Annotated in this window: 47 protein-coding genes (1 of these 47 running past the window's edge); 19 read left to right on the top strand and 28 right to left on the bottom strand. The window is 39.7% G+C overall.

Features of this window, described 5'->3' with window-relative positions; translation table 11 throughout:
* Both H5203_RS06205 and H5203_RS06200 read left to right on the top strand, forming a co-directional pair.
* Window positions 1-203: the 3' end of an efflux RND transporter periplasmic adaptor subunit gene (locus tag H5203_RS06205; RefSeq protein ID WP_145235892.1), read on the top strand. It extends 880 nt beyond the left edge of the window; only the last 203 of its 1,083 coding nucleotides appear in the window; its start codon lies off the left edge, out of view; it ends in the stop codon at window positions 201-203.
* Between the two features lies 1 nt (window position 204).
* The gene (locus H5203_RS06200; protein WP_145235895.1) at window positions 205-3,267 is read left to right on the top strand and encodes an efflux RND transporter permease subunit; all 3,063 of its coding nucleotides are present in this window, start codon (window positions 205-207) and stop codon (window positions 3,265-3,267) included.
* A 60-nt stretch (window positions 3,268-3,327) separates the two neighbouring features.
* Here the strand turns inward: H5203_RS06200 and rluF are convergent, their stop codons facing one another.
* From rluF to H5203_RS06150, 10 genes are all read right to left on the bottom strand, one after another.
* On the bottom strand, window positions 3,328-4,251 hold the full coding sequence (gene rluF / locus H5203_RS06195; RefSeq protein WP_145235899.1) for a 23S rRNA pseudouridine(2604) synthase RluF: 924 nt from the start codon (window positions 4,249-4,251) through the stop codon (window positions 3,328-3,330).
* A 304-nt stretch (window positions 4,252-4,555) separates the two neighbouring features.
* On the bottom strand, window positions 4,556-5,641 hold the full coding sequence (locus tag H5203_RS06190) for a DUF418 domain-containing protein (protein WP_145235902.1): 1,086 nt from the start codon (window positions 5,639-5,641) through the stop codon (window positions 4,556-4,558).
* A gap of 16 nt (window positions 5,642-5,657) precedes the next feature.
* A complete protein-coding gene (locus tag H5203_RS06185; RefSeq protein ID WP_182731590.1) occupies window positions 5,658-6,869 on the bottom strand; it encodes an EAL and HDOD domain-containing protein in 1,212 nt (403 codons plus the stop codon).
* A 118-nt stretch (window positions 6,870-6,987) separates the two neighbouring features.
* The gene (locus H5203_RS06180; RefSeq protein WP_145235908.1) at window positions 6,988-8,535 is read right to left on the bottom strand and encodes a glycogen synthase; all 1,548 of its coding nucleotides are present in this window, start codon (window positions 8,533-8,535) and stop codon (window positions 6,988-6,990) included.
* Between the two features lie 31 nt (window positions 8,536-8,566).
* The gene (gene glgC / locus H5203_RS06175; RefSeq protein ID WP_145235911.1) at window positions 8,567-9,868 is read right to left on the bottom strand and encodes a glucose-1-phosphate adenylyltransferase; all 1,302 of its coding nucleotides are present in this window, start codon (window positions 9,866-9,868) and stop codon (window positions 8,567-8,569) included.
* Between the two features lie 14 nt (window positions 9,869-9,882).
* Window positions 9,883-12,408: a glycogen/starch/alpha-glucan phosphorylase gene (locus H5203_RS06170; protein ID WP_182819497.1), complete on the bottom strand. Its 2,526-nt coding sequence runs from the start codon at window positions 12,406-12,408 to the stop codon at window positions 9,883-9,885.
* Window positions 12,398-14,458, bottom strand: a complete 2,061-nt coding sequence (glgX, locus tag H5203_RS06165) for a glycogen debranching protein GlgX (RefSeq protein WP_145235917.1) — start codon at window positions 14,456-14,458, stop codon at window positions 12,398-12,400. Before glgX ends, H5203_RS06170 begins: the two co-directional genes overlap by 11 nt.
* On the bottom strand, window positions 14,442-16,670 hold the full coding sequence (gene glgB, locus H5203_RS06160) for a 1,4-alpha-glucan branching protein GlgB (protein WP_182819496.1): 2,229 nt from the start codon (window positions 16,668-16,670) through the stop codon (window positions 14,442-14,444). Before glgB ends, glgX begins: the two co-directional genes overlap by 17 nt.
* On the bottom strand, window positions 16,671-18,668 hold the full coding sequence (gene malQ, locus H5203_RS06155) for a 4-alpha-glucanotransferase (protein WP_182819495.1): 1,998 nt from the start codon (window positions 18,666-18,668) through the stop codon (window positions 16,671-16,673). It abuts the gene before it with no gap.
* Window positions 18,669-18,678: 10 nt separating this feature from the next.
* The gene (locus H5203_RS06150) at window positions 18,679-18,978 is read right to left on the bottom strand and encodes an isoamylase early set domain-containing protein (protein ID WP_145235928.1); all 300 of its coding nucleotides are present in this window, start codon (window positions 18,976-18,978) and stop codon (window positions 18,679-18,681) included.
* A gap of 645 nt (window positions 18,979-19,623) precedes the next feature.
* Here H5203_RS06150 and H5203_RS06145 point away from each other — a divergent pair.
* Together H5203_RS06145 and H5203_RS06140 are read left to right on the top strand one after the other, a co-directional pair.
* Window positions 19,624-21,537 (top strand): bifunctional diguanylate cyclase/phosphodiesterase, encoded by a 1,914-nt coding sequence (locus H5203_RS06145; protein ID WP_182819494.1) that lies wholly within the window; start codon window positions 19,624-19,626, stop codon window positions 21,535-21,537.
* A gap of 91 nt (window positions 21,538-21,628) precedes the next feature.
* On the top strand, window positions 21,629-22,552 hold the full coding sequence (locus H5203_RS06140) for a hypothetical protein (protein WP_182819493.1): 924 nt from the start codon (window positions 21,629-21,631) through the stop codon (window positions 22,550-22,552).
* Here H5203_RS06140 and H5203_RS06135 read toward each other — a convergent pair.
* Both H5203_RS06135 and H5203_RS06130 read right to left on the bottom strand, forming a co-directional pair.
* Window positions 22,549-23,574 carry a GGDEF domain-containing protein gene (locus H5203_RS06135; RefSeq protein WP_182819492.1) on the bottom strand — a complete coding sequence of 342 codons (1,026 nt, stop codon included), beginning with the start codon at window positions 23,572-23,574 and terminating at the stop codon, window positions 22,549-22,551. The genes H5203_RS06140 and H5203_RS06135 overlap by 4 nt on opposite strands.
* 211 nt (window positions 23,575-23,785) lie before the next feature.
* Window positions 23,786-24,214, bottom strand: a complete 429-nt coding sequence (locus tag H5203_RS06130) for an Lrp/AsnC family transcriptional regulator (RefSeq protein WP_145235943.1) — start codon at window positions 24,212-24,214, stop codon at window positions 23,786-23,788.
* Between the two features lie 205 nt (window positions 24,215-24,419).
* Between H5203_RS06130 and H5203_RS06125 the strand changes: the two genes are divergently transcribed.
* From H5203_RS06125 to H5203_RS06110, 4 genes are read left to right on the top strand one after another with little or no spacing between them, the layout of a single operon-like run.
* Complete coding sequence (locus tag H5203_RS06125) at window positions 24,420-25,625, top strand: aspartate aminotransferase family protein (protein WP_145235948.1); 1,206 nt, start codon at window positions 24,420-24,422, stop codon at window positions 25,623-25,625.
* A 44-nt stretch (window positions 25,626-25,669) separates the two neighbouring features.
* Complete coding sequence (astA, locus tag H5203_RS06120) at window positions 25,670-26,704, top strand: arginine N-succinyltransferase (RefSeq protein WP_149980153.1); 1,035 nt, start codon at window positions 25,670-25,672, stop codon at window positions 26,702-26,704.
* 18 nt (window positions 26,705-26,722) lie between these two features.
* Window positions 26,723-28,204, top strand: coding sequence for a succinylglutamate-semialdehyde dehydrogenase (gene astD, locus H5203_RS06115; protein WP_182819491.1), 1,482 nt, complete (start codon window positions 26,723-26,725; stop codon window positions 28,202-28,204).
* Window positions 28,205-28,251: 47 nt separating this feature from the next.
* Window positions 28,252-29,055: a DUF1338 domain-containing protein gene (locus H5203_RS06110; protein ID WP_182819490.1), complete on the top strand. Its 804-nt coding sequence runs from the start codon at window positions 28,252-28,254 to the stop codon at window positions 29,053-29,055.
* A gap of 147 nt (window positions 29,056-29,202) precedes the next feature.
* Here the strand turns inward: H5203_RS06110 and H5203_RS06105 are convergent, their stop codons facing one another.
* Window positions 29,203-30,483, bottom strand: coding sequence for a flavohemoglobin expression-modulating QEGLA motif protein (locus H5203_RS06105; RefSeq protein ID WP_145235968.1), 1,281 nt, complete (start codon window positions 30,481-30,483; stop codon window positions 29,203-29,205).
* 66 nt (window positions 30,484-30,549) lie between these two features.
* Window positions 30,550-31,449 carry a redoxin family protein gene (locus tag H5203_RS06100; protein ID WP_182819489.1) on the bottom strand — a complete coding sequence of 300 codons (900 nt, stop codon included), beginning with the start codon at window positions 31,447-31,449 and terminating at the stop codon, window positions 30,550-30,552.
* 162 nt (window positions 31,450-31,611) lie between these two features.
* Between H5203_RS06100 and H5203_RS06095 the strand changes: the two genes are divergently transcribed.
* From H5203_RS06095 to H5203_RS06075, 5 genes are all read left to right on the top strand, one after another.
* Window positions 31,612-31,869, top strand: coding sequence for a DUF3081 family protein (locus tag H5203_RS06095; protein WP_182819488.1), 258 nt, complete (start codon window positions 31,612-31,614; stop codon window positions 31,867-31,869).
* 2 nt (window positions 31,870-31,871) lie between these two features.
* Window positions 31,872-32,174, top strand: a complete 303-nt coding sequence (locus H5203_RS06090; RefSeq protein ID WP_182731582.1) for a hypothetical protein — start codon at window positions 31,872-31,874, stop codon at window positions 32,172-32,174.
* 106 nt (window positions 32,175-32,280) lie between these two features.
* The gene (locus H5203_RS06085) at window positions 32,281-33,879 is read left to right on the top strand and encodes an AbgT family transporter (RefSeq protein WP_182731581.1); all 1,599 of its coding nucleotides are present in this window, start codon (window positions 32,281-32,283) and stop codon (window positions 33,877-33,879) included.
* A gap of 142 nt (window positions 33,880-34,021) precedes the next feature.
* Window positions 34,022-34,558, top strand: a complete 537-nt coding sequence (locus H5203_RS06080; RefSeq protein ID WP_145235990.1) for a fused DSP-PTPase phosphatase/NAD kinase-like protein — start codon at window positions 34,022-34,024, stop codon at window positions 34,556-34,558.
* Between the two features lie 62 nt (window positions 34,559-34,620).
* Window positions 34,621-35,409, top strand: coding sequence for a hypothetical protein (locus H5203_RS06075; protein WP_182819487.1), 789 nt, complete (start codon window positions 34,621-34,623; stop codon window positions 35,407-35,409).
* A 50-nt stretch (window positions 35,410-35,459) separates the two neighbouring features.
* Here the strand turns inward: H5203_RS06075 and H5203_RS06070 are convergent, their stop codons facing one another.
* Window positions 35,460-37,691, bottom strand: coding sequence for a carbohydrate binding family 9 domain-containing protein (locus tag H5203_RS06070; protein WP_182819486.1), 2,232 nt, complete (start codon window positions 37,689-37,691; stop codon window positions 35,460-35,462).
* Between the two features lie 134 nt (window positions 37,692-37,825).
* Complete coding sequence (gene fdxA, locus H5203_RS06065) at window positions 37,826-38,149, bottom strand: ferredoxin FdxA (RefSeq protein ID WP_182819485.1); 324 nt, start codon at window positions 38,147-38,149, stop codon at window positions 37,826-37,828.
* 165 nt (window positions 38,150-38,314) lie between these two features.
* Between fdxA and H5203_RS06060 the strand changes: the two genes are divergently transcribed.
* Window positions 38,315-39,925 carry an NAD(P)/FAD-dependent oxidoreductase gene (locus H5203_RS06060; protein WP_149980145.1) on the top strand — a complete coding sequence of 537 codons (1,611 nt, stop codon included), beginning with the start codon at window positions 38,315-38,317 and terminating at the stop codon, window positions 39,923-39,925.
* Between the two features lie 72 nt (window positions 39,926-39,997).
* Here H5203_RS06060 and H5203_RS06055 read toward each other — a convergent pair whose 3' ends face one another.
* The gene (locus H5203_RS06055; protein WP_145236005.1) at window positions 39,998-41,299 is read right to left on the bottom strand and encodes a DEAD/DEAH box helicase; all 1,302 of its coding nucleotides are present in this window, start codon (window positions 41,297-41,299) and stop codon (window positions 39,998-40,000) included.
* Between the two features lie 197 nt (window positions 41,300-41,496).
* Complete coding sequence (gene dapA, locus H5203_RS06050; RefSeq protein WP_182819484.1) at window positions 41,497-42,417, bottom strand: 4-hydroxy-tetrahydrodipicolinate synthase; 921 nt, start codon at window positions 42,415-42,417, stop codon at window positions 41,497-41,499.
* Window positions 42,418-42,587: 170 nt separating this feature from the next.
* Between dapA and H5203_RS06045 the strand changes: the two genes are divergently transcribed.
* Window positions 42,588-43,241, top strand: a complete 654-nt coding sequence (locus tag H5203_RS06045; protein WP_145236013.1) for a DUF6058 family natural product biosynthesis protein — start codon at window positions 42,588-42,590, stop codon at window positions 43,239-43,241.
* Window positions 43,242-43,627: 386 nt separating this feature from the next.
* On the opposite strand, the gene H5203_RS06040 is transcribed toward H5203_RS06045, so the two are convergent.
* Window positions 43,628-44,389, bottom strand: a complete 762-nt coding sequence (locus H5203_RS06040) for a hypothetical protein (protein ID WP_182819483.1) — start codon at window positions 44,387-44,389, stop codon at window positions 43,628-43,630.
* Between the two features lie 681 nt (window positions 44,390-45,070).
* The gene (locus tag H5203_RS06035; RefSeq protein ID WP_182718731.1) at window positions 45,071-45,358 is read right to left on the bottom strand and encodes a hypothetical protein; all 288 of its coding nucleotides are present in this window, start codon (window positions 45,356-45,358) and stop codon (window positions 45,071-45,073) included.
* 224 nt (window positions 45,359-45,582) lie between these two features.
* On the opposite strand from H5203_RS06035, the gene H5203_RS06030 reads away from it, so the two are divergent.
* A complete protein-coding gene (locus H5203_RS06030) occupies window positions 45,583-45,834 on the top strand; it encodes a type B 50S ribosomal protein L31 (RefSeq protein WP_145236032.1) in 252 nt (83 codons plus the stop codon).
* 2 nt (window positions 45,835-45,836) lie between these two features.
* Window positions 45,837-45,980 carry a type B 50S ribosomal protein L36 gene (gene ykgO, locus H5203_RS06025; RefSeq protein WP_149980141.1) on the top strand — a complete coding sequence of 48 codons (144 nt, stop codon included), beginning with the start codon at window positions 45,837-45,839 and terminating at the stop codon, window positions 45,978-45,980.
* Window positions 45,981-46,052: 72 nt separating this feature from the next.
* Here the strand turns inward: ykgO and H5203_RS06020 are convergent, their stop codons facing one another.
* Window positions 46,053-46,442, bottom strand: a complete 390-nt coding sequence (locus H5203_RS06020) for a cytochrome b562 (RefSeq protein ID WP_182718730.1) — start codon at window positions 46,440-46,442, stop codon at window positions 46,053-46,055.
* A gap of 149 nt (window positions 46,443-46,591) precedes the next feature.
* Here H5203_RS06020 and H5203_RS06015 point away from each other — a divergent pair, with 149 nt between their 5' ends.
* On the top strand, window positions 46,592-47,671 hold the full coding sequence (locus H5203_RS06015) for an ABC transporter substrate-binding protein (RefSeq protein WP_182819482.1): 1,080 nt from the start codon (window positions 46,592-46,594) through the stop codon (window positions 47,669-47,671).
* 62 nt (window positions 47,672-47,733) lie between these two features.
* Here the strand turns inward: H5203_RS06015 and H5203_RS06010 are convergent, their stop codons facing one another.
* The 5 genes from H5203_RS06010 to upp form a co-directional block, all read right to left on the bottom strand.
* Window positions 47,734-49,506 carry a sugar phosphorylase gene (locus tag H5203_RS06010; protein WP_145236046.1) on the bottom strand — a complete coding sequence of 591 codons (1,773 nt, stop codon included), beginning with the start codon at window positions 49,504-49,506 and terminating at the stop codon, window positions 47,734-47,736.
* Window positions 49,507-49,574: 68 nt separating this feature from the next.
* A complete protein-coding gene (locus H5203_RS06005; protein WP_145236048.1) occupies window positions 49,575-50,795 on the bottom strand; it encodes a glycosyl transferase in 1,221 nt (406 codons plus the stop codon).
* Entirely contained in the window at window positions 50,788-52,530 is a 1,743-nt protein-coding gene (locus tag H5203_RS06000; RefSeq protein WP_145236052.1) for an HAD-IIB family hydrolase, read from the bottom strand. Before H5203_RS06000 ends, H5203_RS06005 begins: the two co-directional genes overlap by 8 nt.
* A gap of 149 nt (window positions 52,531-52,679) precedes the next feature.
* The gene (locus tag H5203_RS05995; protein WP_182819481.1) at window positions 52,680-53,912 is read right to left on the bottom strand and encodes a uracil-xanthine permease family protein; all 1,233 of its coding nucleotides are present in this window, start codon (window positions 53,910-53,912) and stop codon (window positions 52,680-52,682) included.
* 2 nt (window positions 53,913-53,914) lie between these two features.
* Complete coding sequence (upp, locus tag H5203_RS05990; protein ID WP_145236059.1) at window positions 53,915-54,544, bottom strand: uracil phosphoribosyltransferase; 630 nt, start codon at window positions 54,542-54,544, stop codon at window positions 53,915-53,917.
* A gap of 203 nt (window positions 54,545-54,747) precedes the next feature.
* Here upp and H5203_RS05985 point away from each other — a divergent pair, with 203 nt between their 5' ends.
* Window positions 54,748-55,593, top strand: coding sequence for an ABC transporter substrate-binding protein (locus H5203_RS05985; protein WP_182819480.1), 846 nt, complete (start codon window positions 54,748-54,750; stop codon window positions 55,591-55,593).
* Between the two features lies 1 nt (window position 55,594).
* Here the strand turns inward: H5203_RS05985 and H5203_RS05980 are convergent, their stop codons facing one another.
* Window positions 55,595-56,566: a Gfo/Idh/MocA family protein gene (locus H5203_RS05980; protein ID WP_182819479.1), complete on the bottom strand. Its 972-nt coding sequence runs from the start codon at window positions 56,564-56,566 to the stop codon at window positions 55,595-55,597.
* 1 nt (window position 56,567) lies between these two features.
* A complete protein-coding gene (locus tag H5203_RS05975) occupies window positions 56,568-57,518 on the bottom strand; it encodes an oxidoreductase family protein (protein WP_182819478.1) in 951 nt (316 codons plus the stop codon).
* Between the last annotated feature and the right edge of the window lie 153 nt (window positions 57,519-57,671).

The raw sequence follows: 57,671 nt of genomic DNA, 5'->3' as shown, positions 1-57,671 counted from the left end.
CTACTAATAACAGCTATGTCTGGCTATACGATCCACAGACTGGCAAGGTGAAAAAGCAAGCTGTTGAAGTTGGCCAATTACATCGACGTGGTATTGAAGTGCTTGCTGGTTTAGAGCAAGGTCAAACTGTGGTCGCGGCTGGTGTTCACTACCTTAAAGAAGGCATGCAAGTACGTCCGTGGCAAAAAGAGCGAGGCTTATAAAATGAGCATTGCTGAACTTGCCATAAAACAAAAGGTCGTCAGTTGGATGTGCGCGCTATTACTATTAATCGGTGGCGTAGTATCTTATTTAGGACTTGGTCAGCTTGAGGACCCTGAATTTACAATAAAAAAAGCCATGGTGATCACCTTATATCCTGGCGCTTCACCACAACAGGTAGAAGATGAAGTTACTTTTCCGATTGAAAATGCAATTCAACAATTGCCGTATGTGGATTACGTAACCAGCATTTCATCTCCAGGGAAATCACAAATTACCGTTGAAATGAAAAGCAACTATCGCAAACAAGACTTACGACAAATTTGGGATGAGCTACGGCGCAAGATTAACGATAACGCTTCATCACTGCCAAGTGGTGTATACCCAAGTACCATTTTAGATGATTTTGGCGACGTATACGGCGTAATGTATGCCGTCACTGGCGATGGTTACTCTTATGACGAACTAAAAAACTATGTTGATTACTTAAAGCGCGAACTGGTACTCGTTGACGGCGTAGGTAAAGTGACCGTCAGTGGTGAACAACAAGCACAGGTGATGGTTGAAATATCGACGCGTAAGCTGGCGCAGCTTGGTATTGCACCAACTAGAATATATCAATTATTGCAATCACAAAATACCGTATCGAATGCAGGTAAAATACGCGTAGGCGATGAATCAATTAGACTGCACCCAACAGGCGAATTCAAAGACGTAAAAGAGCTCGAAAATCTACTGATCTCAAAACCAGGTGAAAATGAACTGATTTACCTCGGTGACGTTGCAACGGTGTTTCGTGAATACGCCGAAGTACCTAATAATGTAATCCGTTTTAACCAGCAGCAAGCCTTGCTCGTTGGCGTATCGTTTAGCAGTGGTGTAAACGTTGTGGATATAGGCGATAACATTAAAGCGCATTTAGCATCGCTTGAATATCAGCGCCCCCATGGCATGGAAATAAATACCGTTTATAACCAACCTGTTGAAGTCGAAAAATCAGTCAATGGCTTTATCATCAGCTTACTCGAAGCTGTCGCTATCGTTATTGTTGTCCTGCTTGTCTTTATGGGCTTTAAAAGTGGCGTACTGATCGGGGCAATTTTATTGCTGACCGTATTAGGTACATTCATTTTCATGAAACTGTTTGCGATTGATTTACAACGTATCTCTTTAGGTGCACTGATCATTGCATTAGGAATGTTGGTTGATAACGCCATCGTAGTCACTGAAGGTATTTTAATAAACCTAAAGCGAGGGCAAACAAAGATAAAAGCAGCGGCTAATATAGTGGAGCAAACAAAGTGGCCTTTACTTGGCGCAACCGTGATTGCTATTACTGCATTTGCGCCAATTGGCTTAAGCTCTGACGCTAGTGGGGAATTTGCCGGCAGCTTATTTTGGGTATTATTTATCTCATTATTATTAAGCTGGATCACTGCCATTACCTTAACTCCTTTCTTTGCTGACTTAATGTTTAAAGAAACAGAGCTCAAGCAGCAAAGCCATGATGAAGACCCATATCAAGGTGTGATCTTTAATCTATATAAAAGTTTATTAAGCACCTCGATGCGTTTTCGTAAAACCACTTTATTGTTGATGGTCGTTTTATTAGCTAGCTCTGTTTTTGGCTTTAAGTTTATTAAACAAGCGTTTTTTCCAGCTTCTAACACGCCAATGTTTTACGTAGATTATTGGCATACACAAGGGGCTGATATTCATGCCACTTTAGATGGCGTCGCCAAACTCGAAGCATTCTTACAAAAAGATGAGCTGGTCGAAGAAGTAACATCAACGATAGGCCAAGGCGCACCACGGTTTATGTTGACCTACGCACCTGAAAAATCATACCCAGCTTATGGTCAATTAATTATCCGTGTAAAAGACCGCGAAGCAGTGGCGACGATGATTGCAAAAGTTCGCGACTATGAATACAACCATGTATTTGATGCCAAGCTTAAAATAAAACGTATGGAAATAGGCCCTTCTACTGATGCTAAAATAGAAGCGCGTTTTTCGGGGGCTGATCCAGTAGTGCTTCGCCAATTAGCTAAACAAGCAAAAGAAGTGCTAGCAAAAGATGCCGGTGCTTATAATATTCGTGATGATTGGCGTGAACGCTCAAAACTCATTCGCCCGCAACTTAACGAACAAAAAGCGCGGCGTCTGGGTATCGCTAAAACAGACTTGGACCAACTATTATTAACCAGTTTTTCCGGTAAAAAAGTCGGCATTTACAAAGATGGTACTCAACAGATCCCAATTATTGCCCGCTCACCTGCACAAGAGCGTCTTAATGTTGAAAGCCTCCGTGACCTACAAATATACAGCCCAGTATTAGGCGTATTCGTGCCAGTTACTCAAGTGGTGGATGAGTTTGTTGTACAGTGGGAAGACAGCCTAATAATGCGCCGCGATCGCAAACGTACTATTACAGTAATGGCCGATCATGACGTAATAGGCGATGAAACACCCGCTAAACTATTTTCAAGAGTCAGGCCAGGTATTGAAGCAATTAAACTCCCTAATGGCTATGAATTACAATGGGGCGGTGAGTTTGAATCATCAACAAAGGCAAAAAAAGCTATTTTTGGCTCGTTACCTTTGGGCTATTTAGCGATGTTTGCAGTCACTGTGTTGCTATTTAACTCAGTAAAAAAACCACTGGTTATTTGGGCCACAGTACCTTTAGCAATCATCGGTGTCAGCGCCGGCTTGCTAGTGATGAACGCCGCATTTAGTTTTATGGCGCTACTTGGGTTATTAAGCTTAAGCGGTATGTTGATTAAAAATGGCATTGTGTTGGTAGATCAGATCAACCTTGAGCTCAGTGAAGGCAAAGAGCCTTATCAAGCAGTATTTGATTCCGGTGTAAGCCGTGTGCGCCCCGTTGCGATGGCAGCAATCACCACCATTTTAGGAATGATCCCATTATTATTTGATGTGTTCTTCCAATCAATGGCGGTGACGATTATGTTTGGTTTAGGCTTTGCAACCGTGTTGACATTAATCGTAGTGCCGGTGCTTTATACCGTGCTATTTAAAATTGAGGTGCCAAAAGCAAAATAACTGAGGTTTAAATAAAACCAGGAGCACCATTTATGTTGTTCCTGGTTTTACAATTTGATCTTATTTTTTAAGGCTTAATGTGCCTGTGCGAGTGGTGCTATTTCTTCTTGCAGGTTTGGCGTTAGTTTGGTCATTTTTAGAATCAAAACGGCCTTGTTTGACATGCTTAGCAAAATCACGCTTTTTATCGTTTTCTTTGTAAGGCGTGCGTGCTTGTTTCGGCTTGCTGATATTCGCAGGTTGTTTGTTCTCATCCACTGATAACTCTTCTGTTTTGCCCGAGTCGGCAATCGAATTATTAATCTCAGCCATTTCTTGCTCAGTTAAATGGCGCCACTGGCCAACATTTAAGCCTTTTAACGTGACATTCATAATACGTACGCGTTTTAAGGTGACCACTTCATAGCCCAAGTACTCGCACATACGACGAATTTGACGATTCAAACCTTGCGTTAATACAATAGTAAATTGTTGCGGTCCTGTTTGTGTAACTTTGCATTTTTTCGTAACTGTATCTAAAATTGGTAAACCACCTGCCATCTTATTCACAAACTGACGATTTAATGGCTTGTCGACTGTAACAACATATTCTTTTTCATGATTATTGCCAGCACGAAGAATTTTATTGACGATATCCCCTTCATTTGTCAGAAATATCAACCCTTCTGATGGCCGATCTAAGCGACCAATTGGAAAAATACGATCTGGGTAGTTAACCGCTTTGACGATATTACTTTGAATTTTACGCTCAGTTGTACAGGTTATACCAACGGGTTTGTTGTAAGCGATGTACGCCCGTTTCGGCACTTTCTTCAGCGGCTTACCATCAATCAGTACCGTGTCAGACAATGCTACTTTGACACCCATTTCCGGTCGTATACCATTGACAGTAACACGACCATCTTCAATATATTTATCCGCTTCGCGTCGTGAACAAAAACCGGTGTCACTAATAAATTTATTTAATCGTTTTAAGTCTGTCATGAGCCAAATTCACATTAATTTTAAAGGCCGATATTGTATACCCAAACCACCTTAAGATGCGAGCGCAGTTGAATTTAAAAGCGATTTAGACAAGGCACAGATTGCAAACAATAGAAGCCACTTGTTAAAATTAATCACGCAGTATAAAGCGCTGTTAAACCAACTATTAGCCTTTTCACAGCAAGCACCTAATCGGTTTGTTTATACTTAAACGATTGCTCTGTTTTACGGCATGTAGGTTTGCGCTAATTTTAACCTACAGTGACAGAGAAAAAATTACCACACTATTTACAGTAGCTTCAACTCAAGCAGCATTTGTATACTTTCGCCAAATAAATTCCATTGGACCTTGCTTAAAATAACGCGAATAAATCACACTAAAGCTAAGTTGAAAAATGACTAAACCACTCACTAATACGTAATATTCTAAATGATTAAAGCTTAGCACCCAGTGCGGATAAAAAACTTTAAACAACACTAACAAGCAAATAGTTTGCATTAGATATAAAGTTAATGCGAGCCTTCCTGCACGCTGCAATGCAATAAAGTGAAAGTCATGTTTTGTCGTCAGCCTTACCACAAAATGAATAATTAATAGGGCTGTGAATAATGCTGCAAACCAGCTTACGGGTTCTTTTAATGCACTAATAAATAAGCTAGATTGATATTCAAAACTGATCCTAATCGCACTTAACAGTAGCGCAATTGACAAAACTCTGATTTTGCTTAATTTAGTTAAACCAGTCTCAAACAGTTTATTTTTATAGCCATAAATACCGAATAGCATTAATCCTGCAGCCATCCACAAAGTGATCAGCGGAAGTGCAATGAGCATCACGATAAACATCACACTATTATTGACAAAAATAGTTAATGCCGATCCTCGTGAAGCATTATAACTTGCTAAAAAATCGGCTGAATCTCGATAGATAGTCAGTGTGGGGTCAATTAAGGCTATCAAAAAAGTTATCGCTGCGGCTAATGATAGAAATTGCCAACCGCGTTTTAATAACATCTCGTCACTCGCATCAAGGTACTGTATGACCAACCAACCTGCGCATGCATAGATAAACAAAATATCACCAGCCCACAACAAAAAGCCATGTAGTAAACCAAACACGGCCAATACTTTTAAGCGTTTTTGCAATTGCTCAACCTGCTGGTAACGCTGCCACTGAATATATAAGCCAGCACCAAAGAGTAAACAAAATAAGCTGCGAAAGCGGCCGTCAATAACACTAAGGCTCACCCATTGAATAACATGATCCGAAAAAGGCGGGGACTGTAATGGTACGTAACCAAATTCAAATAAACCAAAGGAATAGGCATTCATGTACATTAAGCCAAGCACAGCAACACCACGAATAACATCCATATTTTGATTACGCATTATTGGGCTCGACTTATTAGTTGTGCTTATGTATGTTTGACCAGTCTAGCGCATCTCGATAAAACTTCGGCAGTAAATCACTATTTATGTTAATAAATACAACTGCTTGCTCCATAGCCCACCAGCTACCTGATTCATACGCTTTTACTGTTGCAAGGATATAATACAGGGTGTTTTTTTCTTCCATTAGAGCGTCTTTGATTGGTTCTGGAAATGGTAAACGAAGGAGTAATTGCTCCATTGGGCGATCTAATATTGCATCCAACAACGAAAAAAGACCGGTTAAAAAGGCACTATTCGCTTGCGAAGGCGCTATCTTTTTCGCTATCAGCTCACAAAATCGGGCCCGAATGATACACATTTTGATCAATTCGTTAGGTTTCGTTTGTGCAACGTGAGCGGTGATAATCAAGCTAACAAACTTCTTTATATGATCATGACCTAAATAAACTAAAGCCTGTTTGAGTGACTCTATTTCTTTTTGGACAGGAAACACACCGCTGTTGATCAATCTTAATAACTTAAATGCTAACGCTGTATCTAATTGAAACAATCGCGCAATCGCATTGATATCAGGATGCTCTTTCATAACTTGTGCATAGATGGTCAAGGCTAATGCATAGTTTATATCAATATCTCTTTGTTGAATGACTACCGGCTTGGCAAAAAAATAACCCTGAAAATAATCAAAGCCCATCTTATGAGCTATTTTAAAATCATCAATAGTTTCGACTTTTTCGGCAAGCAACTTTAGCTTTTTGTATTTTTGCAGCCGTCGAATAAGCGGTTCAATTTGCTGCAAAGGTGTTATTTGAATATCAAATTTGATTAATTTAACAAGTTTTAAAAACCTTTCCCATTTAGGCTCATATACAAAATCGTCAAGTGCTAACACAAAGTTTTTATGAAACAGCGCACGACATAGCTGGTAGTTTTCTTCAGTCGGCTCAATTGTTTCGAGCAACTCAAGTACCACATCTTGCGAAGGCAAAAATGCACATAAATCCATTTTTAAAGAATCAGGACCGATATTTATCAGTGCTTTTTTACCAGAAGTAATATGTCGAGTGCCAAAATTAAGCTGATTTTCCATGATCAGTTTCGCCGTTGCGACACTTTCTTCAATATCCGGAAAATAATTATCACTACTATTACGAAACAACAATTCGTAGGCAACTACATGTTGACGACGATTGAATATTGCTTGGCGCGCAACAAATACTTGCACTTTTTCACCCTTAAACTCGACTATTGATGGTTAGTTACAAAATAAAAAACAATACTAAGTAACTAAATCATAATGTTATTACAATCCATTATAGCTAGTAAGATGATAAATAGCAGTATTAATTATAAAGTTTACTAATATAGTCCTTTGCTACGTGGGACCATGTAAAGCGAGCAGCCTTTGCATTGCTGACAATTTCGACCCATTGTTTAGGTTGTTCTTGTTTCAGAGTAAGAGTATTAGCAAAGCACGTTACTAGCGCCTCGCTTTGTGTTTGTAATGTGTCACCACTAAAGCTAAAACCATTTTCCATATGTGTAATGGTATCCTTTAAGCCACCAACTTGGTGCACTAAACAAGGCTGTCCAGCTCGCATAGCTAGCATTTGGCTAATACCGCACGGTTCAAAGGAGCTTGGCATCAAGAATAAGTCTCCTAACTCATACAGTAATTCGCCAACGTTATTACCATAACCCCTTAAAAACAATAGGTTACTATTACGCGCCATGGCGGCTGTCATGACATCTTCAAGAGCCGTGTCACCGGAACCTAAAATTATCATACGTCCTTGCTGTTCATTTAACTTTTCACACAATGCATCAAGCACTTGCTGGTTTTCGTAGGGTTGGCGCAGTAACAAAGCTTTTTGATCGGTTAGGCGTCCAACACTGGTGACTAAAGGCCCTTTAACTGGCTGCTCAATAAACTGCTGTAACCGCTGATGAGCTATATAGTAACTGCTTTGCAGGTTAACTTCTTTAGCCATCCAAGCAAACAATGCCTGCTCTATTTCAAAGTATAATTGTGATAACGTACTGCTTATCTGCGCATTTTGATTGTGCTCAGTGTACTCACAGCCATTTAATATTCCGACGACTTTATTGTTTGCCATCGCATTATTCAAATCGCGCTCTAAACCTTCGCCACCAAAAAAGCCGTTATGCGGTTCACTGGCTTGCAATACTTCTAGTGCGTAGCTTGGAGATACTAAATGTATCTTATCAACTAAATTGATAGCGCTGCGCATCGGATTAAAGCAATGAGGATAACGCGGATCGCATAATACCTCGCCGTTATAACTTAACGCCGGAAACCATGCTTCTAAACTTGAATCATCTCCTTTGAATGGGCGGATCCCTTGCAGTGCAATATTGTGTACTGTAAATATACTACGCAAAGAAGAAAAAGATGCAAACCGATGATCAAACTTTAACAATACCGCCACACACGCACTGTGCCAATCATGCAAATGCAACACATCGGGACGGGTGATAACACCTTGCAATAGCGCTTCACACACTGCAGCATTAAATAATGCAAACTTAGTGGCATCAGTGGCAAAAGGTCGGTCACCATCATCATTACAGTATACAGCGCCATGGTGCTGGCTAAATAACGGATGTGACATTACTAATTGCCTGACTTGCTGCTGATCTACATATACTTGCGACACTTGAACATCATAAATATATCCTGCAAAGGGCACATGGAGCGTGCCTAATTGCACACGCTCTAACGCGGTAAAACCATAATCTGGAATAACCACGTCAACGGTTAAGCCAAGCTCCGCTAATGCTTTGGGACAATCTCGTAGTACATCTGCAACACCACCCACTTTGGCATTTGGTAAAGCGTCATTTTCGGCCGCAACCATTAATACATGCATCTTTTTCTTACTTCCTACAACTGTATGATATTTAAGCTAACTGTTTACTCTCACGCTCTTGGCGCTCAAGCTTTTTGGAAAGTTCTGTGAGCATTTCACGAGTCACTAATACTATGCCCTTTTTAGACACTCTAAAACCATTTTCCTCGTCGACTTTACGATCAAAACCGATTTCAACACCCGCAGGCACTTCACAACCGCGGTCGATAATAGCACGACGAATGCGACAATTACGTTGAATAATTGCACCTGGTAATATCACCGACTCTTCAATTTCACAGTATGAACGAATATGTACATTAGAAAATAACAGTGATTTACGAACCACCGAGCCTGAAATGATACAGCCGCCTGATACGGTTGAATCTACAGCCATGCCACGTCTGTCGTCATTATCAAAAATAAACTTAGCGGGTGGCAGTTGTTCTTGGTAGGTCCAAATAGGCCAAGTTGGATCGTATAAATCCAGCTGTGGTTCTGGCATCACCAGCTCCATGTTTGCTTCCCAAAATGAGTCCAGTGTACCCACATCGCGCCAATAAGGTTGGCCGTCATGACCAGGCTCTCGAAATGGAAAAGCAAATACATTATGCTCTTCAATAATTGCCGGAATAATATCATGGCCAAAATCACGGCCTGAACCTTCGTTTTCTGCGTCTTTTTTTAGTTGTTCAAATAAGAACTCAGTATTAAATACATAATTACCCATTGATGCTAAGCAAGTCCCCGGACGACCAGGAATTGAACTTGGCATTTTCGGTTTTTCGTCAAAACGACGCACTCGCTTTTCTTCATCTACCGTCATCACACCAAATGTTTCTGCAGCTTCCTCGCAGGGAACTTCTATACAGCACACTGTCATGTCCGCACCAGTTTCTACATGTTTTGCCAATAAGCCACCGTAATCCATACGGTAAACATGATCGCCAGATAAAATCATTACATATTTAGGTAACTCATGACGGATAATATCCATATTTTGAAACACCGCATCAGCAGTGCCGCAATACCATTCGTCACCATAACGCTGTGATGCAGGTAATATCTCTACAGATTCACCCAGTTCCTTTTTAAAATGACCCCATGCACGGTTAACATGGCGGATCAGCGAGTGCGATTTATATTGTGTTGCAATCCCAACACGACGAATACCTGAATTAATACAGTTTGATAGCGGGAAATCGATAATACGATGTTTACCACCAAAATAAACCGCCGGTTTGGCCCGCCAATTTGTTAATTCATGTAAGCGTGAACCTCTGCCCCCTGCTAAAATCAGTGCGTAGGTTTCTCGTGTCAGACTACTTATGTAGCGATTTGCATAACTTGGCATAATTTATCTCCGTATTAATCTTTGCTATTGCTTACGGCTGTGTCGGCCGAACTAGATGTTGTTAATGCTTCTAAATGCCAAATATCATCACTGTATTGGCTGATCGTTCTATCACTTGAAAAAGTACCACTGGCCGCAGTATTTAAAATACTCATTTGCGTCCAATGCTGTTTATCTTGATAAGCGTGTTCAACAGCTTTTTGAGCTTGTACAAAACTATCAAAATCGTGGGCAACCAACCAAGGATCATGAGGACTTTTGATTGCACCAATAATGTCGTCAAATAAACCAGGTTCGAATAAATTAAAGTGCCCACTTTCAAGTAATTGCATAACATTCAGTAAGTCAGGTGTATTATGAATAATATGTAATGGGTTATAGCTTTGTTTTATTCCTTCAATTTGCTCAGCTTGTGCACCGAATAAGAAGAAGTTATCAGCTCCTACTGCATCGCGAATTTCTATGTTAGCACCATCTAAAGTGCCAATTGTCAGCGCACCATTCATCATAAACTTCATATTACCAGTACCAGATGCTTCTTTACCTGCGGTTGAAATTTGTTCAGACAAGTCTGTTGCGGGGCAAATAGTTTCCATTGCTGTAACATTATAATTTGGTAAAAATGCCACCCGTAAATAAGGCTGAGCAAGTGGATCTTTGTTGATCACATCTGCAACATTATTAATTAGCTTAATAATGCGCTTAGCCATGTAATACCCCGGTGCTGCTTTGCCTCCTAGTAATACACAGCGTGGCACTAAATTGGCGGTATCGCCACGACGAATACGGTCATATAGGTGAATAATGTGTAATACATTCAGTAATTGGCGCTTATACTCATGAATTCGTTTAACTTGCACATCAAATAGCATGCTAGTATCAAATTCAACACCACAACGTGCTTTGACTAAATCAACTAGCCGTTGTTTGTTTTCAAGTTTGACGCTTTGCCATTGTTTATGGAATTTAACATCATCATAATAGCGACGCAGCTGGCTAATTTGCGCAAAATCCCTCACCCAATCTTGACCAATTTTTTCACCAATCAACTGGGTTAGTTTAGGGTTACAATGAGCTATCCACCGCCTTGGCGTTACACCATTAGTTTTATTGTTGAATTTTTCAGGCCACAATTCATAAAAAGTTTTAAACAAACCTTCTTTAAGTAATTCTGTGTGCAATGCTGCTACGCCATTAACTGAAAAACTGCCAACAATGGCTAAATACGCCATTCTTACTTGTGGATCTGAGCCTTCTTCAATTAAAGACAACGCTTGTTGTTTTGCAACATCCCCCGGCCATGCCAACGCAACTTGAGCAAGAAAGCGCGCATTTATTTCATAAATTATTTCAAGAATACGCGGTAATAAACGCGCAAATAATGACACAGACCACTTTTCGAGCGCTTCTGGAAGCAACGTATGATTGGTATACGCCATGGTTTTTGTGGTGATCTGCCATGCAGCATCCCAATCCAAGTCATAATCATCAATCAGCAATCGCATTAACTCTGCAACAGCAATACTTGGGTGGGTGTCATTAAGTTGAAAAACATGAAAATCAGCAAAATCACTAAACTTTTCACCATGCTGTGATACCCATAGACCAACAATATCTTGTAAGCTCGCCGACGATAAAAAGTATTGCTGCCTTAAACGTAGCTCTTTACCATTTTCGCTGCTGTCATTAGGATAAAGTACCATGGTGATTTGTTCGGCAAGGTTTTTATGCGCGACGGCTTCTGAGTAACTACCGGCGTTAAACTCACCTAAATCAAACTCATCAGTGGCTTCTGATTTCCAGAGTCTGAGGGTGTTAACTATGTCATTTTTATAGCCAGGGATCGGCACATCATAAGGGACAGCTAATACATCTTCAGTGTCTAACCATTGTCGATGAATGCGTCCGTTCTTATCAGTATAACTTTCAACATGGCCAAAAAACTTAACACGCTTGGCTTGCTCTGGTGCGCTCAGCTCCCATGGATGCCCTTCACGTAACCAATTATCAGGCTGCTCTATTTGATGGCCATTTTCGATTGACTGGTTAAACATGCCGTATTCATAACGAATACCATAACCGGTTACAGGTAATGCTAAACTCGCACAACTATCTAGAAAACACGCAGCTAAGCGGCCTAAACCACCATTACCTAACCCAGCGTCATGCTCTGCTTGCGCAACATGTTCAATGTGAGCGCAATAATTATTAAGTGCAAGTTTGACTTGCTCTTCTAAATCTAAATTTAAAATGGCATTACCTAGTGCTCGGCCCATTAAAAACTCAAGTGATATATAAGCCGTTTTACGACGCTTTTCACTGTGCATTTGCTGTTTTGTTGCTCGACAACGAGCGACTAATCGATCGCGAATTGTCAACGCTAGTGCGTTATACAAATACAGTTGAGACTTTCCGACCTTATCGCGCCCAAGGGTATAATAGAAATGGCGTGATAAATCATCTTCAAGCGTACTTTCATCTATTAAAGGGGCATCTTGCCAACCTTTAGCAACACACATTTGTTCACCATTATTCGCCATTACATTCGTCCTCTAAATTGGCTGTAAAAACCCAACTGCTTTGTGCAGCAACCTCAAACTGTTCTGTATTTTTAACCATTGCTTGATCAACACTGCTAAGCGCTAAACGCCATACCGATAAATCGTGATTAGCAGGTAATTGACATTTAACTGCCACATTACTGGCATTCAAAATAATGAGTAATGCCGTATTTAGTTGTGTATCTTTTAAGCTATACATCAAAAACTGTTTTGAACCATCATGCCAGTCACTTTCTTGCATGGCTTGGCTTTGCTCGGTATACCAATCAACACTAAATCGCTTATCGCTATCGTGTAAAAATACACTGTGTTTAAACACACAGTGTTGCTTTCGTAAGGTCAATACATCGTCAATAAAACGAATGAGGCTGTGGCTACGCTGCGAGTCTTTCCATGCCAGCCAACTAGTGCGGTTATTTTGACAATAAGCATTGTTATTCCCTCCTTGCGAGTGCCCCATTTCACTGCCTGATGACAGCATAGGCACCCCTTTGGAAAGTAGTAAGGTAAGTAAAAAGTTTTTTTGTTGTTGTAACCGCATGGAGGTAACTTTTAAATCATCAGTAAAGCCTTCAACACCGCAATTAAACGAATAATTAGCACTGTGCCCATCGCGGTTTTGTTCACCATTTGCTTCGTTATGCTTTTGTTCGTAACTCACTAAATCGGTTAAAGTAAAGCCATCATGACTGGTTATAAAATTAATACTATTTAATGGCCCACGGTGATTATGATCAAACAAATCAAAAGAGCCATGTAAACGTTTTGCAAGATCAGCCAGCATATTGTGCTGCCCTTGCCAAAAGCGCCTAACAACATCACGGTATTTATCATTCCACTCACGCCAAGGCGCAGGAAATGCTCCCAATTGATAACCACCAGGGCCTATGTCCCAAGGCTCAGCAATTAATTTCACTTGGCTTAACACTGGATCTTGATTGATTGCTTGTAAAAAACTATGGGTTTGGCTAAAGCCATGCGGCGTCCGTCCAAGAATAGTTGCTAAATCAAACCTAAAACCATCAACACCCATTATTTCTACCCAATAACGTAAGCTATCGAGTACCATTTTCAAGCTAAATGGGTCGTCTATATTTAAGGTATTACCACACCCAGTGTCATTGATATAAACTTCAGGGTTATCGTTAACACTACGGTAATAACCAGGGTTATTTAGGCCGCGCCAAGATAACAAAGGACCGTCGCTACCAGCCTCTGCGGTGTGGTTGTAAACCACATCTAAAATCACTTCAATACCCGCTTGATGAAGTTTAGTAACCATTTGTTGAAATTCACCAATTTCATCAGTTACTAAGTAATCTTTATTTGGTGTAAAAAAATTTAATGTATTGTAACCCCAGTAGTTTTGCAGGCCTTTGGCGGTTAAAAACTGTTCGCTAATAAAACTATGTACCGGTAACAATTCTAAAGTGGTTACGCCAAGTGTACGTAAATGCTCTATAAAACTGGGATGGCTCAAGCCCAAATAGGTACCTTGTAGCTGACTTGGAATAGAGGGATGTCGTGCTGTGGCGCCTTTAACGTGACATTCATAAATAACCGTTTCTCCCCAACTATGGCCCGGTTTTTTACCTTGATAAGGCTGCAGCTGTGTGACTTTAGATTTAGGGATATCAATGGCGTTATTTACCGTACTCAAAGTACCTTTAGGCATTTGCCCATAGTGGCGTTCACTCCAGGTAAACTCACCAAATAAATCTTTTGCATAGGGATCAATTAACAATTTTTGGCTATTAAAAAACAATCCTTTTTTAGGTTGATATTCACCTTCTGCGCGATAACCATATAAAGTGCCCATAGCCAGTGGGGTTATATGTAAACTCCATATCCCCCCTTCATTATTATTCATTGCTAACTTTAAAACTTCGGTATGACCACTGGCATCAAATAAACACACATACAACTGTTTAGCCAATGGCGCATAAACGGCAAAATTTACACCGTTTGTTAATACACTGGCTCCAAGCGGAAAAGTTTGCCCTTTATTTAATTCAATCGATAAACTCATCAGCCACCCTTTTTAAATAAACCGTCGCAAGCGCTGGCAGTGAGAGTTTAATACTATGTTGATGCCCGTGGCATGGAGTTGCTGTACTAGTTGTTTTAGCTGATTGCCCACACACTTGTACTCCAGAACCAAATAACTGTTCATCATCGGTATTTAAAATTACTTCAAATTCACCTGAGCTTGGCACACCAATACAATAATCATGATAAACCGTTGGTGTGAGGTTACTTACCACAACCACGTAATTACTGGCTTTCTTAGCAAAGCGAATAAAACTAAAAATACTCTGTTGAGCATTTTGATTATCGATCCAGCTAAAACCTGACGGTTCAGTATCTAGCTGATGTAAAGCTGGAACTTCGCGATATACTTTATTGAGCTGCGCGATAGTTCGTTGCACACCTTGATGCGATAGATGCTCAAGCAAATGCCAATCAATTGATTGATCATGATTCCACTCGCTACGCTGGGCAATCTCACCGCCCATGAACAGTAATTTTTTGCCCGGATGCGCCCACATAAATGCATAGTACGCGCGTAAATTTGCAAATTTTTGCCAATCATCACCAGGCATTTTTTCAATTAATGAGCCTTTACCGTGCACCACTTCATCGTGGCTCAAAGGTAAAATATAATTTTCACTATAGGCATACACCATCGAAAAAGTTAATTCATGATGATGATGTTGGCGATATAATGGATCGCGTTGCATATAGTGAAGGCTGTCGTTCATCCAGCCCATATTCCACTTGTAGCCAAATCCTAAGCCATCATGATTCACCTGACGGGTAACACCAGGCCACGCTGTTGACTCTTCAGCCACCATCATAATGCCGGGGTTATTAGCATAACAACGTAAGTTAACTTGCTTTAAACACTCAATAGCACCAAGATTCTCGCGCCCGCCAAACTTATTCGGGATCCACTGTCCATCTTCACGACTGTAATCAAGGTACAGCATTGAGGCAACAGCATCGACACGTAATCCATCAATGGCAAATTCTTCTAACCAATACATTGCATTAGCAACTAAAAAGCTGCGGACCTCTGGGCGATCATAGTTGTAGATATAGGTATTCCAATCTGGATGGAAACCTTGACGCACATCGGCATGTTCAAATAAATGTGTGCCATCAAAACGATGCAAGCCATGCGGATCACTTGGGAAGTGGCCTGGAACCCAATCAATGAGTAAACCAATGTTAGCTTGGTGACATTGCTCTACAAAATAACGAAAATCATCCAAACCGCCAAACCGACTCGTTGGTGCAAATAAGCCAACTGGCTGATACCCCCAAGAACCATCAAATGGAAATTCACTGATCGGCATAAGTTGGATATGCGAAAAGCCTTGTTCAGTGACATAATTAATTAACCGCTGTGCTAATTCTTGATAAGTTAAATAACGATCTCCCTCTTCTCGCTGCCAAGAACCTAAATGCACTTCATAGATAGAGATAGGTGCATCAATCGCGTTGCGTTTAACACGCTGACGTTGCATTTTATCAGTTAGTTTAATTGCTGCGGGCCGAGTTTGAAGTACTGAAGCAGTGCCTGGTGCTTGCTGCATTTTAAATGCAAATGGATCAGCCTTTTCGAGCACTTCGCCACTGAGAGTTGTTATAGAAAACTTATAACACTGACCTTCACTGAGCTCTGGAATAAATAAGTCCCAGACTCCAGACGCAGGGTTAAAACGCATAAAGTGTTGGCTTTGCTGCCAGTGATTAAATTCGCCAATAACTGAAACACTGCTAGCATTAGGTGCCCAAACACTAAAACGCACACCTGAAACACCTTTAAAATCAATAAAGTGGGCACCAAGATGGCGATATGCGTGCTCTAATGTGCCTTCATTAAATAAGTACATAGCACTATCATCTAGGCTGCTATCAAAACTATACACATCTTCACAAATAACCTGACAATCGCTGTAATCTACCACTAGCTGATAAGCTGAAATATCTTGATTATCAAGCTGTGCTATAAATAAATCTGAATCACCATAGCGTGTGCTAACAATCATTTGCTGAGGCAGTTTTATCGTTACTTTTGTTGCCCCGGGCATATAACAGCGTATTTCACTGTGCGTGTCAGTAATTGCATGTACGCCTAAAAAACTAAACGGATCTTTAAAACAGCCACGCTTTAAAGCATTAACTTGTTGATCATAGTGCTGTGACTTTGCGGTTTTACGAACAATACTGTTCATTTAATTAGTCCTTATGGAATTAATAGCACTGAGGAATGCACTGTGACGTGTGAATATTTGTTCACTTGAATGCGTTAATACCCGACGCCAATTAGGGTATTCTTGATCCGTTCCAGGAATGTTTACAGGTAACGTTTGCTCATCTAAATCATCGAGCTGGATAGTAAATAACCGCGCTGGTGCAGCGGCCAAGCCTAAGGTCAGCGCCTGATAAACATCACTTGCTGTACTATCTAAAAACAAGGTGTGTGCTGCACATCCTGACAGAAAACGCAGTAGTCGTTGTTTTTCAATATCTCGGTCTGCACGCAGTTGAGTTAACTGTTGTTCATCAATTAATTGATATTTTAATTTCAAAGTAAGATCAAGCCCCTGCCACCAACCAAAGAAAGGCGGTACATCATGGTTTGCAACCATTAACAATGATTGTGGCGCAAATGACTGGGCCGCTAAAAATTCACCTTGATAATCTTTTTCAAAATAGAATAAGCTATTTGAAAATATTGCTTTATCTGCAAGTGCAGCTTTCACCTCTGGTGGAACAACCCCAAGATCTTCACCAATGACAATACATTGATTCAAATGGGATTCTATTGTCAGTACCGCTAATAAATGCTCAAATGGATAATACACATAGCAACCATCTTGTTGCTGTTGATGCTCGAAACACCACCATAAACGGCGAATTGCCATAACATGATCGATACGCAAACCACCGACGTTTTCCATATTTGCACGGATCAATGCTCGGTAGTAGCTAAAATTATTATCACTGAGCTTAATCGGATTCAGTGCTGGCAATCCCCAGTTCTGGCCATGCTCTGCCCATGGATCAGGCGGTGCGCCTACATAAGCAGAATCGGTAAATAACGATTGTTGATTGAGGAATTCGCTACCATCGCCGGCGCAACCCACCGCTAAATCATTGATCAAACCAATACTCATTCCCTGCTCTCGGGCGGTAGTTTGGCATAATTTTAATTGCACATATGCTTGCCATTGCAAGTAGTAAGCAAAGTCGCTGTCAGTAACTTTTAAGGTCGTAAGTGTCGCACCATGTTGTTGACAAAAATCACTAAAGTGTTGTTTGCGGTGCTTACTCCCATGCATACAAAAATGCTGGTATAGCAAGTTAAAGGCTGCGTATTTGAACTCACTCACTGCACTGTAATTAATATACTGCGACTGCAGAGTCCGCTTTTTAAAGTCACTCGCATAGTTGCTTTGTAAATACGCAGTGATATTGGGGTTATTAATGCTGTCATCGCATAAATCAATTGATATATAGAGTGGATTTAATAATGCACGATTATTCGGGCTATATGGACTTGCTCGCTCTGGTTGCTCAGAAAATAATAAATGCAGTGGATTGAGTAAAATATAATCCAGTTTATGACTTGCTGCTTGCTCTGTCAGCGATAATAAATCGGCAAAATCGCCTATCCCTAGTGCTGCATTATTTTTTAAACTGTAAAGTTGAATTGAAAGCCCACTTTGTTTTTTATCCGTCACTTGAAAGCTATATTTAGGTGTCACCCACAGTTGAGTTTCAGCCGTTAAACCTGCAACGTTAATGCTTGCATCATGATAACCAGTAGGCAATGCTGGAAGCGGGAAAATGAGCTCTAAATAAGTGACGTCGTTAAACAAATAATCGCCACTGCATTGTAAATCAGCTAATTGGTAAGTAATGCTGGGCAAATCAAGCTGCGCAAATGAGACTGTACATTGTTGCCCTAACATACGCTTATCAATACGCACTTTAACGGCTGGTTGTTCAGCACATACCAAACTACAATCGGGTACTAATTGCAGCCATTTATTGGCATCTAAGCTGATATTTAAATGAGAAATTTGGGCGTGATCCGTAACATCAACACCACAACAACTGAGTGCCGCACTGCGGGTTGCATCGCTAAAAACCACGTGTTCACCAGTATACTTGGTGTATTCATAGCCAATACCATGTAGATAAAAAAGCTGTGAAAGAGACTCCATTTACCACGCCTTAAATACGTTGTGTATTGACTATGCTATTTTCTGTACCAAAACTGTTTGCTATGTATCCATCGGCATGATGGTCATTGTCCCAAATAGTACCATTAACTAAATACCGAAAATGAAACTGTTGATCGTTCGGTAATCGCTGCTTGAGCTTAAAACATTGTTCTTTTTTATTAAACTTCATTGCAACAGGTTGCCAATCAGTAAATTCAGCGACTAACTGAACTTGCTCAGCCTGAGGATGCTGAAATTCAAATGTTACTTCAGCTTCGTTTTTAGTTTTAAAAAATCGTTTACTTAACATATTGGGCTCCAAACTAAACCTTAAGGTCAATTAATCCTTGCCACAGAAGTGCGTTCAACTACTCAACATACGCAGGGCTGTAAAATATTATTAGTGCGTGTTGACCTTTCAGAGTCAAAATCTTCAACCTTTAGGCTGTGTGTTCGATCGGTATACTACGTTATCGCACAATTTATGTAGATAAAACACTACTATGTGCTCTGTCTAGCATAAAAACCAAACATACTGCGGTAAAAGTAAACTCAAAAAATAAACACGCTCTAGTTAAACAAAGTTATATTTATGCTTTATGACAGTGCGATTAAATAAACATTGCACCAAATGTGTGCAAATAAAGCAAAAAACACTCACTTTATGATTACCATCTTAATGACAGCAAGAACTAAACCAAGTTAATCACTGTCTGAATTGTGACCTTTAAAGTAGTTAACAAATAACCACTGGTAAAGTGAATTTATTTAATAGTTGAATTGAGTAAACGCTCAAAAAATACTGATAAAATAACATCTAACTGAAAAGATGTTCCTTATTCAGGGGCGTTATTAAAGAAATGTTTTGTCAGTTAGTCTTACAAACTATATACTGAAAAAAATGTGTAATACCTAATAACAAATTCATATAATTAGGATAAAATGGTTTAATGGAATGACTAAACTTTTTCGCTTACTCAGTATTGCCTTTATTGCTATATTTATTTTTTGCTTTAGCATGAATATTTTATTAACGAAACAAGTCAATACCATTAATCCGCAACAATCTAGTATTGCCACTCGCGCTTTTGATACTGCTACCACCCAACTAACGATGCCCTCTTGGTATAACCCGATATTAAATGGCCACTATATAGTTAGCAAAGACGGTACTGATTACTTACTAATTAGAGCAACAGATACACAGTTTATTACCGCTCAAGCATCATCCATCATCAATGCCACTATTTTATCACCTGTAAACTTTATTCTACTGATTTTAATAGGTTTATTTTTAACATGGTATTTTGGTAAACAATTAAACATAAAGCGTGAAAAACAGCTGATAGAACAACTTAATATACAAACAAAAAAAGTTATCGAATCATTTAATATTCAACTTCCTGAACTTGAGCATGCGACAGAAGTAACTCGTTTAAGCCAAGCAATTAATGCATTAACCAGCCATGTAGCTAATTATGCCCGTGAAACTCAAACCAGCATTTGCCAAGATAAATTGACTTTGTTGATTGACCGTCATGCTTATATCGAGCACCTAGATCGCCAACTCAACGGTGCTGAACTAAAAAATATTCACTGTGCCTTGTTATTTATTGATTTAGATGGCTTTAAGCAAGTGAATGACTCTTTTGGCCACAGTTTTGGTGATGAAGTATTGATTCAAGTAGCCGAACGCCTGGCTAGCGTATTACGCCATCATAAGCTTAATGATATCAATCCCACCAGTCTATTAGAGCAAAATTTAGCGCGTTTAGGGGGCGATGAGTTCTCTATTTTCATTAATAATATTGATTGCAACTCTAAAAGCTTAGATGTGGCACAGCATGTACTAAACGAAATAGAGCGGGACTTTGTTCTGGGTAATAAACTAATTAAGATCAGTGCCAGTGTCGGTATTGCTGTTTATCCTGAAAGTGCATCAACTCCTCATGCTTTGTTGCAAATGGCGGATGTTGCTATGTATCGTGCTAAAACCGATGGGCGTGGTATTTTTAAAGTCTATTCGCCAGAAATGGGTAATAAAATGCGTCGCTACCATTACTTACTCGAAGAGCTGCGTTTAGCCATTGCGTGTCATAATTTTCATTTATCATTTCAGCCTATTGTGCATGTTGAAGATTGCGCCATTGATTACTTCGAAGCGTTAGTGCGCTGGGACCATCCTGTTGAGGGGGCTATTTCTCCAGTGGAGTTTATTCCGATTGCAGAAGAATCAAACCTTATATTAGAGCTTGGTGATTGGATAATGCTAGAATCATGTCGACAAATGGCAGCTTGGCACAATGCTGGTATGCGCAAAGTTAAAATCTCAGTTAATGTCTCTGGCATTCAACTCAAACATCGCCCAATTCATGAATGGGTAATGAAAAAACTAGCCAAGACAGGGCTACCGCCCACTTCATTGATGTTAGAGATCACTGAATCGACATTGATCACCGCTAGCAACACTATCATTAATGAATTAGAGAAATTGCGTAAAGAAGGCGTCACTATTGCAATAGATGACTTTGGTACCGGTTTTAGCTCATTAAGTACCTTAGCTGATCTACCTATTGACGTAATCAAGATTGATAGATTATTCATAGCGCAAGCTAATGAAAACCCGAAATATAACAAAATATTAAATTCAATCAGTGAATTAGGTACTAAGCTTGGGCTTAAAATCGTTGCTGAAGGAGTTGAAGAAATCGCCCAGTTTGAATTAGTGAAACGCATGGGAATTAGCAGCGTACAAGGGTATTTAGTTAGTCGTCCGCAGTCATCTGTGAATGTTGGCAGTAAGGTACTACAAGGGAATGTTAATCATATCGCCGCGACGGGCACTGGCGTATGGAGCCTCGAAACTTAATGATTATTCATTTATAGTCTTATTGGCATGGAAATTTACCTTAAAATAGATAATAATACTCAATAACTTAGTATCAGATTCTACTTCCTCCATGCTTAAAAAAAGTCTCTTTTCCTTAATCTCAATCGTAATTTTAATTAGTGTTATTCTTACTAGCATGTCAATTTATACCTTATACAGCAAAAAGAAACTCAGTGTTGATCCTAAACTAAAAGAAATATCGGGGATCGAATTTGATAAATTCAAGCGCTTATGGGCAATAAATGATGGCGGTAATGAAGCAAAACTTTATCGTCTCAACGAGGACGGCTCTATCGCCAAAGAGGTACTGGTTACTAATGCAAAAAACATTGATTGGGAAGATATGACTCAGAATGATTTTGGGCACTTCTTTTTAGGAGACTTTGGTAATAATAATCAAGAACGTAAATGGCTCACTATTTATAAAATAGAAAATCCCATCGACATTAAAACTGATACCACCGAAGCTGAAATTATCAAGTTCACTTATCCAGAACTCGACGGTAGCCCTATCACTCCAGATAAACGAAACTTTGACCTAGAAGCATTTGTAGCCTTTGGCCGCCACTTATATTTGTTTACTAAAAACCGTACGGAACCGTTTGATGGGATTACAAATTTGTATAAAGTTGGCGATCATGCAGCGAATTTTGATGCGCAGTTAATAGATTCCTTTAAAACTTGTACAACGATGGAAAAGCTCTGTTGGATAACTTCAGCGGCACTTAGCCCCGATCGTACAAAGTTAGTATTACTAGATTCAACAAGCATTTGGTTATTTGAAAACTTTACTGGTGATAAGTTTTTCTCAGGAGACGTATCGCGGATAGATTTGGGTATTGTGACTCAAAAAGAAGCGATTACATTTTATGATGAAAATACCATTGTATTTACCGATGAAGAATTTAAAGGAATTGGCGGTAACGCCTATGTCATTAAACTCGATGAAGTAAAAAAAACCATCATTAAGAAAGTACCAACGGCGTCAGATTAAAATAAATCTATATCAGTGCTTTTGTCGTTTGAGTTAATTAAGTTATTTTCCATTAACTGTTCATAAAAGCACAGCCTATTGCGACCATTTTCTTTTGCATAATAAAGTGCCTTATCCACATTTTCCAATACAGTAATAGGGAAATCATAAGGACTGATACGACACATGCCTATACTTACAGTCATATTTTCAACAAATGGAAAATGAGTGTCTCTGATCATCTCCATAAACTCATTCATTTTCTTTTCGATAGATTCAAAGTTAGTAGGTTCAAACACTATCACAAATTCCTCACCACCAAAGCGAAAAATCAAGTCTGTTGAACGCAGGAAGTGACGCATTTTTTGTGCAAGTAACAATAAAACCTCATCACCACAAACATGACCAAAGCTATCATTAATTTTTTTGAAATGATCAATATCAAGCATTGCTAACCAAGATGTTGAACTGAGCTTTCGCTTGCGATTATCATCCGTTTTAACCGTTTTATGCTGTTTAATTACTTGCTTTTCAATTAGCTGCTTTATTTTTTTATCAAATGTTTGCCTATTTAACAGACCAGTCAGTTGATCCCGTTCATTCTCATGCAAGATAAATAAATAATTTTCATAAATACGGCAAAAGGCATTAAGCAAAACCTGATCCGAGCTTTTTAAACCTTTGCAAACAACAGCAATTGCACCTATCGGCTTTTCTTGCAAAGATATTGGTAACCAACGTTTCTCGATACCATCAGCAGACTGTACAGTAATAATGCAAGCTGAGCGCAAACATGACAACAGTTCAGCCTCTGGTGAATCAACAACTTGACGTTGCGCCCACTCAAACTGATTACCATTGATTACTTTTAACGATATACTGCGCTCAATCGTTAAATCACTTTGCACGTCTAAATCCTTATAAACTACAATTTCTGTACAACCAACAAATTCTTGGATCGTCGAGATCAAGCTATATTCCAATGAATCTACATCACGGTTTTTGGTTATTTTAATTAGTGAATTTAATAAGTTTTCTTCCATAAGGATCCTGTATTCAAATAACTGAACATTCTTATTATGACTAATTACCCGTATAAAAGATTATAAAAATATAAATCAAACAAAAACGTCAATAAAGTTTGCTCTCATAATTACATTAACGAGTAAGAAAACCCAGTGCTAGTCGTAAGTGTAGTGTGTAAATACTGTTTAGTCACAATAGAAAGTATGACATTCTGTATTTATCGTCAACTTAGCGTTTAAATTTTGTTTCTAAAATAACAGAAGAAGTCGTACGTTCAACTCCATCTAAATTACCAATATCATCGAGTAAATGGCTGAGTTTTTCTAGATTTTGTGCTTGCACAACTGCAATTAAATCAAACTCACCACTGATAGCATACAATTGTGAGATGGCATCAATCTGCTTGAGCTCGAGGTTAGTTTTAGTGGTTAGTTTTTGCTTTACCTTAATCGATACATGGGCCGATACCATGGCACTTAAGTACGCATCGCCATAGTCAACACTGTAGCCCTTTATCACTCCAGTCTCTTCTAGCTTTAACATCCTACTTTGTACAGTTGAGCGTGATAAGTTAAGTGCCCTGGCAAGATCAGAAATACTCGCTCTGGCATTCGTGCGAAGTATAGAAAGTAGCTTTTCGTCTTGTATAGTTATCATATTGATTATTAACCTCGTCATTTTGTATTTTATTTTAATCATTTTTCACAAAATAGCACTGCAAATTTAAGCTTTGAACTCAGATAATAGCGGTAGTAAATAAGAAAAATTATTAAAGCACATTATTGCAGGGTAATAACGGCTTGATTAACCCATCAAATGCAATTTGTTTTTTTTCATATTAAGCCAGAATTAGGTGTAACAAATGCAAGTAACAAGAGAATTATTCAACGACGTAATGGTCCCTAACTATAACCCATCAGAGGTTATTCCGGTGCGTGGCCAAGGTTCTCGTGTTTGGGATCAAAACGATAAAGAATATATCGACTTTGCTGGCGGTATTGCGGTCAACTGTTTAGGTCACTGTCACCCAGCCCTTGTTAATGCGTTAAAAGAGCAAGGCGAAAAAATCTGGCACTTATCAAATGTCATGACTAATGAGCCAGCACTTCGATTAGCTAAAAAAATCACCGACGCAACATTTGCAGACAAAGTTTACTTTGCAAACTCAGGCGCAGAAGCAAATGAAGCAGCGCTAAAACTTGCGCGTCGTTTCGCATTGGATGTACATGGTGCTGATAAAAGCCAAATAATCGCATTTAACAAAGGCTTTCATGGCCGTACCTTTTTTACCGTAACTGTGGGTGGCCAAACCGCATATTCTGACGGTTTTGGTCCTAAACCAGCCGCAATTGATCATTGTGACTACAATGATTTAGCTGCTTTTGAAGCACTGATCAGCGATAAAACCTGTGCCGTAATGATGGAACCTCTGCAAGGTGAAGGCGGCATTATCTCTGCAAATAATGAATTTATCAAAGGTGTGCGTGCTTTGTGTGATAAACACAATGCATTGCTTATTTTTGACGAAGTACAAACGGGTGTAGGCCGTACAGGCTCACTATACGCATACCAAGAATTAGGCGTGACACCAGATATTTTAACAACAGCAAAAGCGTTGGGTGGCGGTTTCCCTATTGGTGCGATGATCACCACTTCTGATATTGCAGCACATCTTAAAGTGGGCACGCATGGTTCAACCTATGGCGGTAACCCGTTAGCGTGTGCAGTGGCAGAAGCGGCATTTGATACCGTGAATACCGAACAAGTACTAAGCGGCGTTAAACAGCGTGAACAGCTTTTCCGTGATGGTTTTGCAGCGATCAACGCAAAATACGACGTATTTAGTGAAGTACGCGGTAAAGGTCTATTATTAGGCGCCGTACTAAACAGCAAGTTTGAAGGGCGCGCTCGCGACTTCTTAGTAGCAAGTACTCAACAAGGGCTAATGAGCTTAGTTGCTGGTACTGATGTCATTCGTTTTACGCCTTCGCTGGTGATCCCACTTGAGGACATTAAAGAAGGTCTAGTGCGCTTTGAAAAAGCCGTAGCAGACGTTGTAAACGGTTAACCTAATTTAACGCCCTGTTTAGGGCGTTAATGGAGCACTTTTAAATGCAAGTATTACGTCCTATAACCGCAAATGATTTTGACTCACTAAAACAAATAGCAATAGAGTCAGGCCATGGTTTTACATCATTACCTGTTGATGATGCCTTGTTGCTAGAGAAAATTGAACGAGCAGAAAGGAGCTTTGCAAAAAACATTAATAAGCCTCAAGACGAGGGCTACCTATTTGTATTAGAAGACAGTGAAACAGGTCAAGTCGTTGGCACTACCGCGATTGAAGCGGCGGTCGGTATGAACGTTCCTTTGTATCACTATCATTTAGGTAAAACGGTTCATCATTCACGCACTCTTAACGTATATAACACCGTTGATATTCTCAGCATGTGTAATGATTACACCGGCTGCTCAGAGATATGCACACTATTTTTACGTGAAGATAGCCGCAAAGGGCTAACAGGACGTTTCTTATCGCGTTCACGCTTTTTGTTTATGGCTCAACACAGTGAGCGTTTTGCCGATACCATCATTGCAGAAATGCGTGGCGTTAGTGACGAAAACGGCCATTCTCCATTTTGGCAATGGCTTGAAGAACATTTTTTCAGTATTGAATTCCCACTAGCCGATCATTTAGTCGGCTTAGGCGATAAAGTATTTATTAGTGAATTAATGCCCAAGTACCCTATTTACGCCAACCTGTTAAGCAAAAAAGCGCAAGCTGTAATTGGTAAAGTACACGAGCACACTAAACCTGCACTAAAATTGCTTGAAAAAGAAGGTTTTGAGCATCGAGGTTACGTTGATTTATTTGATGCTGGGCCAACAGTTGAAGCCAAACTTGGCAATATACGTAGCATCCGTGAATCTCAAGTATGCCCTATTACCATAGGTGAACTTGATCATATTAATCAACAAAGTTCCGACACCTTAGCTATTTGTAATCAAGGCGTGAATGACTTCAGAGCCACTTTCACAAAACATGCACATTATAATCATGCTAAACATACCTTGATTATTAGCAGTGAAGTTGCAAAAGCACTTAAATTAAAACAAGGAGATGCAGCGCGGTTTTTCCGTCTGTAAACCTCTGTAGGAGTTTCTATGAGCGTTAATACGCACAACAGCCAACTAATCAATAACCAATGGCAAACTGGCTTAGGTCATGATTTCTGTTCAATAAACCCAAGTAACGGGGACATTGTTTGGCAAGGTAAAGCGGCAAGTAAAGAACAAGTAGACGCAGCCATTAAATCAGCTCGTCAGGCACACATTACATGGGCAAATACCCCAATTACAGAGCGTATTGCGGTTCTTGAACGTTTTGTCAGCCAGCTAAAAGAAAATAGCGAAGAGTTTGCGACTATCATTGCCCGCGAAACAGGTAAACCACTATGGGAAACACGCACCGAAGTGGCTGCTATGACAGGCAAAGTGGCGATCTCAATAAAAGCTCATAATGAACGAACAGGCACTACTGAAAATCCAATGCCCGGCGCTAAAGCTTTTATTCGTCATAAGCCGCATGGAGTAGTGGCTATTTTTGGCCCTTATAATTTCCCAGGCCACCTCCCTAATGGTCATATAGTACCGGCAATTTTAGCGGGTAATACCGTCGTATTTAAACCATCTGAGCTAACCCCACTTGTTGCTCAATACACACTTGAGTTATGGTTAAAAGCAGGCCTGCCAGCTGGGGTGATCAACCTTATTCAGGGTGAAGTTGACACCGGTATTGCACTTGCTAGCCACCAAGATACCGATGGGTTGTTTTTTACTGGCAGCTCAAACACAGGTCATTTATTACATAAGCAGTTTGCTGGACATCCAGGTAAAATTTTAGCGCTAGAAATGGGGGGGAATAACCCGCTCATAGTTAAAGATGTGGCTGACGTAAATGCTGCCGTGCATGATATTATCCAATCCGGCTTTATAACTTCTGGCCAGCGCTGTACGTGCGCCCGTCGGGTATTTATTGCAAATACAGCTAATGGTAATGCTATTTTAGAAAAGCTGATCACCGCAACTAAAAGTATTAAAGTTGCAGACAGCTTTAGCGAAGAACAACCTTTCATGGGGGCTATGATCAGCGAAAAAGCAGCGCTTGGGATGGTCGCCGCTCAGCAACAATTGATTGATATGGGAGCTGAACCTTTAGTTGAACTAAAACACTTAAAACCAGGCACTGGTTTTGTAAGCCCTGGTATTATCGATGTAACAAATGTGGCCAGCATCGCAGATGAAGAACACTTTGGCCCATTAATTAAAATTTATCGCTATAGCGACTTTGACAGTGCAATTGTGGAAGCGAACAATACCTCATTTGGTTTATCGGCTGGGCTTTTAAGTGACTCAAGTGAAGATTATGAGCACTTCTTAAAACATATTCGCGCCGGTATTGTTAACTGGAATCGCCCAATTACCGGTGCATCAAGTGCCGCGCCATTTGGTGGTATTGGTGCCAGTGGTAACCACAGAGCGAGCGCCTATTACGCCGCAGATTACTGCTCATACCCAGTAGCCTCTGTTGAAGCACCAAGCGTTAGTTTACCAAGTACCCTTGCGCCGGGCTTAATTATTGAATAATCAGTCTGCAGCTTAACGGTTGCAGAAATTAAATTAAGGAATTAAAAATGCACACAGATGTAAATGCCCTTTTTGACAACTTATGGCAAAACTACCTAGCGGTAACACCGTCAGCTGTAAAAGTTCATGAGCTATTAGGCTCGACACAACAAGATGATGTGATCAACGACCATATTGCACTACGCACTTTCAATCATGAAAAAATTGGTCTGGAAAAGTTAGCCGCCCATTTCTTAGCCGTCGGTTATAAAGAATGTGGTGAATATCATTTTGAAGCTAAAAAATTGTATGCTAAACATTATGAGCATACCGATCCAAAGCAACCAAAAGTATTTATTTCTGAATTACTTGTAGAGCAATGTTCTGAGCAACTGCAAAACATCGTTAATGAGCTGGTTGCCAGCATAGATGCAGATGACGTAACCGCAGAAAACTTCTTATACTCAGGCACCCATTGGCAAGTAAGCTCTGAAACTTATAAACAGTTACTGGCTGAAAGCGAATATGCAGCGTGGATGTCAGCATGGGGTTACCGTGCTAATCATTTCACCGTGAACATTAATGAACTTGCCAAATTTGATAAAATTGAAGACGTTAACCAAGCGCTTAAAGATGCCGGTTTTGCCCTTAATATTTCAGGCGGTGAAGTAAAAGGCTCACCTGAGGTATTACTTGAGCAATCATCAACCCTTGCCGATGACTTTGCCGTAGAGTTTAGTGACACGACGATGAGCGTACCTAGTTGTTTTTATGAGTTTGCCCTGCGTTATGCGAAACCTGATGGTGAACTATATACCGGTTTCGTTGCTGCATCGGCCGATAAAATCTTTGAAAGCACCAATGCACGTTAATTAATCTAGATTCAGATCATAAGTGCATGTGTTTAAAGCTGGGTGCTTACTGGCTGATTTCATAAAGTACTTAGCTGTACGATAGAAAAAACGCAGTTGTAATGAACAACTGCGTTTTTATTGTTTTTATACTAGGATTATGAGTCACTATATAAATAGTGGTTTATAGTCGTTTTCTAACTGTTCAAATGACAAATCACCAATAAAACGGCCAAAACTAAGCCACGTTGCTAAACCACGTAAATCTTTAAAATGTGGTGGAACAAACTTAGGGTCTTCAATTACACCTAAATCATGTAATTGCGATATTAGTCTAAAGTCATCAATCGAGATTTTACCCACTAACAGCAAAGGTAATTGATCGATGCGGCCAAGTTGTATCGCAACCCGAATTAAATTGTAAACCAATACAAACCCTTTGATATAAGCGATATCTTTAGTAAATGGCAACCCTGTTGCGGTACTGCCACGAAATACTCGCTGGGCCAATGTATAGCTCTCATCTTTACTCAAGCCTTGAGCAACATAATCACGATATATATCAACAAACTCAGCCCCATCAATTACCTTGGTCACCGCTTGAATACGATTTACTAACTTCGCTAAACGTCGAGGTGTTGATTTAAGGGTGATGATTTCGGTTAGTACTGCCAGCCCCTCTTGTGTCACTGTTGAACTTGGCGTGCCTTTACTTAAACAGGTTAAGTATGGCTGAGCTAAACCATTTTGCGTTGTACCGACGTGGATCCAGCCCTCATGTACTTCTAAAATATCAAGCTCTCGTTGAGAAAACTTTACATCTTGATTTAGCTTAATATTATTAGCACCAGCAGCTGCATCACTGACGATCCCATCACTAATGACCACTTCAACATCGATACCTGGCATGCTTAAACGTACTTGTTCAGCTAGAATCCGAACGGCTTCATCAGCATCTATATTTTTAGGATCATCAGGTAAAATATCGGCCGCTAATAGATTTTTGAGCGGTAACTCAAGCATATTTGCAAGCTCTGATAACGATGGCTCACCGGCATGAAATAAATCTTTTGGATGACCAAACAACTCTACAGATAAATCATGAAATTCAGCAGTGCCACGGTATTCAAGCATACTCAATACCGTTTTGTACTCGCTGCACATTTTACTCATATATTGAGCGATAGGATTGAGTTGCCCAAGCTGGCTAATGATATTACGGTTTAGATCAGAAAATGCTTGGCGTAGCTCGCTAGGTACAAAACCTAGATCCCGTTGCTGATAATAGGCTTTATCAACCAGTGGGTTTTTTTGACATTTTTGTCTAAAAAACTCTTCCTTTATGCTTTTATCCCAATTTATCGCATCTAAGATGCGGATCGGGGTTTGTAGGGCGATTAATCGATCTGATAACTCGCGAGTTTTAAGTAATAACGCCTTATCTATCATGCTCTAAGCTCACTGATGAATGAGCCTAGAGGATAGGCTAGATTTGCTCATTTTCAAAGCAAATTATTACTTACTTTGCAAATTTACAGGGCTAGAAAAATCGCTGATACGATTAACCATGTGTCCATTTTTATAAATGACCAAGGTAGGCACACTACTGATTTTATTATCAATAAATAAATCATTACCGTGATCAATGTACACCGGATGTATGACTTTAAATTTTTCGATATATTCATCAACAGCTGCTTGATCTGTCCATAATTGGCTAACCCTAGCTTCAGTATCAATTCCCTGATTGGTTAATCGATTGATTTGCTTTTGAGCTGCGGCACAGTTTGTTGCCATCTTCGGGCGAGTATCAGCTAAATACCAATCACACCACGTTGCCGTATATAATATTGCTTTTAAGCCAAACTCTGGAATAACTAAAGCAGTCGCAGCTTGCTTATTACCTTCATCTAACAAGCGTGGCTTTGCCACCACGCCGTCATGTGATAATAATCGCAGTGTATTATCAAGTGCTTTATCTGCTTCATGGCCTTGAAAAATAACTTTGCCCGTTTTATCGAGTAATACATGAAAAGGAGTGCCTATAAATTGATAATGCTGAGCAACTTTTGCGGTATGATCACTCATGATCGGCATGGTTAAATTAAACTCTTTTTTAACAGCTGCAACAGCAGTAGGATCATCATTTAGATCAATGTTAATCGCTATTGTATCAATTGTATCTCCATACTGTTCATAGGCCTGCTGAAAGTGTGGCATTTGCTCCATACACGGTTTACACCAAGTCGCCCAAAATTTTAAATACACAGGCTTTTTGCCAACGATTTTATTCAGCTCGAACAGTTCACCCTGTTGGTTTTTTAAAACCAAATTTGACTCATTTGCTAACAAATGTTGACTGCATGAAAAGTACAAAAAGACCCACAACAGCTTAATATATTTAAACTTCATCATTATTATCCCTAAAATAAATTCACCTTAGCATGGTCGCTTTCTCAGCAGATTGTAATTTTGCGACATCGGTGAACTTTTCGATCATTTATCATTACATGGTATAAACTAAATAGAGTTAGGTTTCGTATCAATTTAATTATCAAAGCAACTTTTGGAGTAGTGATGAAAAATGACATCGAAGGAAAACAAATATTAGCTGTCTATGAGCAGATCATCCAACATGGTGATATAAATAATGAAGGGAAACACTATAAAGGATTAACCGCATTTTCAGATATTGATGGTTATACCATTTATCTTAAAGGCAGTGGCGTATTGCTCAGATTTGGTTTTCACAACACCTATCATCTCGATTATGAACATGAGAAGCATAAAGATGACTTCCTTAAAAAGCTGGAAAATATAATCAATGAGGTGTAATTGTGTATAACAGCAAACCCCGCATTCGCCCAGCTAACAAGCACAACCAACATACAGATTTTATAGCCAAGGTTGTGCAAGAATTACGCGACGATGAAAGTAAGCTTGCCATAATTAAAGGTAATCTTGAGGAGTATCGGCAACAACGGTTCCTGAAGCGAGGGTTTTTAACTGCAATCGAACGATTCGACTGGGTGTTTGAAGCTTCTGATAATATTGAAGATATTTGTCAGCAAATCTTAGCGGATGACTATATTGGCCAGCGATTACGTCGCTATCCATTACTTTTCAAAGGAATTCTATAGCCTAATTGACAGTTTATCGTACCCATCTGGTAAACCACCGTTTATTGATGATAATAATGCTTAAAAATGATAGATTGCGGAAATTTTAAATTTTAAGAGCCTTGCTATGTCAAAAGCCGTCGACACTGCCGACTCATCGAGTGAAGAAAAACAATCGGGATTATTTAACCGATTTTTAGCCTCTGTTGAGTTTTTGGGGAATATGTTACCCCACCCAATCACCTTGTTTGCCCTATTTTGTGTGGCCATTATTGTTTTCAGTGGTATTGCTGATTGGTTTGGATTAACTGCAATTGATCCTCGCCCAATTGGCTCCGCAGGTCGTGAAGCTGACGGCGTTATCGAAGTTGTGAGTCTATTAAGTGCTGAAGGCTTACAACGTATCGTCACCGGTCTTGTTACTAATTTTACTAGTTTTGCCCCTTTAGGCACTGTGCTTGTTGCACTATTAGGTGTCAGCGTTGCCGAACATTCAGGGCTATTATCTGCTGCAATGCGTGGCATGGTAATGGGGGCATCAAAACGCTTAGTTACTTTTATGGTGGTATTTGCCGCTATATTATCTAATACCGCATCTGAACTTGGTTATGTTGTATTAATCCCTTTAGCCGCAATGATCTTCCATAGTTTAGGGCGTCATCCTTTAGCCGGCTTAGCCGCTGCTTTTGCTGGTGTATCAGGTGGTTACAGTGCTAATTTATTGTTAGGTACGATTGATCCATTGCTTGCAGGTATTACGACTCCGGCAGCACAAATGATTGATCCAACTTACCAAGTTGGCGCTGAAGCAAACTGGTATTTTATGATGATTTCAGTTTTATTGATTGCCGTATTAGGCACCATCGTTACTGAAAAAATTGTTGAACCCCGCCTTGGTAAATACAACCCCGACGATGCCAGTGCTGATCTGGCGCAGAATAATATAGAAGGCTTAACTGCTAAAGAAAAATCAGGCTTAAAATGGGCTGGATTTTCTTTATTGTTAGTATCACTACTACTTGCTTGGACAATCGTGCCTGCAGATGGCATTTTGCGCCATCCTGAAACAGGCTTATTTGCCCACTCGCCTTTTTCTAAAGGGATTGTGGTATTTATTTTTATTACCTTTGGTATACCAGGTTTCGTTTATGGCCGTGTAGTAGGCACCATGAAAAATGATAAAGACGTGATCAACGCAATGAGCAAAAGTATGAGCTCAATGGGCATGTACATTGTATTAGTATTTTTTGCCGCGCAGTTTGTTGCCTTCTTTAAATGGACTAACTTAGGGACTATTTTAGCCATAAATGGCGCTGCTATGTTACAAGCCCTCAATCTGACTGGTCCTGAAGTATTTGTGTTATTTATATTAATGTGTGCATTAGTTAATCTAAGCTTAGGTTCTTCATCTGCACAATGGGCAATCACTGCGCCAATATTTGTACCTATGCTCATGTTGATTGGCTATGCGCCAGAGACCATTCAGGCGGCTTATCGGATTGGTGATTCTGTCACGAACTTGATCACCCCAATGATGAGTTACTTTGGCTTGATCCTCGCCGTTGCCACTAAATATAAAAAAGACATGGGAATAGGCACTTTAGTCGCCACCATGCTGCCTTATAGTATGATTTTCTTTGTCGGTTGGGTTGCTCTGTTTTATTTGTGGGTGTTTGTATTTGGTCTGCCAGTAGGGCCTGGCTCACCAATTTATTACACACCTTAATAACCGATAAATAATGCCAGCTGTTGCTGGCATTATTATTGAGTAACTCTAACCTGTTTGAAAAACTAAACTATCTGCTTTAATAATAGTAACTACTTATACAATTGCCACATTACTAGCAACTTCAACGAGATCTAAAATTATGAAAATAGTATTTTTTATTATCACTTTAGCATGTTCTTTGATCAGCATAACAAGTTATGCGCAGCCACTCCCATCAGTAAATATAAAGTCCGTTGCATTAACTAATTATGCGAACCCGCAACAACACATCTATACTGCAGGACAACCTTCTAAAGAGCAATTTCAGCAGCTTGCAAAGCAAGGTATAAAGTATGTGATTAATTTACGCGGGGATGGGGAAAATAATTGGGATGAACAGGCTTTAGTGACCAATTTAGGACTGCAATACTTTTCACTGCCCATTTCATCAAGAGCCGATATCAATATTGAAAATGCAAAAAAGCTGCAGCAATTATTAGCGCAAGCATCTGAGAGCCCAACATTACTGCATTGTGCAAGTGGTAACCGAGTTGGTGCACTGATTGCACTTTATAACGCAATAGAGCTTAACCAACCAATTGAAAAAGCGATTGAAACAGGTAAGCAATGGGGCTTACAAGGTCTTGAACCTGTGGTAAGAGACGCCATAGCAACCTATAAAATAAAAGAGCATTAAAATAACACGTTAGCTATGTTAAAATGTTTAACTATTTTGTTTAACTTTAAATGGATTTAACAATGAAAAATATCTTTCTGTTACTCAGTTTATTCTGCACTTGTAGCTACGCGATAGAATTACAAAAATATCCTCTTGTACTTGAGTCATCAAGTGGCGAGCAAGTGACTATTATTAATACCCTTGATAACAGCCAAGCATTGGTCAAAGTCGTTGGGGTAAATAGTCCTATTGACGAAGTGGTTTTTTTAACCGCTCTGAAACCTCACGGAAGTATACAAGCTTACAAATACACGTTTGACGGGGAACAGCGAGCACTCGTCACGAAAGAGCCAGGTTATAGCTGTTGTAGCTACACACTATATTTGCCAAATAGCCGCCAAGCAATTTATTTGAGTGAACTAAAAGATAAGCGAGCAAAAGGAATAAGCGAAGATACCTATGCACAATATATAAGCCAACTTGAGCAAGGTATTCAGTTAAAACTAGCTAAGTTTGATCGCGATAATGCAATTAAACAATCACAAATCGCACTTACTGACGCTAGTAAAGAGCTAAATTTACAGTGTGAGAAAGACATAGCCACCTCAGTAAATTGGCAAGCACTTGATGATAAAACCTTACAAACTTATGCCGTTGGCGCATATTGTGCACAAGTAGCCAACTCATTAGCAAAGCAATGCCAACAATCAGCTAAATTTAAAGCTAAAGTACAACAATTTAATCAGGTTGATTGTGAATTTAGTAATGAACTAAAACTGCGTCATACCGACTCATTAATCAAATTTACTACAGCGCCAAAAGCACCAAACCAACAACTGTTTGTTGATGCATATTTTCGTAATTTATAGCAATAAAAAAAGCCCTTAGTTAAATACTAAGGGCTTTTTTAAAATGTAATTTAAAGCTGCCATGCATAACTTAATTTAGTAAAGAAAGTACGTTGATCGCGTTCTATACTTTTTAATGAGTCATCTTGATAGCCTTTATCTGAATAACCCAAGTAAAATAATGTTTGTGCGTTAATTTTATATGAGTAAACAAGCTGACTGCCATAATCTCGGTTGATGTGATTTACAGCAAAGTAATAAGCATTTTGATTTCGGTCGATATCTTCAAACTGTAAAATCAGTTTCAGCATCGAGCGCATATTAAATTTATAATAAATTCGTAAATCGGTTAGATTCGCTGTAAATACATTTTCACCTTGTGGGTTATCTAAACGGCTATAACTGTGTTCAAGCTGTAGTTGCCAATGATCATTGATGTCCCAGGTAAGTTCTGGCTCTAGAGTAAATAAATCACCTAACTGCTCATTACTGTAATCTATTTTACTACCAAACTCACTATAGAGCGTAATACGTAAATCTTTGCTTGGGTTAAAACCACCATAAATAAAGCCGATATTTTGATTATAAAAATCATCTTTATAGCTCTCATTACGATGGATCAAACCAAACTCTAAAGATGACTGTAATTGGCCTTTTAAAAAAATATACCCTTCGTACTCTTCTTCAAGCAAGCTACCATCTTGCGCCCAGGTTTTGTCCCAATCAACATTATAAGAATATTCGGTTATCATCTCACTTGCGTCTAAGTACCAAGTTTGCCCGCCGCCTAGTAACACTTTTTTATAATCTACTTTTCCTTGATAGCCAACATCGGTACGATAATCCTCACCAATATCTTCGTAACTGGCAAGTAGCTTATAATCCCGTTTCTCGCGAGCAAACTCGATCTTATAAGCTTGATCAGATTGATTTTTCTCCAAGCCATAATTATCAGTTAAAAAAGCGGAGTTTTTAGTATCAGAGGTAGCAACTTGATACAACACACTATCTGTTTGATTAAACCAATAACTACCATCTACCGACAGTACGGTATTGTGATAGTCATTCGCTTCACGGTGGGTGCTCATCACCCCAATAGTGCCCTGCTCGCCAATGTCGTATTGATATCGGCCAACCGCTGACTTTGATTTTTCAGCTAAATTAGCAAAGCCAGAACCTTGGTTAGTCGGTAAAAAAAGACTGGTATTTTCATCATCGGCATACATAAAAGCATAACTATGTGCATCTGTTTTACCGGTTATTTTGGCGCCAATTTCAGGCTCGGCAATTGTACGAGTATATAAAAGCTCAAATAAACTGCTTTTGAAATACGATGCACCATCTAAAAAGAACGGGCGTTTCTCAGCATAATAAATAGAGTATGTGGTATTGACATCCAACTCTAAACTATCGGTCTCTACTTGCGAGAAATCGGGATTAATTGTGGCATTAATAACCGCATCTTGGCTGATCCCCCAACGTAAATCGAGTCCAGCTTCAGTCTCAATATCACCATTTTGCCAATCCCCTGGTACAGCCTCTTTCACATCATTGCGAAGAGCGGTCAAGGTCGGTGTTAATTGAATATTTTTGCTCGGCTCCATGGCATTAAAGCCTGTTATTTTATCAAACTGGCAAAAACTGCATTTCACGTCGCGGTCAAAACCTACATTGGATAATTGATATAAAACATCTCGAGGATAATTACGCCACAGCGCAAACCCCCATGTCATATCGGCTTTATTTTTAGGAAAACGCAATGCAGTGAACGGGATGCGCATCTCTACGGTATAACCTTGGTCAGTTATTTGCCCTGCACTGTCCCAAATCGCATCCCACGATGGGTCTTCAGTCCAGCCATCGGTATCGGTCATGCGCATATCACCTTGTGCACCGAGTGGATTTACGTAAAACTCATAACCTGTTCGCTCATCGTTAAAAGTATCAATCATCAATGCGACATTATCATCCGACCATAATGTATCGCGATCTCGAAGTGCTGCACGTATTTGACTGGGATCATTATCATAAGCAACAAAACCAAGATATAAATAGTTGCCATCTTCATAGATATAAGCGTCTGTTTTTACAGGTGGTATGCCTTTTTCGTTGGGTTCATTTTGATAGCGTAAAGGGATTAAAGTGGCTTGTTGCCAGTGCGGTTCGCTCAACTGCCCATCAAGATCAATACCTTGATCAATGTGCGCTAAACTAAATTGTTGTTGCTCAGCGTGTGCAAACGTACTACATAAAGCGAAAGCTAAAACCCAGACAGGTAAAGTTATTAATTTTATATACTGCATAAACATCCATTTAATACTCAGTTACTCGGATGAGTAAGTTAAGTAGCAATTGTAATTCACGCAGGTACATTTGTTAATAGTTTGATTGTAAAAATGTTATTTTAATTAACTAATCAAGACAAAAAGCTGAGATTTTAGGTCTCAATTAACTTTAATTTATCGGCCACACCATTCCAGGTATCGGCATCTTCAGGGGCTGGTTTTACATCAGTGATACGCGGCCAAATAAGAGCAAGTTCGGTATTCAGTTCGGTGAATTCTTGTTGCGAATCAGGTAATTCATCTTCTTGATAAATTGCTTCAGCGGGGCATTCTGGAACACATAAACCACAATCAATACAATCAATCGGACTGATCGCCAAGAAATTAGGGCCTTCATAAAACGCATCTGCTGGACACACTGCTACACAGTCAGTGTATTTACACTTTATACAGTTTTCAGTGACTACAAATGCCATTTTAACGTTTGCCTAACATATCTTAATACAGCTGGAGATCATACCCAACCACAGCCAAAATACAATAAATAATCGCTGCCATCGAGGCATAAATTAACGTAAAATAGTCCGTTATTGTGAGCAACTCGCGTCAGCGACTGCTAAGACACCTAACAGAGACTAAATATGATACGTTTAACAGAAATTAAGCTGCCACTTGATCATGGCGAAGATGCCATAAAGCAAGCAATTATAACTAAACTTGGCATTGATAACAGCCAACTCCATAGCTTTAATGTCTTTAAACGTGGTTACGATGCCCGTAAAAAAACCGCCATTTTACTTATTTATACCCTCGACATTGAGGTTGATAATGAAGCGCAATTATTAATTCAGTTTGCTAAAGACCAACATGTAAAACCAGCCCCTGACACCAGCTATAAATTTGTTGCTCAAGCACCAGCAACAATTCAAGAACGTCCTGTGGTAATAGGCTTTGGCCCTTGTGGACTGTTTGCTGGTTTAATACTGGCGCAAATGGGATTTAAACCCATTATTTTAGAACGTGGAAAAGAAGTACGTGAACGTACCAAAGACACTTTCGGTTTTTGGCGAAAACGTACTCTAAATACCGAGTCAAACGTGCAATTTGGTGAAGGCGGCGCAGGAACATTCTCTGACGGAAAACTTTACAGCCAAGTTAAAGATCCAAAGCATTATGGTCGTAAAGTAATCACTGAATTTGTAGCTGCGGGCGCACCAGAAGAAATTATGTATGTCAGCAAACCGCATATTGGTACTTTTAAGCTGGTTACGATGATTGAAAAAATGCGTGCAAGTATTGAAGCGCTCGGCGGTGAAATTCGTTTTAGCACCCGCGTTGATGACATCCTACTTGATGATGGCCAAGTAACAGGACTGAAATTATCCTCCGGTGAACAACTTGATACCCGTCATGTTGTGCTTGCGGTAGGTCACAGCGCACGTGATACATTTAAAATGGTATACGATAAAGGGATTTACGTTGAAGCAAAACCGTTTTCAGTTGGTTTTAGAATTGAGCACAAACAATCTATGATCGATGAATGCCGTTTTGGTGATAATGCTGGTAACCCGATTCTTGGCTCTGCAGATTACAAACTGGTTCACCATTGTCACAGCGGCCGTACTGTTTACAGTTTTTGTATGTGCCCAGGCGGTACTGTGGTTGCAGCAACCTCTGAAGAAGGTCGCGTGGTAACGAATGGCATGAGTCAGTATTCTCGCAGCGAACGCAACGCTAACAGTGCCATTGTTGTGGGGATTTCTCCTGAAGAAGATTTCCCAGGTCATCCATTAGCCGGTATTGATCTGCAGCGAAAACTAGAAGAGCAAGCCTTTGAACTAGGTGGTAGTAATTACGATGCACCAGCACAGTTAATTGGCGACTTCTTAAAAGGTAAAGATTCAAGTGACTTAGGCGATGTAAAGCCTTCATACACACCAGGTATCAAACTCACTGATCTAGCAAATGTGTTACCTAAATATGCAATTGATGCCATTCGTGAAGCAATTCCTGCATTTAATAAGCAAATTCGTGGTTTTTCATCAAACGATGGCTTATTAACTGGCGTTGAAACCCGTACTTCATCACCAATTTGCATTAAACGAGATAAAAGCATGCAAAGTATCAATACCCAAGGCCTATACCCTGCCGGTGAAGGTGCGGGTTATGCAGGTGGTATTCTTTCCGCAGGCATTGACGGTATAAAGGCCGCTGAAGCATTAGCGTTATCTATGCTTGAGAAAAATAGCTAAGTAGTTTTTCACTGTTCACAAAAAAGCCTCATTTATTGAGGCTTTTTGGTGTTAATGACTTAACTTATACCATTATTTCTTTAACGAAAGTTTGGCACCTTTGAGGGTTTTACGTACGTTTGAGATACGTGAACGGTTTTTAGCTCGCGCTTCACCAGTTGCTTGACCTGATGGTTTATTTGAATGGCTACGACGCAAATGCGATGGTTTTTTGCCAATTTTATCAATCAGTACTTCACGGTTACTTACTTCATAACCCGGCAAGTATTCACGCTGAATTTTTTGACCGATTAAGGTTTCAATTTCAAACAACATATTTTCTTCTTCGCGGCTAACAAATGAGATTGCTTGACCTTGTTTACCGGCACGACCTGTACGACCAATACGGTGTACGTAATCTTCAGCAAGCCATGGTAAGTCAATATTAATTACACGTGGTAGGTCATCAATATCAATCCCGCGAGCGGCAACTTCTGTAGCCACAAGCACACGTACTTTACCCGCTTTGAAATCACTTAATGCACGACGACGGTTACCTTGGGTTTTATCGCCATGGCACACGGCAGCAGGAATGCCATCTAGGTTTAATTCTTTAACTAGCTCATCAGCCGTTTCTTTCATGTTGACGAACACTAACACTTGCTGCCAGTTTTTCTTACCGATCAATTCAGAAAGCAGCTCTTGTTTACGGCGCTCTTCAACTGGATAAACCACGTGATGAACGGTTGCAGCAGTGCTGTTGGTTTGATCAACACGGACAATTTCAGCTTGCTTGAGTACTTTGCTAGCAAACTGTTTAATTGCCGCTGGGAATGTTGCAGAGAACAACAAAATTTGGCGATCTTCAGCACAGCCATTGATCACTGTTTGCATATCACCAATAAAGCCCATATCAAGCATACGGTCAGCTTCATCGAGCACAAGATGTTGTACGTCAGCAAGGCTTAGATTACCTAAACGAATATGATCCAGTAAACGACCCGGTGTTGCGACTACGATATCGACACCCGCTTTTAAGCCATTAGCTTGACCTACCGTACTAACACCGCCAAATAAACTCACTGTTTTAAGCTTGGTGTACTTTGCAAAATCAGTAAAATTATTGGCAATTTGCTCTGCAAGCTCACGGGTTGGTGCTAGCACTAAGGCACGTGGTGCATTAGTTTTTGTGTATTCAACTTCAGATAATTTTTGAATAATTGGTAAAGCAAAAGCAGCTGTCTTACCGGTGCCTGTTTGGGCACTGGCTAAAACATCTTTGCCTTTACGTACTGCTGGAATAGCATTACGTTGAATGGGCGTAAGGGTGTGATAGTTAAGTTCATCTAACGCCTGAAGAAGTTCAGGGGCAAAACTAAAAGATTTAAAATTCATGCTGTATAACCTGCGGCCACATTATCAAGGGTCGCAAATTATACAGCAATTTAAGGCAAACAGTTAGTTTTTAAATATATAAACCAACTAGAATTACCTTTTCTCTTCTACAGCCATTTTTGTGTTTGACCTTTTCAAAGCATACTTTGCTAAGCAATAACAACAATGGTTGGCGATCTTTTAAAGCCCAAACTAAATTATGGCAGAATAATTGTATTTTCTAAATTTAATGGTGTGGCTTTAGAGCCACCTACAACAGCAACATCATCAAGTTGATTGATCAACGTAACCCCTTGCGCTTGCTGCTGCTCATTTAATGGCACATAAGGTAATCTAAATACAGGCTTGACTGCACCTGTCATCATCAATGCAGTATTAATTGCAATTGGATTTGGCTCACAGAACAACCAACTGATCAAAGGTTGTAATGACGCGTTCAGCGCATCGCTTTTGCTGTCCATTAATTGACGATACAAGCCAGGAATTAAATTAGAGGTTACCGAGATCACGCCATGCGCTTTATAAGTATGGCGAGCATCATGTGCTTCATCGTCATTACCAGACCAACAAGCAATGCCTTGTTGCTCGTAGTGCTCAATGCGTTCATTACCACCACACTCTTTAACACCTATAAAATTTTCGTGTTGTGCTAACGGTTCAATTATATCAGGGGTTAAATCTTGCCCCGTGCGCCCTGCTACGTTATAGATAAACGCAGGACCAATTGCCAGCACTCGTTTGAAGTGTTCAATTACACCGGCAATCGATGTGCGGCCATAATAAGGGTTAATTTGTAGTGCTGCGTCCATACCGCTGGCAAAGCCATACTCAGTCGCTTTAACGGCTTCGCGGGTATTGTTACTGCCAGTGTTACCAACAATCACCAACTTATCTGCATACTTATTAACGCTGTGCGCAATCAGCATTAAATGCTCTTCCCAGTTCATTAACTGGCCTTCACCTGTGGTTCCACCGACCACAATACCATCAACACCGGCGGCGATTTGCTGTTCAACTAAATAATCATAGGTGGATAAGTCAATTTCACCACTGGCTAAATAAGGCGTTTTAATTGCTGTGATGAGGCTTGCTTGTTTAATTTGTTCTAGGGTGCGCATAAAAAATTAATCTTAAAAAAACTTGCCGTAGTTGTAACATAAAAGCAGGCGTTTTCCGAGTGTTGCATAACTAATTAATTAAATTACTTGTGTTGTAGAGGTGCTTAGTCCAAAATAAACAACTGTATAAATAAACAGTATATTTATTTTCTAACCTTGAGTGCACTTTTATGCGTTTATCACGATTTTTAGCAACCCATTTTTATCACAGCGAAGAGCTTTGTCATGCCTTAGCAATCGATGAAGATACTCTTGCAATTTGGCAACAAAACGGGTTATTTCCAAAACCCAGTTACTGTATTAAAAATCAGCTTAGTTGTAGCTCTTACTCTGGTTTATATGAATGCGAAGAATACGACGACTTCTATCCAAGAGGATGCGTTAACTGGGGACAAGGCTTAGCCAAGCAAAAAATTGATTCATCCAGTCAAGCCTTCAACTACTTTGCACAACAATACAGTGCAAGTTTAACGAAGCTAGCTCAACAAGGATTTGAATTTAACGAAGAGCTATTTGGTTGTGAATTAGAAGAGCACCTACAACAAGTATGGCAACAATTTTTATGCAGTAAATACGGTGTGCTAACTCAAAATGGCTTAATTGAAGAAATCGCCGCCGTTGATATTGGTCGCTTAGTTGTAGATGATATAACCGAATTACGCACAAAGCCAAACCTCACACAAGCAGAGCGAAGCAAATTACACCCTGCTTTAAAACTATTAAATCGCGCGCTTAGTCATGGTGCAGAACACGAAAAACAACATACCCTTCGTGCCCGTTATATTGATGCACTAGTGCTTAAATATGATTTGTCGGTTAAGTGAAGAAAAAAAGTTTTAGGTTTTAGGTTTTAGGTTTTAGGTTTTAGGAAAAACAATAGTGCCGTATCACAGTTTTGCATAAATGTAACCGCAATATGATGATTTTTAAGAGTACTGTAACCAAACTTACTGAATGAGTACTTTGAGCGCGAGGCAGATGGCCACTCTAGCGCGTTTTTGGACAATTATGAGTTAGAACCGACGGGCGGTTCTGTGCCAGAGGCAGATCTTCAATGCTGTATTTGAAATCATGTTGGGTGACGCCCTCTGTTTATCCAACCTACCACGTTTATGTAGGTCAGGTGAGTGGCGAAGCCACACAACCCGACAATAATGAACAGAAAACCCAACTTACCGCGTTGTATAAGATAAACTAGGTGACATATTTTTTAGAGGTGCAATTCCTTCTTGCATAGTTCAATTATTTCTTCTTTCTTTATTTTGAGTTCTCTGATGAAACCTTCATATTCATAAATTACATGTTCGAACCACTCACGCTCATCAAGAACTCCCTCTTCTGAGTTCTCATAAGTGAAACTTTTATCTTTAAACTGCTGTTTATGAGCACTATCTAAAAAGTTAATTATTTTAATAATATCTTGGCTCATATAAATTGAGCTATATTTTAGGTTGGTGACCAAGCGTTCAATTTTTTCCTTAAATTGTAGCTCCGCCTTTTTTTGCTCCATCAAGTATTTTTCACTTTTGTACTTCTTAAATTCGGCCTGTTGTCTTTCAATATCTTCCTCTGCAAATTTATAAAACTTTTCAACTTCCTCATCTGGCATATAATCAGACGAACCAGTCCAACCACCATGGTTACAAAAAGCCTCAAAGTACATTTCAGTTACCTTAAGCCGCTCTAATACTAAATCTTCAAGCTCTAAAACGTTTTTCCATATGTTGTCATATGCATCTTTTTTTACATCCCACAACTTTTCATTGGATAAAAATTGCCGATTAATATTATCTTTTACAGTTTCAGCAACTAACGTACTGGCTTCTAAGTGATCTAATATTTTCCCCTGATCCTCAACAATTTGCTCAAACTCCCCTTTTTTAACTAGATAACCTTTTATATAAAAGTTCCATAAAGAAGTAACAATCACTGTCACTAAGAAAACTAACACACCAGTAAATAGCTCATTCATTGAATATCCCTTAACTGCAACTCATTAATAAGTCTGCATTTTACACCTTTATTGATGCTAGTAAATGTGTCCATATCACCTCTTGCAAAATGGGATCAAACGGGGGCAGGTCGTGCATTTTGCACATTGATGAAATTTTATCAACGGCCGCTATTCGCTCTTTTAAGGCATTTGCCTATACACGTCTTGGGGCAGAAACGATTTACGCTTGAAGGTACGTTTTTGGCACTTTTCTACCTATCAAAAATAGAGCTATTCGTCATTTTCACTGGTTTTTATTCGATGGCTCAGATAACCACCAAACAACACCTTGCTCTTTTCGTTAAAACTTGTTGCTGCTTGTAATTGTTTTCGCATTATCCACCATTAGATCACGCTTATTGTCCAAAGGGTTACGCTGTCGAAATGGTCTATGTGATACCGTACTGGTTTTGTTCTTTGTCGTGCTCTGCTGCGAAGGTGCATTAAAATAAGCTCAAGCTATCTTAACTTTATACCAATCGTGTTAAGTTACTGACCATTATTAGCTCGCTAGAATGGTTAAATATTTAAGTCGATTGGTATTACACCTTGCCTACTAACAAGCTGAGTAGGTGCAGCATTTGGACCAGCTATAATAGCAAGAAATGCAAATTGCCTTATAAAGATTAACTCTGAACCAATTTATCCAATATGCAAAAGTTACTCTTGATGCTCAAACTGACCGCGATATACTTCAAATACTTTTAAAACCGTATGTTGCGCTTTACTAAGGCCATCAAACCAAGCATCAAAAACATCATCATCGTCTTGATCACTTAATGCCAAATACTGTGCAAGCAATTCAACAATGTCATTATGGGTGCAGCTTAATGGGTCTATTTGTTGTGCTAGGACACTATGATCACGACTACGTAATGTCTCCATGACGCCCTGATCTATTTCCTGACTTTGTTCACTACCATGCTGTTGTTGGGCTGATCCACTCATAATAATCTGACTCCTATTCTTGATTACTTATTATTTATAACAGGCTAATTCCCAATAGCTAGTTTTTTTAAATCAACTGCTGATTTTTTAACTTGTTTGTGTGAATAAACATCAAATTAGCTACTTTACCAACAACTCAAAAATAGTATTTGCAAAGAATTCTTATTTACTATAAATTATAGTGATAATATCACATAACATTAATTTCCAGTAAAAGGCTATTTATGAAACCTAATATTCACCCTGATTACCAAACGGTTGCTTTTCATGACACGGCCGCCGATAGCTACTTTATTATTGGTTCTACAATTAAAACTGATCGAACCGTTGAGTTAGATGGCAAAACATACCCTTACGTACCTATTGATGTATCAAGTGACTCACATCCATTTTATACCGGTAAGCAAAAATCTGTTGCAACAGATGGTCGAGTTGCTGCGTTTAATCGCCGCTTTAAAAACTTAGGGAGCAAATAATCATGAAAGTCTTGAGTTCATTGAAAAGTGCTAAAAACCGCCCGGGATGTCAAATTGTCAAACGCAAAGGACGCGTTTTTGTGATCTGTAAAGACAATCCACGCTTTAAAGCAGTGCAAGGTATGAAAAAGAAAGGAAGAAAATAAACAACTATCACAGACTGTACACCTTGATATAGGCGTACAGTCTTTAAGGCTAAACTTAAATACAATCTAACACTACTTACCGAACAACAACTCCCAAAACCCTGGTGGCTCATGCAGTTTATGGTATTGCTTACGGAGCCCATCAATGGCTTTTAACGGTCCTTTGGCTGCTTCGAGTCCTTGCTCATTCGCTAATTTTTTTGCAAGTTCAGCTTTTGCGATCACTTTATCTAAACCTTGCAGTGACTGCTCAGCCTCTTTGTGAAAAGTGGCTGTTTTACTTCGCTTAACCAATATCATAAATTCATCGATCGCGGTATTAAACTCCTGTAGTTGTGTTGCTTCAACAGTATGCTTGAACGCAAGCCCCATATTCTTCATGTTGGCTTCAAGATCTAAATCGTCGTTAGCAAATAAACTCGGAACAAACAGCAGTGCCACAAGACACAGAAATACTTTCATAATAATCCTAACAGTTACAACTCAAAAAAGATGAAAAATCATTATACACTCCAGCAGCTATGAATATAACCTTACTCTAAGTGTGGTGATAATTAATTTTGTGTTAGAATTCGTTTTTGTTGATGAGATGTGTTTTGGGTTTAGAGCGAATGCGAAGATTAAAAAAACAATTTCTGATTTTCTTGTTGTGTTTAATAATTAGCCCTTCTAGCTTTGCCAAATTAAACATTACCTTTGTAAATCCCGGGTTTGCAGATTCATCTGATGAAATAAATACAACCGGTAACTTTTGGTTCAAAGTATCTAAGATTATGCTAAATGCGGCGGATGACTTAGATATAAACTTGCACATAAAATACGCGAATCGTAATCATATTTTGATGAAAGAGCTTATCAGGCAGGCAATTAAAGACAATCCTGACTATTTAATTGTGGTCGATGAAAAAAGCGTTGTCAGTAAATACTTAGCAAAATTAAATACCAGAAATATCCCTATTTATTTTTTATATAGCCGACCTGCTATCGGAAAATTGATATCGTTACAACGTGATGGCGTTAATATTATTGGCAGCGTCATACCGGATAATTATGCTGCAGGAAAAGTGCTTGCACAACAGTTACTTATTAAACACTCAACAACATCGACTCAACCTGCTAATATACTCGCCCTTATTGGCGATTATACAACGCCCGCATCGATAGACCGTGTAGCAGGCTTAGATGAATTTGTTGAGCAACATGAAGATATAAACTTTATAGGAAAAGAGGTTGCCAATTGGTCTGAACAGGAAAGTTACACAAAAACCTTAGCATTTATGGAGTTTGCTCCTGAGATCAATATTATATGGTGCGCCAATGATGCAATTGGGTTTGGTGCAAAAAGAGCATTACAAGCGCACAATAGTGCACATAAGGTCATTGTTGGTGGGATGAATTGGGACTCTGTACCAAAAGGTATCAAAGCGTTGGATATAACATTGGGTGGCCATGTGTTATTAGGTGCCTATGCACTTATTAATATAGTTGATCATCATAATGAAAATACTCGAGTTCCCCTAAATCATTCATCTTTATCCATATTCAGTAACCTTACTACTGAAACCATACCTCTTGTAAAGCACATAAATGAAACTGATTTAGCCGACATTGATTTTGCTCAATTTAGTAAAACTGCCTCAGATCCGAGGCCATTTACAGTAGATAACCTCGTCAAAGCCCTTAATAAATAACACTGTAAAGGGGATTTACAGCCCTTTACAGTAACTCTGCCGTTTTCCAGTAAAATAGCTAACTATTGTCGATTCGATAGCCATAGCGGCTGATAAGGCGCAAGTTCAATACTTTGTTGCCCCTGCTCTATTGCCTGAGCAGAAATAAGTTCAAACCACTGCTCAGTATCAATTAAGTTCAGATCAGCTAATAGCAGAGTCTGAGGCTCATCGCTAATGTTATAAACACAAAAAACACTTTGCCTACGGTCTATACTTTGACGCCAAAAACCAAATAAAGCACCGGTTAAATGTAAGGTAAATTGCGTCGCATTAGGGTGAAAAGCATCTTGCTGCTTACGAATAGCCAGTAAATTATTGATTTGAGTAAACACGTGATAATGATGACTTGATTGATCGGCAAGCTTTTCAAGTAGTGCCGACTCTTGCCAACGATGACGGTTAATACAGCGGTTATGCTGGCTATTTTCAAAGCGTTCATAATCATTGGTGGTACCAAGTAAACTATGAATATAAAGCCCAGGAATGCCTTCGAGGGCAAACATAATAGCATGAGCACAGGTAAAACGTTGTAAGCCCCACTTATCCACGCCTTTATGAGTGCCTTGTAAGGCATCAAATAACGCAATATTAAGTTCATAGGGTGAGCTGGTGCCATTATTCGCTGTGCGCATTGACACCTTTGCGCCAAAGCGACTAACCGTATTGACCATTTGCCCTAGTTCATCCTCGTCAAGCAAGCCTTCGACAGGACGTAAGCCAATTCCATCGTGAGAAGCTATAAAATTAAAGTAGGCAGTACCATTTTGCGCTGGCGGCATGCTCATCATCCAATGTTTGAGCGCTTTACTGTCACCACTGAGCAAGGTATGTAATAACAAAGGCGGCAATGAAAAGTTATAAATACAATGTGCCTCATTGGCATTACCAAAGTAAGATAAATTTTCACGATTAGGAATGTTTGTTTCAGTGATTATAACTGCACTTGGCTCCACATGCTCTATTAGCGTTCGCAGTAATCTGATCACTTCATGTGTTTGCGGTAAATTAATGCAAGAAGTATTAAGTTCTTTCCATAAAAAAGCCACAGCATCAAGGCGAAATATCTTTATACCATTATCCAAGTAATGGCGAATAATACCTACAAATTCATTAAGCACTAATGGATTAGCAAAATCTAAGTCAACTTGATCTGGGCTAAATGTGCACCAAACATGGCGCTCCCCTAGTGCCGTTTGCACTGTATTAAGTAGCGGTGATGTTCTTGGTCGCACAACGTCAGATAGATCGTCATTTAAGCTAGCTGTTTTAAAGTAGCTTAACCCCGGCTCTTTGCCCTGAATAAAGTTTTCAAACCAACGACTGCGACTGGAGCAGTGGTTGATCACTAAATCAGCCATTAGCTTTACATCTTGAGCTATTCCTTGAATATCATCCCAACTACCGAGAGATTCATTCACTTGTACATAGTTCATTACCGAAAAGCCCTCATCAGAGCTATAAGGATAAAAAGGTAATATATGCAGCGCGTTAATCGTTCCCGCACATTGGTTTTTCATAAACCGATGAAGGGTATGTAGCGGTGGTTCACTCGGTACCGCAACTGCTTGTTCGGCATCGCGATAACGCATAATTGAATCGCCATAAGCAATCAGAATTACATCTTGCTGATCCCAGCGGTTTTTATGCGGCGTAGGGTCTCGAACCGGGTCGTCTCTTAACATGGTAGTGATCAACATGCTTGCAAGCGCATCAATACTCATACATAAGTCAACACCCTCATATATACTCGTCAGGTGCTGTTCAACCCGTTGTTCAAATAACGCTTTACTCATTACCCTACCCCGTTGTTTATACTAATTTTTAATTATTTATCTGTAATTACTTCTCTGCTTAAGTATTATTATGAAAACTCTTTATTATCAAGCTCTACTGCTTCTTCTAAACGCGCAAACACATCTGGCATTGCTGAAGCAACTCGGTTCCAGCTAGGCACAAATGGCGCTTCCATTGGATACTGTAAAAAATGCTCACCTGCGTTCATAATGTTTTGCGCAAACATTTCGACTGCTTTTTCTTCTTGATGAATATCGAGTTTTAAGCCGTTCATCATGGCATCGTTATGATAAGTTTCAATAAAATCCAGTGCGATACGATAATAAGTTGCTTTAAGTGACCGGATGGTTTCCGTGGTAAATGTCACTCCTTGCGTGGCTAACTTACGAAACAGCGCTTTGGTGATATCTATCGACATTTTTGATAAGCCAGCCGCTTGATTATCCAGTGACAGCGCTTGGTGTTTATGATCATAGTTATCTGCAATATCTACTTGGCACAAGCGATTGTGTGAGTAGTTACGATACATTTCAGACAGTACGCCAATCTCTAAGCCCCAATCGCTAGGAATACGAATATCGTTGAGCACATCACGACGAAACGAAAATTCCCCCGCCAGCGGATAACGAAATGAATCCATATATTCAAGGTAGTCAGTGCTGCCTAAAATGGTTTTAAATGAACGCAATAAAGGAGTAACGAGTAAACGCGATACACGGCCATTGATCTTGCCATCAGCAGTACGAGGGTAAAAGCCTTTACAAAATTCATAGTTAAAGCGCGGATGAGCAACTGGATAAATTAATCGCGCTAATAAACTACGGTCATAAGTTAAAATATCACAATCATGCAGCGCTATTGACTCAACTTTTGCCGTTGCCAATTTATAACCCATGCAGTACCACACATTACGGCCTTTGCCGAGTTCACGCGGCGCGACGCCTAACGCTTGCAACTCTTTATCGAGTGCTTGCAAACGTGGCCCTTCGTTCCAAAGCACGCGGTGATGTTGGTCAAGCTCTGCAAAAAATTGTAATGCATGACGATACTGACTCTCATCGGCCCTATCTAAGCCAATCGTAATTTGCGACAAATAAGGAACATGTTTCAATTCTTGCACAATATTTTGTAATGCAGGGCCCTCCAGTTCACTGTACAGGGAGGGTAAAATCAAGCCCATTGGGCGTTGTTTTGAAAAGCTAACGAGTTCAGCTTCTAGATCAGCCAGCGGACGGTCGGCAATATTATGTAATGTTGTTATGATGCCATTTTGGTAAAAATCAGCCATGTGATTGCTCCTGTTTAGACGCTAATTGCGCTTTGATAACACTTAGATCTGCTACTTCATCGAGCCAACCTTGTGGGGCTGGGTGTTCACTAACACGCCATGGTTTGTGGGATAATTTTGCCTTGGCTTTACTGGCAGGATTATTAATTAAAATCGCGATATCTGCGGCATCCAACATCGCCATATCATTTTGGCTATCACCCAGTGCAATAGTGGTGAAAGCATGACGACAATGTTTTTTAAATTGCTCTACTAACCAGTTTTGCGCTTTACCTTTATTGGTACTGCGATTTAAATGAATAAAACGCCCGCCTATTAACACTTCATAACCAAGCGGTTTTATTGCTTCTAAAAAGTCAAGTAGCTGTTGCTCTGTGCCTTGCCAAAAAAGCGGATCTGAATATTCACGAATACGGGCAAGTTCGCTTTGTGCTAGGCTCAAGTCTGTTATTTGACTGACTTCTTGCGCTGATAATTGACTGAACAAACGGTAATAAGCACTAAACTCGCTACCGTATTCAAGTAATTCACTGTACAACTGTTTATTGGTTGGCGACAGCGCATAACGCCAATGTTCATCCAGCTCTTCGCAGCCAATTGGTTTTAATGAAAAATAATTTTTTGGGATATATACAGCCCCGCCATTTTCAATAATAAACGGCTGGTTTAACCCAAGTGATTTTTGCAGTGCGATTACCTCTGCAAACGTTTTGCTGGTATTAAAAACTACAGCGATACCTGCGCGACTCAATTGGCTTAAAAACGGAGCAATCTCAGTACATTGGTAATCGTTATGATCAAGTAACGTACCGTCTAAATCAGTGAAAATAAGTGGCATTGCAACATCATCAGCGCGAAGTTTCATGGCACTAATATCACGTACTTTATCTAAGCTCAGTAATGCATCGACCTGCTCTGGTAACTGAGTTAAATTTTCTCGCGTAATACGTTCAAAATGAGAAATAAATCGCACTAATTGTTGCTCATCGAACGTTCCTTGGCCTCGTCCTTTATGCGACAGTAATTTTTGCTCTTGCTCTAATCGCCACCCATATACATCGGCAAATGACGGTGCTTTTAGCATCACGGTATAATCAATCATTGCAAAAATATCTTGGTATTCATTCGCTAAACAACTATTTACACAGCGTCGCCAAATACCTTCAGGATCCTCATATTGTTCTAATTGATTAACTGTTTGATGTAATTGATAAGGTTGTTGCGCTATGCTACCAACACACCAACCTTCAAAAAAAATGATATCAACAGGCTGTTTATTAGTAGGCCATAACGCTTGCGTAACTGGATCATCGGTTTGTTTATCAAACTGTGGCAAAGGCACCCCTACTTTACCTGCAAGTAACGCGGTAAAAGTCTGCTGCATAAGTGCTGTATCATGTGTACCTGGCACACCGCGCGTTGCAAATAACGGATGTACATCTTTACTTAGTTGTTGACGATGTGCGTGGCTGTGATAAAAATCATCAATCGACATCGCAATACTATTAAACGCTGTATTACAGTTGATCCAAGTAACTAAAAAATCAGCTAATGTCGTTTTACCTGAGCCTTGGCAACCATTGATTGCCACCAGCATTGGACGATCGGTTGGTTTGCTGTGGAGAATATCTTCAGCGAGTGGGACGAAATACTGTTCACTCAAATACTGATATTTGAGTGGCAGCTGATGTTTTGCTAAAAATGGGGTGATATCCACAATGTTTGTCTCTTGCATTAAACGCTCCTGATCAGTATGGCACTGCTAATGAGGTAAATGCAGTTACTAGACCAGTTTTATAACTTTATATTTTTTAGTTAGTTAAAAAAATAGCGCATATTAAATGCGCTATTTTGGTGCAAATTATTAGCTGAATGTGCAAAATATTACGTTGGCTTATCAGCCTTTGGTAACACTAAATTAAGCACTATGCCTAAAATAGCGCATAGGCTCACGCCTTGTAAGCTAAATTCGTTGCCACCGATATGCATACCACCAATGCCACACACTAAAATGAGTGCCACAATACTGAGGTTACGTGGAGCCGTTAAGTCTTCTCCACTTTTCACTAACGAATTTAAACCCACCACAGCAATTGAGCCAAACAGCAAAATCATGATCCCCCCCATCACAGGTACTGGTATGGTTTGCAAACCAGCACCCATTTTAGCCACAAACGCTAAAATAATGGCGATAATGGCAGTCCACATCATCACTTTAGGATTAAAATTACGCGTAAGCATCACTGCACCGGTGACTTCTGAATAGGTGGTATTAGGTGGCCCGCCGAATATAGACGCTGCAGTAGTAGCTAATCCATCACCAAACAAAGTGCGATGTAAGCCCGGTTTTTTCAAATAGTCTTTATTGGTTACTTGGCTAATCGCCATCATATCGCCAATATGTTCAATAGCGGGGGCTATTGCCACTGGCACCATAAATAACACTGCTTGCCATTTAAGCTCAGGCCAAGTAAAAGCTGGCATTGCAAACCACGGTGCATTAGTAACAGCATCAAATTGCACGATCCCTAAATATAGCGATAAACTGTAACCTGCGATGACTCCAGCTAAGATAGGGATCAGCTTAAATACACCTTTGCCCCATACCGCGAAAATTAGCGTCACTAACAACGAAAATGCCGCCACCCAAATGGCTTGCTCGTACGCAATCAACTGAATTGAACCATCGCCGCTTTTACCCATTGCCATATTAACTGCAACAGGTGCCAGTGCTAAACCAATTACCATGATCACCGGACCGACCACAACTGGTGGTAATATTTTATGCAGGGTAGCTACACCTTTTAATTTCACTAATAGACTTAACAACATATAAGCCCCGCCTGCAGCCATTAAGCCCCCCATTGTGGCAGGCACACCCCATAGCTGCACGCAGGCAATAATAGGGGCGATAAACGCAAATGATGAAGCTAAAAATATCGGCACCTGACCTTTAGTTACCAAATGGAACAGCAAGGTACCAATACCAGCCGTAAAAAGTGCCACATTTGGATCAAGCCCCGTTAATAAAGGAACTAACACCAAGGCACCAAAGGCGACAAATAACATTTGCGCCCCAGTTAAAATTGTTTTGATTGAAAAGGTAGAGTTATCCACTGTTAGACAGTACCAAAAATTTTATCGCCAGCATCACCAAGACCAGGAATTATATAGCCTTTCTCATTTAAGTGGCTGTCTAATGATGCGGTAAAAATCTCTACATCAGGATGAGCTGCAAGGGTTTTTTCAACCCCTTCAGGTGCGGCAACCAATACAATCACTTTAATTTCTTTACAGCCCGCTTTTTTCAGCATATCGATAGTCGCAATCATCGAGCCCCCGGTTGCGAGCATTGGATCAATAACGAGGCTCAAGCGCTCATCAATTTTACCGACTAACTTTTCAAAGTAAGGGATTGGTTCTAACGTTTCTTCATTACGCTGCAGGCCCACAACACTTACTTTTGCAGCAGGCAGTAATTGCATAACACCATCCATCATGCCAAGGCCAGCACGTAAAATTGGCACAACAGTAATTTTTTTACCTTTGATGTGCTCAACATCTAATTGATTACCATCCCAACTAGTGATTGTTACTTTTTCCAGTGGCAAATTTTTAGTCGCTTCGTAGGTTAATAATGTACCGACTTCAGACGAAAGCTCACGGAAACTCTTAGTACTTATGCCGTACTCTCGCATAAGACCAAGTTTATGTTGAACAAGTGGGTGATTAATTACATGAATAGTCATAAAAACGCCTAAAAGAAAAATAAATTGCGCTTATTTTAGCTTAAAAAAAACCATCAGACTTTAAAAAAGCATGATCTGTGCAATAAAAGTATTATTTTATCACTCTGATACAGTGCTTTTATTTCATTTAACGCAATTATTATTATTTTTTAAAGTAACTAAACTATAATAATGGCTATAGAAGATTTGCTCACAAAGGTTTTATGTCAAAGTTTGCTGTTGGGATCCTGATAGGTATTTTATTTGCAATAATGCCTTCATTTGCGATGGCTAAAAAACCACTAAAGGTGCAAATAATGACCGACTTTGCACCACAGATTAATGACGATTCACAAAACATAGCCACTAGATTTATGCTTGATATTGAAAAACAGCTCAATGGTGCCATCGCATTAAACTTTATCCCAGCGAGTAGATTAAGAGAATGGCAACAATTGCACGCAATGAAAGATGTGTGCTTATACAATAAAACCAAAACACCTGAGCGTATTGAAAATGCATTATTTAATACCTACCCAATTATGGCTTTTCCGGCCAACCGCTTAGTGGTGTATAATCATCCAGAACTACCTGAAAATATTAGTTTAAATGATGCCGTAAATAAATATGATCTCACCATCGGCATTGCTTCAGGACGTTCATATGGTCACGAAATAGATGACTATATTGCCAAGCATAACGAATCATTTATGGTTTTAGGCGGCACAACGAGCGCTTATCGCCTTAGCCAAATGTTATTTCAAAATAAGTTCGATGCCATTATTGAATATAGTGCGGTGTTTATTTCGCGTCACTCAGAAGATACCCGAATCGCCAATATACGTTATCTTAGTGTTGATAAAACCCAACAAGCTGTGTTTGGTTATATAGCATGCTCGCAATCGGAGCTAGGCAAACAAGCAATTGCGCTATTTGACCAAGCATTGCAAACACAGGCAGTCCAGCAAATTATTCTTCAGAGCCACTCACAAATATTTGCACCGCCAGAGCAGGCGTTAATGCTAAGCGCATTACAAGATGCTTTTAACGTAGCAATACCGGCACGCTGATTTAGTTGTTTAAAATTTGCTCCATCACCCAACTAGTATGTGTGGCCGAATGACCTGTTGACGGATGTGTCATATTTTCAAGTAATGACGAGGCCATATTTTGCACATGATATTGTTGAACATGAGGCGGATTTTCGATACTTAGTTGTTGCTGACCACTTTCGTTAATAACCGTAATTGCTTGTTCATCAAACACACTAAAGCTGATCTCGCCCTTTTCACCGTACACAGTAACAACATCAAAACGAGAAAAACCACCAAAGTTCCAACTTCCTGAGCCGGTAATACCGTTTTTATGCTGCCAACAAGCAGTGATTGCATCAAAAGCGCCATATAAGTTTTGCTGGTTTATCGCCAGTCCTTTCACTTGTTCATAATCACCAAATAAGTAACCAAATAAATCGAGACCATGGCTGGCTAAATCATCAAAATAACCTCCTGGTGCAATAGTTTTATCGGTACGCCAATTGTAAACACCTGATCTATCTTGCTCGCTGGAGGCTTTACTTAAGTGCCAATTAATATGTCGCACCTGGCCGATTTCGCCCGTGTCAATCAGGCTTTTTACTTTATTAAAGCGCGGTAAAGAACGTCGATAATACGCGACAAACAAGGGAATATTTTTACTGCTGAAAGCTTCAAGAATAACTTCACTGTGAGCCAATGTAGGCGCCAGTGGTTTTTCAATACAACATGGTTTGCCCGCAGCAGCAACTTTTAGCGCCAGCTCCATATGGCTATCTGGAGGCGTTGCGATATACACGGCATCAATATCAGAACTTACGATCAATTCATCGGCCGTTTTAAATACCATAGGCACGTTATGGCGTTTTGCGTAATCTTCAGCGAGTGCGGTATCTCGTCGAGTAACGCCTTGCAACACAAAACCTTTCGTATTTTTATACGCAGGGCCACTTTTCACCTCGGTTACAGCGCCACAGCCAATCATTCCCCAACGGATCTGTTTCGTCATTCTACGTTACCCCAAAATTTGTTTTTGTAATTTGATATTGCATATAAGCATTAATTTTTACGTGTTCTGGACTCCAGCCCATTAAAAATCGGTAAAAGTCAGCCCATACAACTGGCCATAAGGTTTTCCATTCGTTAATAGCAGCATGGCTATATGCGCTTTTATCAAATATGTGCATGGCGTTGGCAAAATATTTAAAGTAGTCGGCTAAGTAATCATCAGCTCTTTGTTGTAATTGCTGTTCATTTAAACAACTACCCAAAAAGTACATAACGTCAATAACACCTACTCCAGCGCCAACATATTGAAAGTCATATCCGACAACATTTAGTGTCGCGTTATTAATAGCAAAATTCGCTATTTTTGCATCACCATGAATAAGCGTTTGATACGGACATGCCCTAATAGTTTGATCGATGCTGTGTGCTTGTTGCTTGATAGCACAATCTGCCATTTTTTCATACTCGTCTGGTCGAGTGGCTAAATGCCAATAACCCCCCTGCGACCATAAGCCATCAGCTTTGACTTGAAAATGAAAAGCATGAAAATTCGCCAACCACTTAATAATGGCTGTAACATGTGTATGGATTGGTTTTGCGTTTACAAAGCCACACTCTGTAAAATCAGCAAACACTAAGACTTTGTGCTGCTCATGTTCTATGGCATTAAAACACTTTAAAGCACCTGCTCTAGATGGTAATCGCGACGCATAATACTGATACCAATAAAATTCGACTTCATAAGAGTGACGCTTTCGGTTAATTGCAAACTCAGTTTGCGAAATTCGCGGATGATTTATGTGATCGGGCACACTAATCGCTTTAATGACGCAGACTTTACCGTCTAAACGACAACGCACTATTTCACCACAGCCACTCCATAAAGCAGTGATTGTTTCAGTGATTTTAATATTTTTATAATGAAGACCAATTAATGGCAGATAAAAAGACATACGCACCAATATCCATAAAGCCAGCGCCTAGGGTCTGTTGACCTTTGCGGATTAATATTTGTTCAAACTAGGGGCAATTTAATCGCGGCGCGAGGTTTGTAACCTAGTGGGCTAAGTAAAAACCGAGCAAAGCTTCCGCGTCCTGCTCACGCC

The organism is Pseudoalteromonas sp. SG41-1, assembly GCF_014164575.1.
GTDB lineage: Bacteria > Pseudomonadota > Gammaproteobacteria > Enterobacterales > Alteromonadaceae > Pseudoalteromonas > Pseudoalteromonas rhizosphaerae.
This window is presented reverse-complemented; position numbering and strand designations above follow the sequence as displayed.

Bases quoted from the DNA above. Each gene is read 5' to 3' on its own strand.
- H5203_RS06200 (WP_145235895.1), top strand. From the start codon at position 205: ATGAGCATTGCTGAACTTGCCATAAAACAAAAGGTCGTCAGTTGGATG.
- rluF (WP_145235899.1), bottom strand. From the start codon at position 4,251: ATGACAGACTTAAAACGATTAAATAAATTTATTAGTGACACCGGTTTT.
- H5203_RS06190 (WP_145235902.1), bottom strand. From the start codon at position 5,641: ATGCGTAATCAAAATATGGATGTTATTCGTGGTGTTGCTGTGCTTGGC.
- H5203_RS06180 (WP_145235908.1), bottom strand. From the start codon at position 8,535: ATGCATGTATTAATGGTTGCGGCCGAAAATGACGCTTTACCAAATGCC.
- glgC (WP_145235911.1), bottom strand. From the start codon at position 9,868: ATGCCAAGTTATGCAAATCGCTACATAAGTAGTCTGACACGAGAAACC.
- H5203_RS06170 (WP_182819497.1), bottom strand. From the start codon at position 12,408: ATGGCGAATAATGGTGAACAAATGTGTGTTGCTAAAGGTTGGCAAGAT.
- glgX (WP_145235917.1), bottom strand. From the start codon at position 14,458: ATGAGTTTATCGATTGAATTAAATAAAGGGCAAACTTTTCCGCTTGGA.
- glgB (WP_182819496.1), bottom strand. From the start codon at position 16,670: ATGAACAGTATTGTTCGTAAAACCGCAAAGTCACAGCACTATGATCAA.
- malQ (WP_182819495.1), bottom strand. From the start codon at position 18,668: ATGGAGTCTCTTTCACAGCTTTTTTATCTACATGGTATTGGCTATGAA.
- H5203_RS06150 (WP_145235928.1), bottom strand. From the start codon at position 18,978: ATGTTAAGTAAACGATTTTTTAAAACTAAAAACGAAGCTGAAGTAACA.
- H5203_RS06145 (WP_182819494.1), top strand. From the start codon at position 19,624: ATGACTAAACTTTTTCGCTTACTCAGTATTGCCTTTATTGCTATATTT.
- H5203_RS06140 (WP_182819493.1), top strand. From the start codon at position 21,629: ATGCTTAAAAAAAGTCTCTTTTCCTTAATCTCAATCGTAATTTTAATT.
- H5203_RS06135 (WP_182819492.1), bottom strand. From the start codon at position 23,574: ATGGAAGAAAACTTATTAAATTCACTAATTAAAATAACCAAAAACCGT.
- H5203_RS06130 (WP_145235943.1), bottom strand. From the start codon at position 24,214: ATGATAACTATACAAGACGAAAAGCTACTTTCTATACTTCGCACGAAT.
- H5203_RS06125 (WP_145235948.1), top strand. From the start codon at position 24,420: ATGCAAGTAACAAGAGAATTATTCAACGACGTAATGGTCCCTAACTAT.
- astA (WP_149980153.1), top strand. From the start codon at position 25,670: ATGCAAGTATTACGTCCTATAACCGCAAATGATTTTGACTCACTAAAA.
- astD (WP_182819491.1), top strand. From the start codon at position 26,723: ATGAGCGTTAATACGCACAACAGCCAACTAATCAATAACCAATGGCAA.
- H5203_RS06110 (WP_182819490.1), top strand. From the start codon at position 28,252: ATGCACACAGATGTAAATGCCCTTTTTGACAACTTATGGCAAAACTAC.
- H5203_RS06105 (WP_145235968.1), bottom strand. From the start codon at position 30,483: ATGATAGATAAGGCGTTATTACTTAAAACTCGCGAGTTATCAGATCGA.
- H5203_RS06100 (WP_182819489.1), bottom strand. From the start codon at position 31,449: ATGATGAAGTTTAAATATATTAAGCTGTTGTGGGTCTTTTTGTACTTT.
- H5203_RS06095 (WP_182819488.1), top strand. From the start codon at position 31,612: ATGAAAAATGACATCGAAGGAAAACAAATATTAGCTGTCTATGAGCAG.
- H5203_RS06085 (WP_182731581.1), top strand. From the start codon at position 32,281: ATGTCAAAAGCCGTCGACACTGCCGACTCATCGAGTGAAGAAAAACAA.
- H5203_RS06080 (WP_145235990.1), top strand. From the start codon at position 34,022: ATGAAAATAGTATTTTTTATTATCACTTTAGCATGTTCTTTGATCAGC.
- H5203_RS06075 (WP_182819487.1), top strand. From the start codon at position 34,621: ATGAAAAATATCTTTCTGTTACTCAGTTTATTCTGCACTTGTAGCTAC.
- H5203_RS06070 (WP_182819486.1), bottom strand. From the start codon at position 37,691: ATGCAGTATATAAAATTAATAACTTTACCTGTCTGGGTTTTAGCTTTC.
- fdxA (WP_182819485.1), bottom strand. From the start codon at position 38,149: ATGGCATTTGTAGTCACTGAAAACTGTATAAAGTGTAAATACACTGAC.
- H5203_RS06060 (WP_149980145.1), top strand. From the start codon at position 38,315: ATGATACGTTTAACAGAAATTAAGCTGCCACTTGATCATGGCGAAGAT.
- H5203_RS06055 (WP_145236005.1), bottom strand. From the start codon at position 41,299: ATGAATTTTAAATCTTTTAGTTTTGCCCCTGAACTTCTTCAGGCGTTA.
- dapA (WP_182819484.1), bottom strand. From the start codon at position 42,417: ATGCGCACCCTAGAACAAATTAAACAAGCAAGCCTCATCACAGCAATT.
- H5203_RS06045 (WP_145236013.1), top strand. From the start codon at position 42,588: ATGCGTTTATCACGATTTTTAGCAACCCATTTTTATCACAGCGAAGAG.
- H5203_RS06040 (WP_182819483.1), bottom strand. From the start codon at position 44,389: ATGAATGAGCTATTTACTGGTGTGTTAGTTTTCTTAGTGACAGTGATT.
- H5203_RS06035 (WP_182718731.1), bottom strand. From the start codon at position 45,358: ATGAGTGGATCAGCCCAACAACAGCATGGTAGTGAACAAAGTCAGGAA.
- H5203_RS06030 (WP_145236032.1), top strand. From the start codon at position 45,583: ATGAAACCTAATATTCACCCTGATTACCAAACGGTTGCTTTTCATGAC.
- ykgO (WP_149980141.1), top strand. From the start codon at position 45,837: ATGAAAGTCTTGAGTTCATTGAAAAGTGCTAAAAACCGCCCGGGATGT.
- H5203_RS06020 (WP_182718730.1), bottom strand. From the start codon at position 46,442: ATGAAAGTATTTCTGTGTCTTGTGGCACTGCTGTTTGTTCCGAGTTTA.
- H5203_RS06015 (WP_182819482.1), top strand. From the start codon at position 46,592: ATGCGAAGATTAAAAAAACAATTTCTGATTTTCTTGTTGTGTTTAATA.
- H5203_RS06010 (WP_145236046.1), bottom strand. From the start codon at position 49,506: ATGAGTAAAGCGTTATTTGAACAACGGGTTGAACAGCACCTGACGAGT.
- H5203_RS06005 (WP_145236048.1), bottom strand. From the start codon at position 50,795: ATGGCTGATTTTTACCAAAATGGCATCATAACAACATTACATAATATT.
- H5203_RS06000 (WP_145236052.1), bottom strand. From the start codon at position 52,530: ATGCAAGAGACAAACATTGTGGATATCACCCCATTTTTAGCAAAACAT.
- upp (WP_145236059.1), bottom strand. From the start codon at position 54,544: ATGACTATTCATGTAATTAATCACCCACTTGTTCAACATAAACTTGGT.
- H5203_RS05985 (WP_182819480.1), top strand. From the start codon at position 54,748: ATGTCAAAGTTTGCTGTTGGGATCCTGATAGGTATTTTATTTGCAATA.
- H5203_RS05980 (WP_182819479.1), bottom strand. From the start codon at position 56,566: ATGACGAAACAGATCCGTTGGGGAATGATTGGCTGTGGCGCTGTAACC.
- H5203_RS05975 (WP_182819478.1), bottom strand. From the start codon at position 57,518: ATGTCTTTTTATCTGCCATTAATTGGTCTTCATTATAAAAATATTAAA.